Source organism: Sulfurimonas sp., assembly GCF_029027405.1.
Taxonomy (GTDB): Bacteria; Campylobacterota; Campylobacteria; order Campylobacterales; family Sulfurimonadaceae; genus Sulfurimonas.
The window spans coordinates 692,057-749,727 of record NZ_CP093396.1; the positions used below are offsets into that span (position 1 = coordinate 692,057).

At 32.0% G+C, this 57,671-nt stretch carries 44 protein-coding genes and 2 tRNA genes (2 of these 46 running past the window's edge); 34 read left to right on the forward strand and 12 right to left on the reverse strand.

Features of this window, described 5'->3' with window-relative positions; all coding sequences use genetic code 11:
• Together MOV42_RS03520 and MOV42_RS03525 are read left to right on the forward strand one after the other, a co-directional pair.
• Nucleotides 1–1,247: the 3' portion of a DEAD/DEAH box helicase gene (locus MOV42_RS03520; RefSeq protein WP_324172423.1), read on the forward strand. Its footprint begins 1,744 nt before the window's first position; the window shows 1,247 of its 2,991 coding nt (coding positions 1,745–2,991); its start codon lies beyond the left edge, outside the window; it ends in the stop codon at nt 1,245–1,247.
• An 89-nt stretch (nt 1,248–1,336) separates the two neighbouring features.
• Nucleotides 1,337–2,146 carry a TIGR00282 family metallophosphoesterase gene (locus tag MOV42_RS03525; RefSeq protein WP_324172424.1) on the forward strand — a complete coding sequence of 270 codons (810 nt, stop codon included), beginning with the start codon at nt 1,337–1,339 and terminating at the stop codon, nt 2,144–2,146.
• A 51-nt stretch (nt 2,147–2,197) separates the two neighbouring features.
• Here MOV42_RS03525 and MOV42_RS03530 read toward each other — a convergent pair whose 3' ends face one another.
• Nucleotides 2,198–2,695, reverse strand: a complete 498-nt coding sequence (locus MOV42_RS03530) for a hypothetical protein (protein ID WP_324172425.1) — start codon at nt 2,693–2,695, stop codon at nt 2,198–2,200.
• Nucleotides 2,696–2,744: 49 nt separating this feature from the next.
• Between MOV42_RS03530 and MOV42_RS03535 the strand changes: the two genes are divergently transcribed.
• The 8 genes from MOV42_RS03535 to MOV42_RS03570 all read left to right on the forward strand — a co-directional run bounded on the left by MOV42_RS03535 (nt 2,745) and on the right by MOV42_RS03570 (nt 15,360).
• Nucleotides 2,745–5,108 (forward strand): transporter substrate-binding domain-containing protein, encoded by a 2,364-nt coding sequence (locus MOV42_RS03535; RefSeq protein WP_324172426.1) that lies wholly within the window; start codon nt 2,745–2,747, stop codon nt 5,106–5,108.
• A gap of 28 nt (nt 5,109–5,136) precedes the next feature.
• Nucleotides 5,137–5,784 (forward strand): response regulator transcription factor, encoded by a 648-nt coding sequence (locus MOV42_RS03540; protein WP_324172999.1) that lies wholly within the window; start codon nt 5,137–5,139, stop codon nt 5,782–5,784.
• A gap of 97 nt (nt 5,785–5,881) precedes the next feature.
• The gene (locus MOV42_RS03545) at nt 5,882–7,900 is read left to right on the forward strand and encodes a TolC family outer membrane protein (RefSeq protein ID WP_324172427.1); all 2,019 of its coding nucleotides are present in this window, start codon (nt 5,882–5,884) and stop codon (nt 7,898–7,900) included.
• Nucleotides 7,900–9,054 (forward strand): OmpA family protein, encoded by a 1,155-nt coding sequence (locus tag MOV42_RS03550; RefSeq protein WP_324172428.1) that lies wholly within the window; start codon nt 7,900–7,902, stop codon nt 9,052–9,054. Before MOV42_RS03545 ends, MOV42_RS03550 begins: the two co-directional genes overlap by 1 nt.
• A 21-nt stretch (nt 9,055–9,075) precedes the next feature.
• A complete protein-coding gene (locus MOV42_RS03555) occupies nt 9,076–11,238 on the forward strand; it encodes a type I secretion system permease/ATPase (protein WP_324172429.1) in 2,163 nt (720 codons plus the stop codon).
• Nucleotides 11,231–12,577 (forward strand): HlyD family type I secretion periplasmic adaptor subunit, encoded by a 1,347-nt coding sequence (locus tag MOV42_RS03560; protein ID WP_324172430.1) that lies wholly within the window; start codon nt 11,231–11,233, stop codon nt 12,575–12,577. Before MOV42_RS03555 ends, MOV42_RS03560 begins: the two co-directional genes overlap by 8 nt.
• A gap of 2 nt (nt 12,578–12,579) precedes the next feature.
• Nucleotides 12,580–13,167 carry a response regulator transcription factor gene (locus MOV42_RS03565; RefSeq protein ID WP_324172431.1) on the forward strand — a complete coding sequence of 196 codons (588 nt, stop codon included), beginning with the start codon at nt 12,580–12,582 and terminating at the stop codon, nt 13,165–13,167.
• Between the two features lie 93 nt (nt 13,168–13,260).
• A complete protein-coding gene (locus MOV42_RS03570) occupies nt 13,261–15,360 on the forward strand; it encodes a hypothetical protein (RefSeq protein ID WP_324172432.1) in 2,100 nt (699 codons plus the stop codon).
• 3 nt (nt 15,361–15,363) lie between these two features.
• Here MOV42_RS03570 and MOV42_RS03575 read toward each other — a convergent pair whose 3' ends face one another.
• Nucleotides 15,364–16,332 (reverse strand): hypothetical protein, encoded by a 969-nt coding sequence (locus tag MOV42_RS03575; RefSeq protein WP_324172433.1) that lies wholly within the window; start codon nt 16,330–16,332, stop codon nt 15,364–15,366.
• A gap of 126 nt (nt 16,333–16,458) precedes the next feature.
• Here MOV42_RS03575 and MOV42_RS03580 point away from each other — a divergent pair, with 126 nt between their 5' ends.
• The 9 genes from MOV42_RS03580 (at nt 16,459) to MOV42_RS03620 (ending at nt 24,927) form a co-directional block, all read left to right on the forward strand.
• Complete coding sequence (locus MOV42_RS03580) at nt 16,459–18,366, forward strand: propionyl-CoA synthetase (protein WP_324172434.1); 1,908 nt, start codon at nt 16,459–16,461, stop codon at nt 18,364–18,366.
• Entirely contained in the window at nt 18,363–19,235 is an 873-nt protein-coding gene (gene prpB, locus MOV42_RS03585) for a methylisocitrate lyase (RefSeq protein ID WP_324172435.1), read from the forward strand. Before MOV42_RS03580 ends, prpB begins: the two co-directional genes overlap by 4 nt.
• A gap of 27 nt (nt 19,236–19,262) precedes the next feature.
• Complete coding sequence (gene prpC / locus MOV42_RS03590) at nt 19,263–20,408, forward strand: bifunctional 2-methylcitrate synthase/citrate synthase (RefSeq protein WP_324172436.1); 1,146 nt, start codon at nt 19,263–19,265, stop codon at nt 20,406–20,408.
• Between the two features lie 2 nt (nt 20,409–20,410).
• Nucleotides 20,411–23,011 (forward strand): Fe/S-dependent 2-methylisocitrate dehydratase AcnD, encoded by a 2,601-nt coding sequence (acnD, locus tag MOV42_RS03595; protein ID WP_324172437.1) that lies wholly within the window; start codon nt 20,411–20,413, stop codon nt 23,009–23,011.
• Nucleotides 23,011–24,189 carry a 2-methylaconitate cis-trans isomerase PrpF gene (gene prpF, locus MOV42_RS03600; protein WP_324172438.1) on the forward strand — a complete coding sequence of 393 codons (1,179 nt, stop codon included), beginning with the start codon at nt 23,011–23,013 and terminating at the stop codon, nt 24,187–24,189. Before acnD ends, prpF begins: the two co-directional genes overlap by 1 nt.
• A gap of 79 nt (nt 24,190–24,268) precedes the next feature.
• Nucleotides 24,269–24,496 (forward strand): hypothetical protein, encoded by a 228-nt coding sequence (locus tag MOV42_RS03605; protein ID WP_324172439.1) that lies wholly within the window; start codon nt 24,269–24,271, stop codon nt 24,494–24,496.
• A gap of 5 nt (nt 24,497–24,501) precedes the next feature.
• On the forward strand, nt 24,502–24,717 hold the full coding sequence (locus MOV42_RS03610; protein WP_324172440.1) for a hypothetical protein: 216 nt from the start codon (nt 24,502–24,504) through the stop codon (nt 24,715–24,717).
• Nucleotides 24,718–24,755: 38 nt separating this feature from the next.
• Nucleotides 24,756–24,832: transfer RNA gene (locus MOV42_RS03615), tRNA-Arg, on the forward strand.
• Between the two features lie 18 nt (nt 24,833–24,850).
• A tRNA-Met gene (locus MOV42_RS03620) sits at nt 24,851–24,927 on the forward strand.
• A 232-nt stretch (nt 24,928–25,159) separates the two neighbouring features.
• On the opposite strand, the gene MOV42_RS03625 is transcribed toward MOV42_RS03620, so the two are convergent.
• Entirely contained in the window at nt 25,160–25,288 is a 129-nt protein-coding gene (locus MOV42_RS03625) for a hypothetical protein (protein ID WP_324172441.1), read from the reverse strand.
• Between the two features lie 90 nt (nt 25,289–25,378).
• Between MOV42_RS03625 and MOV42_RS03630 the strand changes: the two genes are divergently transcribed.
• Nucleotides 25,379–26,563: an IS3 family transposase gene (locus tag MOV42_RS03630; RefSeq protein WP_324170993.1), complete on the forward strand. Its 1,185-nt coding sequence runs from the start codon at nt 25,379–25,381 to the stop codon at nt 26,561–26,563.
• A gap of 69 nt (nt 26,564–26,632) precedes the next feature.
• Here MOV42_RS03630 and MOV42_RS03635 read toward each other — a convergent pair whose 3' ends face one another.
• The 9 genes from MOV42_RS03635 to MOV42_RS03675 form a co-directional block, all read right to left on the reverse strand.
• Complete coding sequence (locus MOV42_RS03635; protein ID WP_324172442.1) at nt 26,633–26,869, reverse strand: hypothetical protein; 237 nt, start codon at nt 26,867–26,869, stop codon at nt 26,633–26,635.
• A 33-nt stretch (nt 26,870–26,902) separates the two neighbouring features.
• Nucleotides 26,903–27,307 (reverse strand): hypothetical protein, encoded by a 405-nt coding sequence (locus MOV42_RS03640; RefSeq protein ID WP_324172443.1) that lies wholly within the window; start codon nt 27,305–27,307, stop codon nt 26,903–26,905.
• Nucleotides 27,304–27,630, reverse strand: a complete 327-nt coding sequence (locus MOV42_RS03645) for a tetratricopeptide repeat protein (protein ID WP_324172444.1) — start codon at nt 27,628–27,630, stop codon at nt 27,304–27,306. Before MOV42_RS03645 ends, MOV42_RS03640 begins: the two co-directional genes overlap by 4 nt.
• Before the next feature lies 1 nt (nt 27,631).
• The gene (locus MOV42_RS03650; RefSeq protein WP_324172445.1) at nt 27,632–30,922 is read right to left on the reverse strand and encodes a hypothetical protein; all 3,291 of its coding nucleotides are present in this window, start codon (nt 30,920–30,922) and stop codon (nt 27,632–27,634) included.
• 33 nt (nt 30,923–30,955) lie between these two features.
• Nucleotides 30,956–31,582: a hypothetical protein gene (locus MOV42_RS03655; protein ID WP_324172446.1), complete on the reverse strand. Its 627-nt coding sequence runs from the start codon at nt 31,580–31,582 to the stop codon at nt 30,956–30,958.
• 1 nt (nt 31,583) lies between these two features.
• Nucleotides 31,584–35,096 (reverse strand): hypothetical protein, encoded by a 3,513-nt coding sequence (locus tag MOV42_RS03660; protein WP_324172447.1) that lies wholly within the window; start codon nt 35,094–35,096, stop codon nt 31,584–31,586.
• Between the two features lie 63 nt (nt 35,097–35,159).
• Complete coding sequence (locus MOV42_RS03665; protein ID WP_324172381.1) at nt 35,160–36,098, reverse strand: DUF805 domain-containing protein; 939 nt, start codon at nt 36,096–36,098, stop codon at nt 35,160–35,162.
• Between the two features lie 48 nt (nt 36,099–36,146).
• Complete coding sequence (locus MOV42_RS03670; RefSeq protein WP_324172448.1) at nt 36,147–36,833, reverse strand: hypothetical protein; 687 nt, start codon at nt 36,831–36,833, stop codon at nt 36,147–36,149.
• Between the two features lie 12 nt (nt 36,834–36,845).
• Nucleotides 36,846–40,526, reverse strand: coding sequence for a hypothetical protein (locus tag MOV42_RS03675; protein ID WP_324172449.1), 3,681 nt, complete (start codon nt 40,524–40,526; stop codon nt 36,846–36,848).
• 251 nt (nt 40,527–40,777) lie between these two features.
• Here MOV42_RS03675 and tssA point away from each other — a divergent pair, with 251 nt between their 5' ends.
• The 14 genes from tssA to tssK form a co-directional block, all read left to right on the forward strand.
• Nucleotides 40,778–42,259 (forward strand): type VI secretion system protein TssA, encoded by a 1,482-nt coding sequence (tssA, locus tag MOV42_RS03680; RefSeq protein ID WP_324172450.1) that lies wholly within the window; start codon nt 40,778–40,780, stop codon nt 42,257–42,259.
• A 13-nt stretch (nt 42,260–42,272) separates the two neighbouring features.
• On the forward strand, nt 42,273–42,761 hold the full coding sequence (gene tssB, locus MOV42_RS03685; protein WP_324172451.1) for a type VI secretion system contractile sheath small subunit: 489 nt from the start codon (nt 42,273–42,275) through the stop codon (nt 42,759–42,761).
• A 9-nt stretch (nt 42,762–42,770) separates the two neighbouring features.
• The gene (tssC, locus tag MOV42_RS03690) at nt 42,771–44,243 is read left to right on the forward strand and encodes a type VI secretion system contractile sheath large subunit (protein ID WP_324172452.1); all 1,473 of its coding nucleotides are present in this window, start codon (nt 42,771–42,773) and stop codon (nt 44,241–44,243) included.
• Nucleotides 44,244–44,247: 4 nt separating this feature from the next.
• Complete coding sequence (gene tssE / locus MOV42_RS03695; protein ID WP_324172453.1) at nt 44,248–44,664, forward strand: type VI secretion system baseplate subunit TssE; 417 nt, start codon at nt 44,248–44,250, stop codon at nt 44,662–44,664.
• Nucleotides 44,654–46,426, forward strand: a complete 1,773-nt coding sequence (tssF, locus tag MOV42_RS03700) for a type VI secretion system baseplate subunit TssF (RefSeq protein WP_324172454.1) — start codon at nt 44,654–44,656, stop codon at nt 46,424–46,426. The genes tssE and tssF overlap by 11 nt, the downstream gene beginning before the upstream one ends.
• Nucleotides 46,427–46,432: 6 nt before the next feature.
• Complete coding sequence (gene tssG / locus MOV42_RS03705) at nt 46,433–47,407, forward strand: type VI secretion system baseplate subunit TssG (protein ID WP_324172455.1); 975 nt, start codon at nt 46,433–46,435, stop codon at nt 47,405–47,407.
• Nucleotides 47,408–47,415: 8 nt separating this feature from the next.
• Nucleotides 47,416–48,591 carry a hypothetical protein gene (locus MOV42_RS03710; RefSeq protein ID WP_324172456.1) on the forward strand — a complete coding sequence of 392 codons (1,176 nt, stop codon included), beginning with the start codon at nt 47,416–47,418 and terminating at the stop codon, nt 48,589–48,591.
• Nucleotides 48,591–49,808, forward strand: coding sequence for a tetratricopeptide repeat protein (locus tag MOV42_RS03715; protein WP_324172457.1), 1,218 nt, complete (start codon nt 48,591–48,593; stop codon nt 49,806–49,808). The genes MOV42_RS03710 and MOV42_RS03715 overlap by 1 nt, the downstream gene beginning before the upstream one ends.
• Nucleotides 49,808–52,246: a DUF2235 domain-containing protein gene (locus tag MOV42_RS03720; RefSeq protein ID WP_324172458.1), complete on the forward strand. Its 2,439-nt coding sequence runs from the start codon at nt 49,808–49,810 to the stop codon at nt 52,244–52,246. Before MOV42_RS03715 ends, MOV42_RS03720 begins: the two co-directional genes overlap by 1 nt.
• Before the next feature lie 21 nt (nt 52,247–52,267).
• Nucleotides 52,268–54,856 (forward strand): type VI secretion system ATPase TssH, encoded by a 2,589-nt coding sequence (gene tssH / locus MOV42_RS03725; RefSeq protein WP_324172459.1) that lies wholly within the window; start codon nt 52,268–52,270, stop codon nt 54,854–54,856.
• A gap of 1 nt (nt 54,857) precedes the next feature.
• The gene (locus MOV42_RS03730; RefSeq protein ID WP_324172460.1) at nt 54,858–54,983 is read left to right on the forward strand and encodes a hypothetical protein; all 126 of its coding nucleotides are present in this window, start codon (nt 54,858–54,860) and stop codon (nt 54,981–54,983) included.
• A 1-nt stretch (nt 54,984) separates the two neighbouring features.
• Nucleotides 54,985–56,301 carry a type VI secretion system-associated FHA domain protein TagH gene (gene tagH / locus MOV42_RS03735; protein WP_324172461.1) on the forward strand — a complete coding sequence of 439 codons (1,317 nt, stop codon included), beginning with the start codon at nt 54,985–54,987 and terminating at the stop codon, nt 56,299–56,301.
• 104 nt (nt 56,302–56,405) lie between these two features.
• On the forward strand, nt 56,406–56,858 hold the full coding sequence (gene tssJ / locus MOV42_RS03740) for a type VI secretion system lipoprotein TssJ (RefSeq protein ID WP_324172462.1): 453 nt from the start codon (nt 56,406–56,408) through the stop codon (nt 56,856–56,858).
• Nucleotides 56,855–57,671: the 5' portion of a type VI secretion system baseplate subunit TssK gene (gene tssK, locus MOV42_RS03745; protein WP_324172463.1), read on the forward strand. The gene runs 515 nt beyond the window's last position; the window shows 817 of its 1,332 coding nt (coding positions 1–817); the start codon lies at nt 56,855–56,857; its stop codon lies off the right edge, out of view. The genes tssJ and tssK overlap by 4 nt, the downstream gene beginning before the upstream one ends.

Consider the following 57,671-nt stretch of genomic DNA (forward strand, 5'->3'; position numbering starts at 1 on the left):
GTGAGATTGATGTTGTAGTTGGAACGCACTCACTTTTTGGTTTATCTTTTAAAAATTTAGGTGTTGTCATAATAGATGAAGAACATAAGTTTGGTGTTAAGCAAAAAGAGAAAATAAAAGAAATTTATCATAATGTTCATTTACTTTCAATGAGCGCAACACCAATTCCTCGTTCGTTAAATCAAGCTTTAAGTTCTATAAAAACGATGAGTCAGTTGTTAACTCCGCCGAGTGAGCGTAAAGGTGTTAGAACTTTTGTAAAAGAGTATAATGAAAAACTTATCAAAGAAGTTATATTAAGAGAGCTTCGCCGTGGTGGACAAGTTTTTTATGTTCATAATTCAATAGATCATATGCCAATAAAATTTGGTGAGTTAAAAGCTATACTTCCAGACTTACGCATGGTCATGCTTCATTCAAAAATATCAGCTATTCAGACTGAAAAAGAGCTTTTAAAATTTGAAGAAGGAGAGTATGACTTGATGATAGCTACTTCTATTATAGAGTCAGGTATCCATATGCCAAATGTTAATACAATGATAGTTGATGGTGCAGATAGGTTTGGGATAGCCGATTTACATCAGTTACGCGGGCGTGTTGGGCGTGGACATAGTGAAGGTTTTGCATACTTTGTAGTACAAAATAAAGATAACTTGACAGATGAGGCTAAAAAAAGACTATTGGCCTTAGAGTCTAACTCATTTTTGGGTAGTGGTTCAGTTTTGGCCTATCATGACTTAGAAATACGAGGTGGTGGAAATCTTGTCGGAGATGCACAGAGTGGACATATAAAGAATATAGGGTATTCACTATATCTCAGAATGCTTGAGGACGCCATAAAGCTTCTAAGTAATACTATGGAGAATCACAAAGCAAAAGTTGATATAAAACTGAGTATATCAGCATTTATATCAGATGAGATTGTTAAAGAGGATAGACTTCGTTTAGATATATATAGAAGACTTTCTCAGTGTGAAGCATCTGTTGAAATTTATGAAATAGAAGAAGAAATTATAGATAGATTTGGAGAGTTGGATAATCCAACAAAACAATTTTTTGAACTAATGGTTATAAAACTTTTAAGTTTAGATAAAAAAATAAAAAGTATTATGAATTATGGACAGAACATAACAATTTCATATATTAATAACTCCAAAGAGAGTATAAAGTCAAATTCTAAAGATGACGACGACATCATAAAAGCGGTGCTTTTTTATCTTAGAAATAATAAACCAAAGGTGTTGTAAATGAAACAAAATGTTTCTCTTGCCAAAGGCAAAGCTTTAGTGATAGGAATTTGTTTGTGGACTTGTTCGCAAACGAAGGAGACAGATAAATGAGAGTTGTTTTTATAGGCGATATAGTAGGTCGTCCTGGTAGAGAGATGCTTCGAGAGCATCTAAAGAAAATAAGAGAAGAATATAAAGTTGATTTTATAATAGCAAATTATGAAAATGCATCTCATGGCTTTGGAGTTACTGGAAAAAATGCAAATGAACTTATATCTTATGGTGTTGACTGCATGACAGGAGGCAATCACTCTTGGGATAAAAAAGATGTTGAAGCACTTTTTAATACACATGAGATACTAAGACCACATAATTATCCTGATGAAGTCGGTGGAACTGGTTGTAAGGTTTATGATGTTGCTGGAGAAAAGCTTGGAGTATTAAACCTCATGGGACACTACTCAATGCCACTTGTTGATAATGCTTTTAGAAAGGCTAAGCAGAGTGTAAAAGAATTAAAAGAGCAGGGTATTGAAAATATATTTGTAGATTTCCATGCAGAAGCGACAAGTGAAAAACGAGCTATGATGATGTTACTGCAGGGTGAAGTTAGTGGAATTATTGGAACGCATACTCATGTAAGTACAGATGACTTTCAAATAGCTAACGGAACAGCTTATTTAAGTGATATTGGTTTAACTGGCTGTAGAGACAATGTTATTGGAATGGATTCAAAAGTTCCACTGAAGCAGTTTTTAACAGGATTGAGAGGACATTATGATGTTCCTAAAAAATGTAAAAAGATACTTCAACTAGCAGTAATGGATTTTAGTAATGGCAAATGTTCTAATGCTTTTAAATTAAAGTATTTTTGTGATGGACGAGTTCTAAAAACAGATGCTTGGCTTGAAGAATAAGATTCTAAAGGCAACAAATTTTTGTAACTGTTCAGGTAATACCACTAATAATTAAGCAGTAATTTGGTGATATTTTTCATTTTTTAGATAAGTATTTACCATTCTATGACGCATATTTTGTTCTTGTAATATTTGTATATCATTTGGAAGATTTATATCTATTTTAGGTGTTTGACTTTGTGCCATTTTTGGTTTTAATAAAAATGAAAATATCTTTGAGTTGTTTGCATAAGCACTTTGTGCATTTTTTATTGCTTTATTTTTACTGTATTTATCTTTTGTTGTATTATCAAGGGCATCTTCTAGTTTTTGTTTATTACTAAAAGCTTTGTAGTTAGAGATGTAATTTATTGGAAAGTTCTTAGTATTTGTTGACTCTAAAATTATGTTTTGAATAAGTTTAGAATCAAAAAAAGTTTTAGATGACTTTTCACTTCCACTTTTTTGGTCTTGAATTTTTTGGGTATTATTTGTATTAACATAAGTGTTATAAGAAGACACAAACATAACACGACTCCACAGTAATGATTTATCCATATTATAAATCAAAATTACTTATATATATCTAAAAGAAAGTATTTAACGATATAATTAACTAATGAATAAATTGAAGTTAATTTCACTTTTTTTTTTAATACTTTTTTTTGCAGAAGCATCAGCTACCATTAAAACTTTAAATCTCACAATAAACGAAAAAAAGTTTATAAAAAACCACCCAAATATAATACTAGGTACTGACAAAAGATGGGCACCTTATGTCGTAGTTGATGAAGAAGGAAAAATAAGTGGTTATGATATGAATGTGCTAACTCTTATTAATGAGATAAGTGGAGCTAACTTCTCTCTTGTTGCTGGAGATTGGAATAAGATGAAAGCAAAGGCGAAAAGACAAGAGATTGATGGCTTAAGTACTGGTAGTGCTCATGAAGAAAGAGAAATATATTTAAATTTTTCAAATATTTATATAGAGATGCAAAAAATGTTAATAGTCTCTTCTGTAAATCCTAATAATATTCATACAGTAGATGACCTTGAAGATAAAATAATAGCAATACACAGTAGTAATTTAGTAGATGAAAAAATAAGCCGTAAATTTACGAATTCTATTATTTTAAGATTTGAAAAATTAGAAGATGTAATTAGTAGTGTAGTAACTGCAAAAGCAGATGTAATGTTTGGTAATGGAACAACATTATATGGGGCAAATAAAATAGGTTTACCATACTTAAAAAGAGAAGGTAGTTTAGATGAAAGTTTAAAACTTAGATTTAGTGTTAGAAAAGATTGGCCAGAAGCAATCAGTATTATAAATAAATCTTTAAAGCTTATTGGTGAACATAAACTTTTAGAGATAAAGAATAGATGGTTTTTTAACAATAATAATGTATTTAACAAAAATTTATCGGAAGTTGAATATGACTATCTTAAAAATAATACAAATCTAAATATTTGTGTCGACCCAAACTGGATGCCAATAGAAGCAATAGTGAATAATAAATATGTAGGTATTGGTGCTGATATTGTAAAATATTTTAATAAAGAATTAAAGATAAATATAAGAGTTGTCAAGACAAAAACATGGAGTGAGTCTATAAAAATGATGCAAAAGAGAAAATGTGATGTTTTAACTTTGTCTTCATCAATCAATAATAAGTTAAAGAACTTGAATTTTACATCATCATATTTTCAAGTGCCTCTGGTTATTGTAACAAGAAAAAATACACAAAGTATCATAGATATAAGTTTTATAAAAAATAAAAAAATAGCAATTATTAAAGATTATGCAATAAATGATATCATTAAATCTAAGTATGATAATTTAGAAATAGTTGAAGTTGATAGCATGGAAGAAGGGCTAAATATGCTAAGGAATAATGAAATTTTTGCTTTTGGAGAAAACGCTTTAACTATGCAATATTATTTTAAAGATAAGGTAGATGAAGAGTTAAAGATAAACACCTATTTTGATGAAAAACTCCAACTAAGTTTTGCTACAAATAAAGAAGATAAAACTTTACATATTATTTTGAATAAATCGATAAAAAAAATTACAGATGAAGAAAAACAAAGTATTATAAATAAATGGTTTTTATTTGAAGATGAAAAAGAGTTTGACAATTCTCTTTTTTATAAGTTAATGGTGGTGTTTTGTATAATTTTTGTAATACTTGTGCTAAGAAGTAACGCTATAAATAAATCAAATATTCAACTCCAAAAAAGAGTAGAAGAAGAACTCCAAAAATCACGAGATAAAGATAAAATACTTTTTCATCAAAATAAACTTGCTTCAATGGGGGAGATGCTAGAAAATATTGCTCATCAGTGGAGGCAACCTCTTTCTCAGATAAATTCTTCTGTACTGTTGATAGACACTGTTTTAAATGAAAAAAATAATATGAATCCAGAAATAGAAGAAAGACTTTTGGAGATTGAATCATTAACTAAATATTTATCAAATACAATAGACGATTTTAAAGATTTTTTTGATGAAGACAAAGATAAAAAGACCTTTTCACTTAAAAGTATGATAGAAAAATCTGTTTATATTGTTAAAGGTGGATTTACAAAACATGAGATAGAAATAGAAGTGGATATTCATAATTCTTTCATGTGTTATAGTTATGAGAATGAACTTCAACAAGTTCTAGTTGTAATTTTAAACAATGCAAAAGATTCCCTTGTAAATAGAAATACTTATCAAGCCTTAATCTCTGTATATGTTAAGATTGAAGGAGATTTTTATATTATTGAAATTTATGATAATGCTGGAGGAATAGCTAAAGATATTAGAGATAAAATTTTTGAACCTTACTTTACAACAAAGCATAAATCACAAGGAAGAGGGCTGGGTCTTTATATGGCTAAAAAGATTATTCATGAGAGTTTAGGTGGAAAATTGAGTTTTAGTAATAGAGAATTTGGTGCATGTTTTGAAATCAAGATAAAGGCTGGAACTGAATAATACAAAAGAGAATTACTCAATTTTATATATTGAAGATGAAAAAGAGATACGAGACAACTATGTTAGATATTTAAAAAACCATTTTATAAATGTTTATGAAGCAAGTGATGGTGAAGAAGCATATAAAATTTATAAAAGTAAAAAACCTCAAATAATGATTATAGATATAAATATACCTAAACTAAATGGAATAGAGTTACTTAAAAAAATACGAGAAGATGATTATACTACAAAAGCAATAATTTTAAGCGCACATACTGAAGTAAACTACCTCCTAGATGCAACAGGTTTAGGTTTAACAAAATATCTTGTCAAACCTGTGACAAGAAAAGAGTTAAAAGAGGCTTTGAGTTTAGTAATAGAAGAGTTAAGTAAATATAATATATCTTCAAAAAGAATCTTAATCTTAAAAAATGGTTATAAATGGGATTATGAAAAAGAAGAACTTAATGCAAAAGAGAATATACCCTTAACAGATAAAGAAAGACGGATTTTATCACTATTTTTTTCAAATACAAATATGACTTATAGTTATGATGAGATTATAGGAAACATTTGGTACAATTATGATGATAGAGTAGGGGCATTAAAAACAATCATAAAAAATCTAAGAAAAAAATTACCAAAAGAAACTATAAAAAATGTATTTGGAGTAGGTTATACTATAAAAGTATGACAAAATTAGTATAAAGAATGTTAAAACTCACTACTTCCTCACTATTCTTAGTTACTATATTATTTATATATAGGAATATAACAAAAAGGTATAAATAATGTTAAAAAAATCTTTTATCGTCTTTAGTGTAGCAAGTTTTATATTTTCATCATCACTTTTTGGCTTAAGTCTTAAAGAAAGTGTGGTTGAAGTGTTAAATACAAATCCAGTTATTCAGGAAAGATTGAAAAACTTTAGAGCTACACAACAAGACTTAAATATCGCAAATGCAGAGTATTATCCACAGCTTGACTTTAGAGTGGTTGTAGGGTTTAATAAAGCAGGAGCATTAAAAAATGGAGATAACTCAGATTATAGCCATAATATAATTGAACAAGACTATGGAAACTATGAAACTTCTCTGACTTTAACTCAAAATCTTTTTGATGGTTTTGGTACTACTCATAGAGTGAATTATGAAGAAACTAGAATTTTAGCATCTGCTTACAATTACATAGAAAAATCTAATGACATTGTTTTTAAAATGGTTGATGCTTATGTAAGCGTAATGCGCTCTCATGAACTTACTCAAACAGCTAGAGAAAATGTGCAGATAAATGAAATTATCTATAAGAAAGTTAAAGATTTATTTGATTCAGGCTTAACAACTGACTCTGAAGTTAAAAAAATTCAGTCTTCACGTTCACTTGCTCGTTCAAACCTAATAGTACAAAAAAATAATGCAAGAGATTCAGAATACTTCTTTAGAAGAGTTTTAGGTCGTATGCCAACAGTTCATGAAATGAAAAGACCAAACTTTAATATAGTGATGCCAGAAAGTGTAGAAAGAGCGGCCCTGTATTCTATCGAGCACAATCCATCACTCCTAGTTAGCAGATATAACATCAAAGGTGCGCAGGAATTATATAAACAACGCAAAAAAGATTACTTACCGAAGGTTGATTTAGAAATAAGCCAGTTTTATAATGATGTTGAAACACGAAATGCATTTGATTCTCCAGATGATAGATTTCGTGCTCGTTTAGTTCTTAACTATAACATTTTTCGTGGTGGAGCAGATAAGGCTAATGTTCAAAAGCATTTAAGTAAAATAAATCAAGAAATAGAGCGTAAAAGAGATTTAAAGCGTCAAGTAATTGAAGGTTTAGACCTTTCTTGGAATGCTTACAAAATGATTGACGAACAACTAAAAGACTTAAGAGAATATAGTGGATTTTCAGAAAGCACATTAAAGTTATATGAAGAAGAATATGATTTAGGTCGTCGTTCTTTACTTGACCTTTTAGCATCTCAAAATGATGTTATAAACGCTAGAAGTCAAATTATAACTGCTGAGTATGATCAACTATTTGCAAAGTATCGTATTTTAGATGCTATGGGACTATTAGTTACTGCAATAGTTGGTGATGCTAATAATTATGCAGCAAAAGTAAATTTATATAGTGAAAATGAGGCTTTAGAAATTTTAGATACTCTTCCTGTCAACCTAGATTCTGATAGTGATGAAATTCCTGATAACTTAGATCTTTGTGACAACTCTTTAAAAGAGAACAATATTATGCCTTATGGCTGTAAAAAAATTATGAGAGATAGCGATAGTGACGGCGTGATAGATGCGAAAGATTCTTGTTTACTTACGCCAATAAATGCAAAAGTTTCTCCAGATGGTTGTGCACTTGATAGTGATTTTGATGGTGTTAAAGATTATGCTGATAAATGTCCTAAAACACCTTTTGGTTATACGGCTGATGAAAAAGGATGCACAATATCTTTGAGTTTGAGAATTAATTTTTTAGCAAGAAGTTCAAAAGTTCCAAGTGACTCAAAACAAGAGATAGATGAGTTAGTTGGATTTTTAAAGGAAAATTCAGACTACAAAGTTCATATTATAGGACATACTAATAATATAGGTGATTCTGAGGAAAATTTTAAACTTTCAGATAAAAGATCAAAGGCAATAAAAAAAGCTTTGCAAGATCAAGGTGTTGAGTCACAAAGACTTAGCAGTGAAGGGCGTGGGGAAGATGATCCCATAGCTAGTAATGAAACAGCCGAAGGCTTAAACTTAAATCGTCGGGTTGAGATTGAATTAAGTAAAAGAAGTGAGGAAATATAATGAAATACTTACTAATATTAATCTTTGCATATTCTTTGTTTGCAGGAACTTATGATGATAACTATAAAATCCAACAAGACAATAAAAAGTCTAAAACAGCAGAGTTAGATGTTTTTATGTATGATAATTTTCAAGAAATTATTCGATTCAAAATGTTAAATTTTGATGAAGATGAATTAGAAGATGAAATGAATGAAGATACAAATACTACGAATCTTCAAGATATAACTAATACTATAAAAAAATATATCCTAAGAGGAGAAAGTGTTAGTATTACAATTATTGGACATACTCCTGAGGCATCGTTAATTCTTCCTAGCTACATACAACAGAAAGTTGATACAGAGGAAACTATTGAACTTAGTAAAAAAAATGCTAAGTTTATTCAAGATGCTTTAGTTAAAGATGAAATAAAAGAAGAGCTTATGACACTATCATATCGCGGTGGTAAAGATATGGCTTTTAGTGATTCATTGACAGAAGGAAAAGAACTTTCAAATCGTGTAATGGTTACCTTATATGTAAAGTTTCCTAAAGATATTGATAGTGATAAAGATGGTGTCTTTGATAGCATAGACAGATGCCCAGCAACGCCAAGAGGAGCAAAAGTAGATAGCTACGGTTGCCCAATTGATAGTGATAAAGATGGGGTTATTGATTATAAAGATGAGTGTCCTAAAACACCTATTGGTATAGAAGTAGACAAAAAAGGATGTCCACTAGATAGTGATGGTGATGGCGTTGTTGATTATAAAGATAGATGTCCAGATACATCAAAAGGTGTAAGTGTTGATCCAATAGGATGTGCTCTAGGTAAAGAGTTAGAAATAATATTTAAACTAAATTCAGACAAGATACTAAAATCTTCATATGAAAAAATTGTTACTTTTGCTGTTTTCTTAAAACAAAATCCTGTATTTAATGCCCAAATCATTGGTCATACAGATAGTATTGGTAAAGCAGAACTAAATATGAGATTATCTCAAAGAAGAGCAGCAACAGCAAAATCTGCACTCATATATGAGGGTATTGCGGCATCTAGAATTACTACTAAAGGTAGAGGTGAATTAGACCCAATTCAAAGCAATAGAACAAAAGAGGGCAGAGCAAAAAATCGTCGTATTGAGGTTAAGTTATCCTATAATGCGCAATAATAAAAAAACAAAGGTAGAGTAATGAATGAAAGAGTTGGCGTATCTGTTAAAGAAGATTCATTACTAGATTCCTTAGTCTTATATACAAAACTCTTTCATAAACCTTTTAGTGCTGAGGCTCTACTCTCAGGACTTCCTATATATGCAAAAGATGGTGATTCAAAACTTTTTTCAGTTGAAACAAAATCAAAGTCGCTTTTTTCTCGTGTTGCAACTAGAGCAGGATTAAAATCAACTTTGATAAAAAGAGAAATTCCAGCAATGTTGCAACTTCATTTACCTATGATACTTCTTTTAAGCAATGACAACTCTTGTATTTTAGAAAAATTTTCACAAGATAGAACACAAGTGAAAATCATATATCCAGATGAAGATGGTTCACAAGAATGGGTAGATGTAAAAGAGTTACAAAGAGAATATTTAGGTTACGGGTTTTTACTTAAAAAAAGGTTTGAGTATGATTCTAAAAAATCTCGTACTTTAAATGTAAAGTCTAAGCATTGGTTTTGGAGTACATTAAACCTTTCTCGTAGTATTTATCGAGATGTATTATGGGCTTCTCTTTTAATAAATTTGTTTGTTCTTGCGACTCCACTTTTTACAATGAATGTATATGATAGAGTTATTCCAAATAATGCTCAAGAAACTTTAATGGTCTTTAGTATTGGGATTGTTTTTGTATATATATTAGACTTTTTCTTAAAAATAACTCGTGGATATATGCTTGAATTGGCTGGAAAAAAGAGTGATATTATCATGTCTAGTATTATTTTTGAAAAAGTTTTAAATTTAAAAATGGCAGTTCATCCAAAGTCCGTTGGCTCTTTTGCAAATAATATGAAAGATTTTGAATCTGTTCGTTCCTTTTTCACAACCGCTACTATGACGGCAGTAATAGATTTACCATTTGCTATTATATTTTTAATGGTCATTTATTATATAGGTGGCTTTTTGGTTTTTGTTCCTATTACGACAATGTTTCTTATTTTAGCTTATGCTCTTATTATTAGAAAACCATTAAGAGAGTCAATAGAAAGCTCACATGAAGCAAGTGCTAAGAAAAATGGTATATTAATTGAAACTCTTCAAAATATTGAAACAGTAAAATCAATGAGCATGACAGGTAAGCAGCAGTGGGAGTGGGAAGAAACAACTGGGGAAATAGCAAAAAAAAATCTAAAATCTCGTATATTATCTTCTTCTATTCCAAATGTTACAAACCTCTTTATTCAGCTAAACACTGTTTTTGTAGTTGTTTTTGGAGTTTACCTTATTCAAGAGTTCGAACTAACTATGGGTGGACTTATTGCAGTAGTGATTTTAACGTCAAGAACAGTAGCTCCAATGGGTCAAGCAGCAGGTTTGATTTCCAATTATTCAGATGCTAGAAGTTCATATGAAACTTTAAATAATATTATCTCTCAAGATATGGAGAGAACAGAAGGTAAAGAATTTGTTGAAAGACCAAGTTTTCATGGTAAAATAGAGTTTAAAAATGTAACATTTAGCTACCCAGAAGCAGATATTCCAGCACTCCAAAATGTTAGTTTTGTGATAAATCCAGGAGAAAAAGTTGCTATCATTGGTCGCATCGGTTCTGGAAAGTCAACGATAGCAAAACTTATATTGAAATTATTTGATCCAGATAGTGGGACTATACTTATTGACGATATAGATATTACTCAGATAGATCCAGCAGATTTGCGTCGTTCTATTGGTTATGTCCCCCAAGATGTTAATCTTTTTAGAGGTACGATTAAAGATAATATCATTTCTTCTGATTTACACCCTGATATAGGAGATATTATCTATGCTGCACAAATTAGTGGAGTTGATGATTTTGTAAGAACTCACCCTAGAGGTTATGAGATGCCAATAGGTGAGAGAGGTGCTGGTCTTTCTGGTGGTCAAAGGCAAAGTGTTGGAGTCGCTCGTGCTTTAATGCAAAACAGTGCTATTTTACTTTTAGATGAACCTACGAATGCTATGGATCAAACAACGGAAAACGGTATTATGAAAAGATTTAGTATTGAATTTAAAAAAGAAACTTTACTTCTTGTTACGCAAAAGTTAGGTCTTTTATCTATGGTTGATAGAGTTATAGTGATGCATCATTCAAAAATTATTTTAGATGGACCTAAAGATGAAGTTACTGCGCAGTTAGGTGGTGGAAAAAGTGTTTAAGAAAAAAGATAATTTAAATAAAAATCTATCTACTCAGGATTACGAGTTTATGCACTCTTTGAGTGCTGCTGTTATTCAAGTTACGCCCGCTACTCTTAGAATTGTTTTATATTTTTGGATTGTGGCAGTTGCTATGTTTTTAGTTTGGGCTAATTTTGCACTTATTGACGAAATTGCTAGAGGTGATGGAGAGATTATACCTAGTGGTGAAAATCAAATGATTCAAAATCTTGAAGGTGGAATAGTTGAAGATATTTTAGTAAAAAAAGGGCAAAGTGTTAAAAAAGGGCAAATTCTTTTAAAGATAAATAATGAAAAATCCCGTTCATCTTTTAGTACAAATGCAATTAAAGCAGATGCTATAGAAGCTAGAATAATTAGGCTAAGCGCAGAATCAAGTGGAGAAAAATTTAAAGTAGATAGGGAGATAAAATCAAGAATACCAATCTTCATGGCAAATGAAGAGAGTCTATATAATATCAATAAAAATCAATTAAATTCGAAATTAAATGCACTGCGAGAGCAGCTAGTTCAAAAAAAACAAGAACTCTCAGAAGCAAGAACCAAAGAAGTTCACTTAAAATCATCATCAGAGTTAATTAAAAAAGAAGTTCGAATGACAAGTCCAATGGTTGCACGAGGTGTTAGCTCAAGAAGAGATTTTTTAAAGTTACAAAGAGAAGCTAATGAAATTGAAGCAAGGTATAGCGCTACAAAAAAATCAATTCCTAGATTAAAGTCAGCCATAAAAGAAGGGAAGAGTTATATAAATGAAACAAAGCTACTTTATCAAAGTGAAGCAAAAATTAAACTAAATGAAGCGGTTGCAGAACTCAGAGGTTTAAGAGCAAACTCTACTGCCTTAAAAGATCAAGTTAGTCGTACTATAGTTCGCTCTCCTATGAAAGGAATTGTTCAAGAGATGTTTGTTCATACTATAGGTGGTGTTATTCAACCAGGAGCAGATATAATTGAAATAGTTCCAAGTGATGCTGCTTTATTGGTTGAGGTTAAAATTAAACCTTCCGATATTGCTTTTATATATTCTGGACAAAAAGCAATAGTTAAATTTTCAGCTTATGATTTTTCTATTTATGGTGGCTTAAAAGGAGAGGTTGTTTTAATCAGTGCGGATACTATAACTGATCAAAAAGATAATGTATTTTATACTGTGAGAATTAAAACTTATAAAAATTTTATAGGCGATATATCTAGAAAATTAAAAATTATACCTGGTATGACAGTTAGTGTTGATATTATAACAGGACAAAAAAGTGTGCTAGACTATATACTAAAACCAATTTTAAAAACTAAACAATACACATTTACGGAGAGATAAGTATGGATATTATACTTTATAGCGATGATATAAATTTGCTTAGCTATTGGGAAAATACCCTTGAAGAAAAATATCTGGTTGTTGATGAACTGCAGGAATTAACAAACTCTTTAGGCAATATTATTATTATTAATTATTGTGCTATTAACAAAAATGAAAGAGAGATGCTTTCTCTTTTTAACAAAAATGAAAACTTAGTTTTAGTATTGCACCGAACTCCAGATATACAAGTTGCAAGAAAAATCTTAGCTTTAGGTGCAAAAGGGTACGGAAATGCACTTATGCAAGAACATTTTATACTTTCTGCCATAAAAACTATGAAAGAAGGTATGATTTGGTTGCATCCAGAGTTTACATCTTTACTTATAAATCAGATACCGATCCAAGAAGAAAGAGATGTGTTGTTTGTGCTAGATAAACTAAGTGAGAGAGAAAAAGAAGTAGCTTTGCTACTTAAAGATGGCGATACTTACAAAAGTGTAGCTCAAAAATTAGACATAACTCCTAGAACAGTAAAAGCACACGCCCAAAGCATCTACACAAAACTTTTTATTAAAGACAGACTTGCTCTAGCTTTACTTCTAAAATAATTTCTTTATATATATTGTACTTTTGGACAATATAAATGAATTCTTAATTATGATAAACTTGATAAATAATCTATTAAGTCAAGGAAAATTATCATGGCAGCAACAATATTAATTATAAACGGTTCGTTAAGTAAATTTTTTACAAAAGATGCAGATGGAAATATCATTGAGCTAAAAGAGGGAGATACAATAGAAGAAAATGCTGTTATTTATGGGGATAAAAGTAACTCTGCAAGTGCAAGTATAGAAATCATTATGAATAATGGTGCAGGAAATATTGTTTTAAGTGGCGCTCAAGAACAAGTTTTTAATAGTTCTGTGACAGGTGAAGCAAGTATAGAAGGTAATATAGCAAAAAAGAGTTTCAGAGAACTTGATGATGAGATATATTCGAACGATAAAGAAGCTGATAAAGAAAAATATTTAGGGATTTTTGATGAAACTGCCGCTGGTGAAAAACAAGCTAGGCAAAATGAAGGCGGAGTAAGTGTTTTTGAGTATAGAGATGCAAATTCTACTCATGCAGTTTCAGGACTTCTGGATACTCCTTTTAATGATGAAGTAAATAAAAATATATATGTTGACCATGGCACAGATGGAGATAATGTTTTAGTTAGCAACAGTGGATATGAGCGGAGAATGAATGACGCAGGTTTAGAAATGCGTACAGAAGATGGCTCAGATACTTATATAGAATTAGATGTTCTTATTAGAGAAACAAGTAGTAATACAGATGGAAATAGTAACACAGGAGAGCATTTAAGCTCTCCAGAGGCTGATGAGGTTACAACAACATCAAATATTAACTCTGATGATTATGCATTAAATACTTTATTAAGTGCATTTTTTAATGATGCTGAGAAGCCAGACATATCGGATATAGCATTTTTCAAAAAATTTGATGTTGGTGGTGGATTAGATGGAAGTAGTGTTGAAAATGACTTCTCAGACCCTGCTGATTTAGGTGGAGTAGATGCTCAAAGCTTGGAGAATTCCTTAAGTTATGAAATAACTAAGTTAGCATCTACAAATTCTTACGGTGATTTATATCTAGAACAAAATGGCTCATTTACAAAAATCACAGATGCAAACATGCAAACTATGAGTTTTGGTAATGGAGATAATGTTTATTGGATCGTAACACATGAACAAGTACCAACAACTGGAGATGCTACATCTCTTGGTGGAGCAGATGACTTTGGAAGTGTGCAAAGTGTAACTGACAGCTGGTCAGGTGTTAGTCTAAAAGCAATCGGATTAAATGGAGATGAGTCAGTAGTTACATATAATGCAAAAAGTGGTATCGGTATTGCCGGTGCAGCAGGTGGAAAAAATAATCAGATAGGTTATGATGCAAAAAGTGAAAATACAGAAAGAATTATTGTGGACTTCGCGTCTACTGTTACAAGTGCAAAAATAGGAATTACACATTTATATAATAACCATATCGAATCAGAAGTTGGTATTGTAGATGCTTACTTAGATGGAAATAAAGTTGGTTCATTTACTTTTTCTAAGAATATAGGAGATAATAATTTTGCTCCTGATTTTGTTTTAAGCACAGAAAATATTGGTTCTGAAAATAGCGGAGCTGTTCAAGCTGGTTATTTTAATATAGAAGGTTTAGCTTTTGACCAGTTACAGTTTAGTGCAAGTTTTAATGTACATCAACATGGGTTTGGAGATTCTAGTGATTACTTCTTAGCTAGTATTGATGTAAAGGAAGTAGTAGATGCACAGTATCAGTATAAAGTAACAGATGAATCAGGTTTAGAATCAGATGCAGTTGATGTTGTAATAAATGTAGATACTAGTACTCCAATGCATCAAAATGAAATTCAAACAGTAAATAATTTTGATACCGTCATCTTAGAAGATGGAATTAAACTTGATTTTTCAGATGATAACTTAGAAAGAATTAAAAATGTTGAAGGGATTCAAATGAATGGCAATGCAGAAATTACCCATATTTCACTTGAAGATATTTTTGACATTACAGAATCTGTAAATAGTTTAATAATCACAGGTAATGATACTAATAATTTTGATGCAAGTGATTTAAATGAAAGTGGTGATTGGATACAAACATCAATGGTTGATAATGGAGATAACACAACATTTAGCTATTCTCACTCAGATGGATACAGAGTAGAGCTTACTATAGATGAAGAAATTATTACAACAGGTATGTAAAAACTAACTTATTCTTTGCCCTTCTCTAGGGGCAGAGAGTTTGTCTTGCACTGATAAACTTATATTATTTCTAAAGAGTCCACCATAAAAAGTTTGTTTATTTATTTCTTCGTAGCTTTGAATTAGTGAAAGGTTTGACTTTATAGCATCTTTTAATATTCTTAGTATATTAGTCACATCATTTGGATTAACATGTGTTGGTGCTTCACTTCCAAAAGTAAAGTGTTTGTGAATTCTCTCTATTAGTTTTTTATTGCTAACTTCTATAAAAACAGAATTAAGAGGAGATTTAAAAAACATTACCTGCTCTTTAATATTTATAGATATATACATAGTATTAAAACCATATATTTTTCTTGAAAAAGAGTCAAAAAGGTATAGATGCTTGTTATAGTTCTCATGAAAACTATCATACATTAATTCTAAAATATGAATTTTCTGCTCTCTTGTATAAAAATTACCTATTGGTGAAAAACAAAAGTTTAAAAGAGATTCTATGGAATACCATTCTGTTGTTTCAAAAGAGTAAGAGAGCATCTTGGTTATTCTTTCTTTTTTAAAATTTTCTACTTCTGAGCTATTTTGTGTTCTATATACTTTAGGAATAGTAGTGTCTCTATACATAGGACCAGGAAATTGTGGATGAATTACAAATCTCTCTTTATCTTCACTTGCTAAAATATATTTAAGCCCACCTAGGTAGCCTTCATCTATAATTTTTAACTCTTCTTTTGGAATTTTAGAAATTATTTCTAAAAAATCATCCTCTTGTGTTTCTTCTTCCCAAATATTATCTGGATATCTAAAAAATGAGGAAATATTTTTTAACACTTCATTATTTGGTTCTTTTTGCGAAATTTTATCTATCCACGAAGTAACTGTTCGTCTATCTTTACCAATAATTGAAGCAAATTTTGAGATGCTAAGCTGGGAACGATTGTATATTTCTATGATTTTTTCTACTGTTTTCATAAGATATTGTACAGTTTTTGTACAAAAAATACAAGTTGTACAGAAATTGTATAAGCTCACTTAATCTTGTACAAGCAAATAGCATCTATAGAATGTATAATCTTCTAAAATAAAAAGGAGATAGTTATGGGAGCAATTTACGACAAAATGTACAAAGAGTCACTGAAAGATCCTGAAAAATTCTGGGCAGAGGCAGCAACAAAAGTTCATTGGTATCATCAGTGGGATAAAGTATTGGATGTAGTAAACGGACATTATAGATGGTTTGTCGGTGGATGTATGAACACTTGTTACAATGCACTTGATTTACATGTTGATCATGGAAGAGGTGACCAAGCGGCACTTATCTATGACTCTCCGGTAACGGACTCTAAACAAACTTATACATATACACAACTTCGTGATAGAGTAGCTAAAACTGCTGGTATCCTTGTAAATAAAGGTGTTGTAAAAGGCGATAGAGTTGTTATTTATATGCCGATGATTCCAGAAGCTGTTATAGCAATGCTTGCATGTGCAAGAATTGGTGCTATTCACTCTGTTGTTTTTGGTGGTTTCGCTGCACATGAACTTGCAACTCGTATAGATGATGCAAAACCTAAGGTTATCATGAGTGCTAGCTGTGGTATAGAGATAAGTCGTGTTATTCACTATAAACCTCTATTAGATGAAGCTATTAAAAGAGCAACTCACAAACCTACATGTTGTATTATTCATCAAAGACCTCAAGAAAGAGCAAATATGCTTCCTTGGAGAGATGTTGATTGGGCTGAGGAAGAAGAAAAAACAGCAGCAGTTGATTGTGTTCCTTTAGATGCTATTGACCCTCTTTATATTCTTTATACATCAGGAACTACTGGTAAACCAAAAGGTGTTATTAGAAGTAATGGTGGACATGCAGTTGCTATGAAATGGTCTATGGATAATGTATATGATGCAAAGCCAGGCGATGTTTTCTGGGCAGCAAGTGATGTTGGCTGGGTTGTTGGACACTCTTATATCGTTTACGCTCCACTTATGAATGGTTGTACAACTATTGTTTATGAAGGTAAACCTGTTAGAACACCAAATCCAGGAGCATTCTGGAGAGTTTGTGAAGAGCATAAAGTAAATATACTTTTCTCAGCACCAACTGCTTTTAGAGCTATTAGAAAAGAAGACCCAAAAGGCGAATGGGTTAAAAAATATGACCTTAGTAGCGTAAAAGGTCTTTTTGTAGCTGGTGAGAGATGTGATTCTCCTACTTTAGAGTGGATGAAAGAAGTAACTGGAAAAGAAGTAACTGATCACTGGTGGCAAACTGAAACTGGTTGGGCAATTGCAGCAAATCCAATGGGATTAGATCCTATGAAAGTAAAATCAGGAAGTCCTACAAAACCAATGCCAGGCTTTAATCTTCAAGCACTAGATGCAGATGGTAAGCAATGCAAACCAGGTGTATTAGGAAATCTTGTACTTAAATTACCACTACCACCAAGTTGTCTTATGGGAGTTTGGGAAGATGATGCAAGATATAAGCGTTCATACTTAGACTTTTACCCAGGATATTATTTAACTGGAGATTCTGGATATATCGATAAAGATGGATATGTTTGGGTTATGGGTCGTATGGATGGTGTAATTAATGTTGCTGGACATAGACTCTCAACTGGTGAGATGGAAGAAATTGTTGCAAAGCATCCTGATGTAGCAGAGTGTGCTGTAATCGGTGTAGATGATGCATTAAAAGGTGAAGTTCCTATGGGCTTTGCAGTTCTAAAAGAAGGTATTGAAAGAGATAATCAATCTTTATGTGAAGGAATTGTTCAACTTGTTCGTGATGAAATTGGAGCAGTTGCAAGCTTTAGAATTGTAACTATTGTAGATAGACTACCAAAAACTAGAAGTGGAAAGATTCTTCGTGGAACTATGCGAAGTATGGCAGATGGAAAAGAGTGGAATATGCCTTCAACTATTGAAGATGAAACAGTATTACCAGAAATACAAGCAGCTATTACAGCTCTTGGATACCCAAAAAAGAAGGAAGAAGCATGAGTGCAGGAAAAAAATTTAGAGAAGCGTTAAAAGATCAGAGTCCATTACAAATATTAGGTGTAATCAATGCATATAGTGCTATTCAAGCAGAACGTGCTGGAGCAAAAGCTTTATATCTTTCAGGTGCTGGTGTTGCTAATGCTAGTTATGGTTTACCAGATCTTGGTATGACAATGTTAGAAGATGTATGTATTGATATTAGAAGAATCACAGGTAGATGTGATGTGCCATTATTAGTAGATGCAGATACAGGTTGGGGTGGAGCATTTAACATAGCTAGAACAGTAAGAGAGATGACAAAAGCGGGTGCTGCTGGATGTCATATTGAAGATCAAGTTGCTCAAAAAAGATGTGGACATAGACCTAATAAAGAACTAGTTAGCATTGAAGAGATGAGTGACCGTATTAGAGCAGCAGTAGATGGAAAAACTGATCCTGATTTCGTAATCATGGCTAGAACAGATGCTCACGCAAGTGAAGGTCAAGAAGAAGCTCTTAAGCGTGCTCAAGCTTATGTAGATGCTGGTGCAGATATGATTTTTGCTGAAGCTATTCATACACTTAAAGAGTATGAAGATTTTACAAATGTTATCAAAGTTCCAGTTTTAGCAAATATTACAGAATTTGGTGCAACTCCTATGTTTACAGTTGAAGAATTAGCAAGTGTTGGTATAAGTATGGTTCTTTACCCACTTTCAGGTTTTAGAGCTATGAATAAAGCAGCACTAACTGTTTTTGAAGCTATCTTAAATAAAGGTACTCAAAGCTCTACTGTAGAAATTATGCAAACAAGAATGGAACTTTATGATATGTTAGGTTACCATGCATATGAAGATAAACTAGACGCACTTTTTTCAAAAAGTAAATAAACAATTATAAATAATAAAGGATAAATTATGAGTACTACTACAGGATTTAAACCTAAAAAGTCTGTTGCCTTATCGGGCACAGCAGCAGGTAACACTGCTATATGTACAGTTGGTATAACAGGAAATGATTTACATTACCGTGGATATGATATCTTAGAGTTTGCTACAAAAGCAGAATTTGAAGAGATTGCATACCTAATCGTTCATGAAAAACTACCAAATAAAGCAGAGCTTAGTGCATATAAAACAAAACTAAAATCAATGCGTAATATACCAGCTGCTGTTAAAGTAGTTTTAGAGCAATTGCCTAAAGATACACATCCTATGGATGTAATGAGAACAGGTTGTTCAGCTCTTGGATGCATCGAACCAGAAGACAAAGCACATCCAAAAGATGAAGCGCAAGATATCGTTGATAGACTTATGGCATCATTTGGATCTATTTTATTATATTGGTATCACTATACTCATAACAATAAGAAAATTGAACTTGAAACTGATGATGATACGATTGCAGCTCACTTTTTACATTTACTACACGGCGAAGCTCCAAAAGAATCTTGGGTAAGAGCTATGCATATATCTTTAATCCTTTATGCTGAGCATGAGTTTAACGCATCTACATTTGCTGCAAGAGTAATTGCTGGAACAAACTCTGATATGTTTTCTGCAATCACAGGTGGAATAGGGGCTTTAAGAGGTCCAAAGCATGGTGGTGCTAACGAAGAAGCATTTAGAATTCAACAAAGATATAGCTCTCCTGACGCGGCAGAAGCAGATATCAAAGAAAGAATGGCTAGAAAAGAAATCGTTATTGGTTTTGGGCATCCTGTATATACTACAAGTGATCCAAGAAATGTTGTTATTAAAAAAGTTGCAGAGGAACTTTCAACTGAAAATAATGACACTCTAATGTACGATGTTGCTTCAAGATTAGAAGAAGTAATGTGGGATGCTAAAAAAATGTTTCCAAATCTTGACTGGTTCTCTGCTGTTTCTTATAATCAAATGGGAGTTCCAACTGATATGTTTACTCCATTATTTATTATTGCTAGAACTTCAGGATGGGGAGCTCATGTAATTGAGCAAAGAGAAGATGGGAAAATCATTAGACCTTCAGCTCAATATGTTGGTGATGAAAATCTTACTTTTGTTCCATTAAGTGAGAGATAATTATGACAAATGATAAGTATCTAAAAAAATTAGAAGGATTTGACACTAGCTTTTACGATGTAAAAGCTGCTGTTGAAGATATACAAGCTGGTTCTTTTGAAAAAATGAACTATACTTCAAGAGTATTAGCTGAAAACCTTTTGCGAAAATGTCCAAGTGAAGATTTAAAAGATTCACTAGTACAACTTATTGAAAAAAGAACTGATAAAGATTTTCCTTGGTATCCATCAAGAGTTGTAACTCATGATATCTTAGGGCTTACAGCATTAGTTGATTTAGCTGGTTTAAGAGAAGCGATTGCAGATCAAGGTGGAGACCCTAAAAAAGTTAATCCTGTAGTTCCTACTCAACTTATTGTTGACCACTCTTTAGCAGTTGAGTGTGGTGGATTTGATCCAGATGCATTTCAAAATAATAGAGATATAGAAGATAGAAGAAATGCAGATAGATTTCACTTTATTAACTGGACTAAAATAGCGTTTGATAATGTAGATGTTATTCCTCCAGGCAATGGTATTATGCATCAAATTAACTTAGAAAAAATGTCACCAGTTATTCATAATGTTGATGGAATTGCAAGTCCTGATACATTAGTTGGAACTGATTCTCATACTCCTCATGTTGACGCACTTGGTGTTTTAGCTATTGGTGTTGGTGGATTGGAAGCTGAAAATGTTATGTTAGGAAACCCTTCTTTTATGAGAGTTCCTGATATTATCGGTGTTAATATTGTTGGGCAAAGAGCTGAAGGAATTACTGCAACTGATATTGCACTTACATTAACTTCATTTTTAAGAGAAAGTAATGTTATATCTGCATATTTAGAGTTTTACGGTACGGGTTTAGAGTTCTTAAACTTAGGAGATCGTGCAACTATTTCTAATATGACTCCTGAATATGGTGCATCTGCTGCTATGTTTGGTATTGATGAGCAAACTTTAGATTATTTAACATTAACAGGTAGAGAATCTTCTCAAGTGAAACTTGTAGAAGCTTATGCAAAAGCAAATGGTTTATGGACAACTTCTTTATCTAAAGCTACATACCAAAGAGAATTAACATTTGATTTGTCAGAAGTTACAAGAAGTTTAGCAGGTCCTTCTAAACCCCATAAATTAGTACCAACTTCAACTCTAAAAGCTGAAGGAATTACTGATAGTAGTGTAGAGATTACAGAAGATCAGATTCCAGATGGTGCAATTTTGATTGCTGCTATTACATCATGTACAAATACTTCAAATCCTAGAAATGTTATTGCAGCTGGTTTATTGGCTAAAAAAGCAAATGAATTAGGATTGAAAAGAAAACCATGGGTTAAAACATCTTTAGCTCCAGGTTCTAAAATAGTTGAAGAGTATTTAAAAGATGCAAATTTACTTACTGAACTTGAACAATTAGGCTTTGGTATTGTAGGTTTTGCTTGTACAACCTGTAACGGTATGTCAGGAGCCTTAGACCCAGTTATTCAAAAAGAAGTTGTTGATAACGATATTTATTCTACTGCTGTACTTTCTGGAAACAGAAACTTTGATGGAAGAATTCACCCATATGTAAAAGAAGCATTTTTAGCATCTCCACCGTTAGTTGTAGCTTATGCATTAGCGGGTTCTATAAGATTTGATATTGAAAAAGATTCTTTAGGTACAGATAAAAATGGTAATCCTATTACACTAAAAGATTTATGGCCAAGCGATGAAGAAATAAATGCAGTTGAAAAAGCATCAGTTAGACCTGAAATGTTTGAAGCTATTTATGAACCGATGTTTGCAAAAAGTATTATGGAAGGTGTTGAAATTTCACCTTTTTATGAGTGGAACAGAAAAAGTACATATATCAACAAACCTCCTTATTGGGAAGATGAATTTATGGGTAAACCTGCTCTTAAAAACATGTTACCACTAGGTGTATTCCCTGATAATATTACAACGGATCACTTATCACCTTCAAATGCAATTTTGCCTACAAGTGCTGCTGGTGAGTATTGTCTTGAAATGGGTCTTCCTATAAATGATTTAAACTCTTATGCAACGCATCGGGGGGATCACTATACTGCTCAAAGAGCAACATTAGCAAATCCAAAACTATTTAATGAAATGGTTAAAGATGCAAATGGTGAAACTAAACAAGGTTCATTAACTACAATCATGCCAGAAGGTAAAGAATCTAGAATGTGGGAAGCTATTGAAATTTATATGGAAAGAAAACAGCCATTAATTATTATTGCAGGGACTAACTATGGTCAAGGGTCTTCAAGAGACTGGGCTGCTAAAGGTGTTAGACTTGCTGGTGTTGAAGTTTTAATTGCTGAATCAATTGAAAGAATTCATAGAACAAATCTTGTTGGTATGGGTGTTCTTCCATTACAATTTAAAGATGGAGATACTAGAAAAACTTACTCTATAGTAGGGACTGAGTCTTATGAAATCTCTGGTGAGATTGAGGCAAGAGGAAGCCTGACAGTTATCATGACAAGAGCAAATGGTGAAGTTGTAAATATTCCTGTTACTTGTAGACTTGATACTTCTGCTGAAGTTGAAGTATATAATGCTGGTGGTATTTTACAGAAATTTGCTAAAGACTTTGTTGCTGCTGGTAAAAAATAATGTATAAACCACAAATAAAAGTTCCTGCCACATATATGCGTGGTGGGACTAGTAAAGGAACTTTTTTCAATCTTGTGGATATCCCTAAAGAGATTTGGGAAGACCAAGAAAAAAAAGATAAATTTCTTCTAAGAGTTGTGGGAAGTCCAGACCCATATAAAAAACAAATTGATGGTATGGGTGGAGCAACTTCTAGTACTAGTAAAACTGTCATAGTTGATAAAAGTAAAAGAGATGATCATGATGTAGATTATTATTTTGGTCAAGTGGCAATAGATAAGCCATTTGTTGACTGGAGTGGAAACTGCGGAAACCTTACTGGTGCAGTTGGATCATTTGCTATAAAAAGTGGTTTAGTAGATGCATCTAAGCTAGTTGAAAATGGAATTGTTGAGGTTCGTATTTGGCAAACACAGATTAAAAAAACTATTATCGCTTATGTACCTATGGCAAATGGTGTTGTAAAAGAGATGGGTGACTTTATTCTTGATGGGGTATCATTTCCCGCAGAAGAGGTAAAAGTTGAGTTTGTAGCTCCTGTAGATGCTGATGAGAAACTATTTCCAACAGGTAATTTAGTTGATGATTTAGAAGTACCAGGAGTTGGAACTTTTAAAGCAACAATGATATCAGCAGGAATTCCTACTATCTTTTTAAATGCTGATGAGATTGGATACAAAGGAACTGAGCTTCAAGGAGACATAAACTCTGATGAGGAAGCCTTAGCAAGGTTTGAGACTATTAGAGCTTATGGTGCTATTAAGATGGGACTAATAACAGATATAAAAGAGGCAGAGACTAGACAACATACTCCTAAAATTGCTTTTGTTTCAAAACCCCAAAGTTATAATTCATCAAGTGGTAAAGAAATTACTACTGATATGATTGAGTTAAATGTCCGTGCTTTATCTATGGGTTTACTTCATCATGCAATGATGGGAACTGCATCTGTGGCTATTGGTGTTGCTGCTTGTGTACCTGGAACTTTAGTGAGTTTAGCTGCTGGTAATGGACAACGAGATAGTGTTACTTTTGGACATCCCTCAGGCACTTTAAAAGTAGGTGCAGTCATAAATAAAATTGATGAAAAATTTGAAATTGAAAAAGTAAGCATGAGTAGAAGTGCAAGAATAATTATGGAAGGTAATGTTCATGTTCCAGCGGATACGATGAACTAAACAACTACTCTTGCTTTTGTTTGATTTTCTTAGAATTTTTGTGCTAAAATTATAATTATAAAAATAGTTAGGAATTTTCATGGATAATCAAACAAATTTAAAAAAACTAAGCCAAAAAGTAACAGATATTTTACGAAACTATAACTCATTAAAAGAAGAAAATCAGCTAATGAGAAATGAGCTTATAACACTCAAAGCAGAAAATGAAGTTAAAAATACTCAGATACAAAATCTAAGAGATGAAACTCTTATGAAAGATTTAGAAATCGAAGAAATAGTTGAACAAATAGAAAGTATGTTAGGCTAAAGCAAATGAGTAAAAAGATAGTCTTACATGTGAATGGTCGTCGTTTTGATGTTGATGTTGAAGATGATTTTGCACCGTTTTTAGAAGAAGAAATGTCAAAAGATTTTAATGTAGATGGAAATAACGATTTAAAAAGAATGCTTCATGCGTATGTTAAAAAAACACATGAACTTTTCATTCAAGAAAAAGAAATACAAAGAATTTATACTAATATAAGTTAAAAGTGATATAATTTCGTTCTCTTAAATAGAGACGGTGTGCGCTCGTAGCTCAGCTGGATAGAGCACTGGTTTGCGGTACCAGAGGTCACAGGTTCGACTCCTGTCGGGCGCACCATTTATTAACTACAAATATCGCGGAATAGAGCAGTTCGGTAGCTCGTCGGGCTCATAACCCGAAGGTCGCAAGTTCAAATCTTGCTTCCGCAACCAAAATTAAACAAATTTAACTACACCTTTAGAACCGCTAAACTCACCAATTTAAGCAGTGAGTGCAATTTACACCTAACCTTTTTTAAGCATTAAATAACTTGAAAAAAGACTTTAATGGAATTAATCTGTTCTTTTATCCTCAAGCCCACCCGCAAACAAAGTGTTACTGCTGTGACTTCTTTGAGTTTTTTCTTTGTCTTTTTTGTTTCTCGTTTGAGTTTACGCTTCAAGTTCATCTATAAAGTTCATCCATAAAGTTTGCTACGCTATAGGCATAAGCATTGCGTTCTTTAATCCTGTCTAGTAAAGGTTTGTTATGTGCATAAGTAGTATGAAAAGAACATTCTAACTCTTCATACAAATTATACTACCCCAAGAAAATCAAACAACTATTTCTAAAGTTTAATTCTTAAAAGAGTAAAATTAAACAATAAAAATAGAAGGTAATCTTATGAGTCGAAAAAGAACAACATATACAGCAGAATTCAAGACAAAGTTAGTTTTAGAAGTTTTAAAAGAAGATAAGACACTAAATGAAATAGCAAGTGTAAATAATATCACACCAAAAAACTTACAAAATTGGAAGAAGATATTCTTGGAAAATGCAGAAGTTGCGATGGAACCTGCAAAAGTAATTAAAGAGTACAAAGAAGAGAATGTAAGATTACAAGCTAAACTTGATGAATATGCAAAGGTTGTAGGTCAACTAACAGTAGAGAAGGACTGGGCGGTGGGAAAGTTAAGCAGCTTGGACTCTAGCTATAAAAAGGAGTTGATTGATAGAGATGAAAATAAGGCATTATCAGTTGTAAAACAATGTAATCTTATTAACTATAACAGAAGTAATTTGTTCTATGCACCAATGGTAAATCTTGCTAAAAATGTAATTAAAAAACATATAGAAAAAGTATTTGAAGAGATACCAAGCTATGGCTATATGAAAGTGTATCATCAACTACTAGAGGATGGTTTTCGTGTCAGTCCCAACACAGTGCTGGCATACCGTAGAGAGTTAGGTTTACAGGCTGTTTTAGCTGTAAGACCACCAAATACAAGCTGGGCGGACAAGCAACATCATAAATACTCTTACAAAATAAGAGGATTAGATATCGTAAGAGCAAACCAAGTATGGTCAACAGATATAACCTATATTAAAATTAAAGGTGGTATGGTCTATATGGCTGCCATAATTGATTGGTATTCTAAAGCAATATTATCTTGGCGAATATCCAACACAATGGATACAGATTTAGTCATAGGTGTACTAGATGAAGCACTCGCACTCTATGGTAAGCCTGAAATATTTAATACTGATCAAGGATCACAATATACAAGCTGTATCCACACTCAAACATTAAAAGATAATGACATAATTATCTCTATGGATGGCAAAGGTAGAGCAACAGATAATATTTGTATTGAGAGGTTCTGGAGAAGTGCTAAAGTTGAAAAAATATACCTCAATGAATATGAGAGAGTATCAGTTCTCAAAAGTGATGTTAAGGATTATATAGAATTTTATAATCACAGAAGATTTCATGAGACATTGAAATATAAAAAACCTATGAATGTTTATTATGATAGTTTAAAAATCAATGATGAGAATTACACTAAATCTAGTGAAAATGTAGCATAGGGTAACAGGTATTTAGGGAATTAGATTTTTGAAAAAGTTGTCTTGACATATTGGGGTAGTATAAATCTTCTATTTCACTGGAGTGGTAACCTTATGGTTAGAATAGTCACCTCTATTTATAACTTTATACTCGGTAGTTTTAATAGCATCTGTAACATATAAATAAGCATCGGTTTTTGTGACAATTTTATCTTGAGTATAGTCACTAGTATTTGTTTGATAATAGTCTTTAAGAACTCTAAAGTCTCTTGCTCCTCTTAGTGCTCTTAAAAAGGTTAAGTTTCTATATGGAGGGAGTGCTGACATAAACTTAATTTATACTTTTGGATACTCTAGCATCTATTCTATTCCACCTGTGTATGGGTTTGGAACTAGAGTTTTTTGGAGTTTGTAGGCTTTTTTTAGTTCTTCGTTTGTCAACTTCCATTTTGTTTTTAAGTAGGAGAGTAACTTTTTCTTTTTTTCAGGCTTTATGCTTAACAATCCAATCATATAAGCTCCCCCTTTTATATTTTTATCTTGTTTATGGTATAAATTTCCCAAGTTTTTAATACTGCTATAATTTTTTAATTCTACGCCTTTTTTATACCATTTAATTGCATTTTGAATATCTTTTTGTTCTTTATACAATATACCTAGATTTACACAAGCATCAGAATCCCCCATATCGTAGGATTTTTCATACCATTTTATAGCATTTGGATAATCTTTATATACTTTTTTGTATAATAAACCTAAGTTCACCCCCCCCCATCTGCATTGCCCATCTCAAAAGATTTTTTATACCATTTGATAGCGTTTTTATAATCTTTTGAGTTTTTGTAAGCTAGTCCAAGATTAAACGCAGCATCCTTCTTAGGATTGTATTCAAAAGATTCTTTGAAGAGTTTAGCAGACTCTTTATATTTTCCTTGTTCGCTTAACCTGTGTGCCTTATTATAAAGACTATCCGCTTTCTCACTAGCCTTAGGGTCAACATACTTAATCGAAAGAGGTTCTATCGCATAAGCACTTTGTCCTATAAACAGAGATGCTAAAAACAGTAATTTTAATAGTTTGTATTTCATCTTAACTCATTTGAATATTTAGTATTTTACAATCATCTTTAGTTAAAGGTAAAGATTTTATATCTATAATCTTTAACGCACCGCCTGTCGCTCTAGCTAGATACTTACCTGCATCATCATAGTAATAGACAACATCATATTTTAGACTAATCGCATCACTATGAAGTAATAACTTGGTATCTTTTTTAGGATACTCTTGTATAACCGAACTGTCACTTATATCAAGATGGCTTAAAAGGTCTATATACTCTTTAGCATTTTTCAGTTCATGTTGTGAGATATCTATCTCTATCTCTTTATCATCTTCAAGAAGTACAATGCGTTTTATATCTTTATAAAAATCTTTAGAGATAGAGACATAACTACATACAGCATAAGTTGCTTTACTTGATTTGTATTGTTTTGAACGCCCAGATTTTTCAATATTCACCCCTTTTAGAGTGGCATAAAAAGAACTTAGCTCATAACTAAACGCAGCGTTTAACTCTTTTTTATGAGTACTGTAGTTTGCATAGATAAAGTCTCTCATATCTTTAGGTTTTTGCATAAAAGGAATTTCTTTAATACTTTTAGAATTATCTTTATAAAGATACTCTTTAGTATCACTACTTAAACTCTCTAAGATATAAGGTTTACGCCCATTTTGGTAAAAGAGAGATTTCTCTATCATAACTTCGACATTAGTATCAATAATATAGCTTGATATCGACATCCAAATAAGCTCAATAGCTATACCTATAATCAAGATTTCTCCTATACCTGAGGCAAAGAGCATTAAAGCTATGGTAAGCCCAGTTTTAACACTAAGAGCAACAACTGCATCATAATCTTTATCATTCAAAGAAGCTATCTCATGGTAAGCCCCAAAGATAACAATAGGGATAGCAAGTTTAGTAAGCACTTTTTGAAAAACAAGCTTTTCCTCTTTCATAGCTTTAAACATATTATATGCTATTGCCTTGGAGGACAATAACTTAGTTGCTTGTGCGGCTTCTCCTGTAATCTTAGATAAGACATTGATGGAGACTGAAAGTTCTAGGAGTGAGCTTAAGGTCATTTTTTGGTAATCTTTGAGTATCTTACCTGTTTGATAGAGAGCTACAAAGAAACTTAGTCCTTTTAGGGCTGGGATGGTTATTTTATAGGGTTTGGAGTTTCTAAGTTGTTTTATAACTGTTGTGGCTTGTGCTTTGCTAGAGTTTTTACCACCAATATCATCAGTTGATTGTGTCTTTGTATTAGCTTTCTCTCCCTCTCTCTGCTTATCCTCAGCCGCATGAATCTGACTCGTAATCCCATCTAGTGCTTTTAACTGTGCAAATAGTTTTTCATGAGTTTTTTTGACTTCTAGGTTTTTGTCTATACTTCCATCATCTAGTTTTGTTAAATCTAGTTGGTACTCTTTTGCTGTCTCTGGAGCTATGACATCAAGAAATTTTTTCGTTACATTATCTTGACGGCTTAAAAACTCTTTTTCGTTATAGCTTCCTTTAACAAGTGAGTGAAGGATTAAACTGTGTAAGCTTTTATGATAAAGTTGAAATATATCCTCTTTATAAAGCTTTTCATGTTCATCTGCTTTGAGTACTTGAAGTTTTTTTGAGATGGAGATTAAAAAGTCCATAACTGCACTCTTTGTATTAAAAGGAGAAGTTTGATTTACTTCTTCATCAAACATAGTTCTACTTGCAGTAAGTGAGTAAGCTATATTTAAAAGTAGGCCTATTCTCTCTAAACTTGTATCTTTTAGACTACTGTACTTTTCTAGTAGTTCTTTGAGCTGTGAACTTTTAAGTTCTTTGGAGAGTGTTTCACTTAGATTTTGAGGGGATTCTCTATGTTTTGGGATTTCGTAAAAAAACTCAAAGGTCTCTTTTGCGGGGATTAAAGTAGCAAACTTTAAAAGCTGTGTCTTATCATTTCCTTCCCACTCAAAAGCGCAGTCTTTAGCTATAGTCTCTAAGTTTTCATAATCATCAATGAAGTTATCAGTACGGTCACCATTTTTATCTTTAAAGAGTTTAGTGTAAGGACTGTCTTTAAGCTTATCATTAATCTCTTCTTGAATATCTTCATCAAACTCTGGATGAGCAGATAGCTTCTTTAAATTATAATGAAACTCTTCTATAGCATCTTTATATTTAGTACCGATAGCATCATTATGTTTACCACTAAAGTAGAGACTAAAAAGTGTTAATGCTGTTATCTCTGTATAACTCTCTCTAGTACTCATCTCATACTTGTGTGATGTTTTACTACCATTGATATGTGCTCTTACGCCTAAACACAAATAGTCATGACTTTTACTTTCAATGATACATTTTTCATTAAGATGCTCTATTTTTCTCCCATCAAAGGTATTATAGTTATGTTGTGTGGCGAGTAAAAACGAAGCATTTAGTTTTACTTCATTTAAGTAACTCATAGCTACATCATGTTCAACAAAAATATTAAGTCTTATAAAAGAAGCATTACTATCTTTGATGCTCCATGAAAAACCTCTATCTTTACAAGTATCTATAATATAAGGTATAAAATCTTCTTTCATACCTTCAACTAAAGTATAGTAAGCCTTTTGGAGTTTTTTCTTTGTGTTTTTTCTTTCTTGTTTCTCGTTTGAGTTTACTTCAAGTTCATCCATAAAGTTTGCTACGCTATAGGCATAAGCATTGCGTTCTTTAATCCTGTCTATTAAAGGTTTGTTATGTGCATAAGCAGTATGAAAAGAACATTCTAGCTCTTCATACAAATCTTCTATTTCACCGATAGGGTCATCTATTTCAACTACTATGTTTAAGTGTGACTTGTTTAGTTTTTTAGCTTCTTTATTTGAGATTAAAATATCTTTCATCTCTTTATTTATATGTTTTATGGACTTTGAATAATCTTTATGGTTTATACAATGAAGATTTTTTTTACCACTTAGTGTTACAGAAACTGGAATGAACTTACTCTGTTGCTCTTTAGTGAGTTTTACATTTGAGTAGATGATTTCAAGTTTTCCATCTTCTTCATAGCAGGGTATATATTTACGAATGACTTGTGTATCTGTATCTTTAAACTGTACCTTCTCAACCTTAGGGTTAGAATAGTCACCTCTATTTATAACCTTATACTCTGTAGTTTTAATAGCATCTGTAACATATAAATAAGCATCGGTTTTTGTGACAATTTTATCTTGAGTATAGTCACTAGTATTTGTTTGATAATAGTCTTTAAGAACTCTAAAGTCTCTTGCTCCTCTTAGTGCTCTTAAAAAGGTTAAGTTTATATATGGAGGGAGTGCTGACATAAACTTAATTTATACTTTTAGATACTCTAGCATCTATTCTATTCCACCTGTGTATGGGTTTGGAACTAGAGTTTTTTGGAGTTCGTAGGCTTTTTTTAGGGTTGGTTCGTCTATTTTCCAGTCATCTCGTAACAAGCCTAAAACTCTTTCTTTGGTGTAAGGATGTCCTATCATTCCTATCATGTAGGTTGCACTATTTAGCTTGTCTTTTTGTTGATGGTAAAGTAATCCTAGATTTTTTCTTGCATCTATATCACCTTTTTTTATGGCTTTTTTGTACCATTTTATAGCATTTGGATAATCTTTATATACTTTTTTGTATAATAAACCTAAGTTTACCCCCCCATCAATTCTTCCCATCTCAAAAGATTTTTTATACCACTTGATAGCATTGTTATAGTCCTTTAACTCTTTATAAGCGAAACCAATACCAAAAGCAGTCCCATCTGCTGGTTCATACTCATAAGATGTTTTTAGATATTCTAAAGCTTTTGTATAATTTCCTTGTTTTACATAAACAGTTGCTCTCTCAAATGCAACTTGTGCTTTCTCACTAGCCTTAGGGTCAACATACTTGATCGAAAGAGGTTCTATCGCATAAGCACTTTGTCCTATAAACAGAAATGCTAAAAACAGTAATTTTAATAGTTTGTATTTCATCTTAACTCATTTGAATATTTAGTATTTTACAATCATCTTTAGTTAAAGGTAAAGATTTTATATCTATAATCTTTAACGCACCGCCTGTAAGCCTCTTTAGATACTTACTTGCATCATCATAGTAATATATGACATCATATTTCAGACTAATTGCATCACTATGAAGTAATAACTTGGTATCTTTTTTAGAGTACTCTTGTATAACCGAACTGTCACTAATATCTAAATGGCTTAAAAGGTCTATATACTCCTTACCATTTTTCAGTTCATGTTGTGAGATATCTATCTCTATCTCTTTGTCATCTTCAAGCAGTACAATGCGTTTTATATCTTTATAAAAATCTTTAGAGATAGAGACATAACTACATACAGCATAAGTTGCTTTACTTGATTTGTCTTGCTTTGAACGCCCAGACTTTTCAATATTTACCCCTTTTAAAGTAGCATAAAAAGAACTTAGCTCATAACTAAACGCAGCATTAAACTCTTTTTTATGAGAACTATAGTTTGCATAGATAAAGTCTCTCATATCTTTAGGTTTTTGCATAAAAGGAATTTCTTTAATACTTTTAAAATTATCTTTATAAAGATACTCTTTAGTATCACTACTTAAACTCTCTAAGATATAGGGTTTACGCCCATTTTGGTAAAAGAGAGATTTTTCTATCATTACTTCGACATTAGTATCAATAATATAGCTAGAGATCGACATCCAAATAAGCTCAATAGCTATACCTATAATTAAGATTTCTCCTATACCTGTGGCAAAGAGCATTAAAGCTATGGTAAGCCCCGTTTTAACACTAAGAGCAACAACTGCATCATAATCTTTATCATTCAAAGAGGCTATCTCATGGTAAGCCCCAAAGATAACAATAGGAATAGCAAGTTTAGTAAGTACTTTTTGAAAAACAAGCTTTTCCTCTTTCATAGCTTTAAACATATTATATGCTATTGCCTTGGAGGACAATAACTTAGTTGCTTGTGCGGCTTCTCCTGTAATTTTAGATAAGACATTGATGGAGACTGAAAGTTCTAGGAGTGAGCTTAAGGTCATTTTTTGGTAATCTTTGAGTATCTTCCCTGTTTGGTAGAGAGCTACAAAGAAACTTAGTCCTTTTAGGGCTGGGATGGTTATTTTATAGGGTTTGGAGTTTCTAAGAGTTGGAAATTTCTTTTCTGTTTCAATAGTAAGTCCATCATTAGCTTTGTTACTTTTACTTGCTTTCTCTCCCTCTCTCTGCTTATCCTCAGCCGCATGAATCTGACTCGTAATCCCATCTAGTGCTTTTAACTGTGCAAATAGTTTTTCATGAGTTTTTTTGACTTGTAGGTTTTTGTCTATACTTCCATCATCTAGTTTTGTTAAATCTAGTTGGTACTCTTTTGCTGTCTCTGGAGCTATGACATCAAGAAACTTTTTTGTTACATTATCTTGACGGCTTGAAAACTCTTTTTCGTTATAGCTTCCTTTAACAAGTGAGTGAAGGATTAAACTGTGTAAGCTCTTATGATAAAGTTGAAATATATCCTCTTTATAAAGCTTTTCATGTTCATCTGCTTTGAGTACTTGAAGTTTTTTTGAGATGGAGATTAAAAAGTCCATAACTGCACTATCTGTATTAAAAGGAGAAGTTTGATTTACTTCTTCATCAAACATAGTTCTACTTGCAGTTAGTGAGTAAGCTATGTTTAAAAGTAAGCCTATTCTCTCTAAACTTGTATCTTTTAGACTACTGTACTTTTCTAGTAGTTCTTTTAGCTGTGAACTTTTAAGTTCTTTGGAGAGTGTTTCACTTATCTTTTGAGGGGATTCTCTATGTTTTGGGATTTCGTAAAAAAACTCAAAGGTCTCTTTTTTAGGGATTAAAGTAGCAAACTTTAAAAGCTGTGTCTTATCATTTCCTTCCCACTCAAAAGCGCAGTCTTTAGCTATAGTCTCTAAGTTTTCATAATCATCAATAAAGTTATCAGTACGGTCACCATTCTTATCTTTAAAGAGTTTAGTGTAAGGACTGTCTTTAAGCTTATCATTAATCTCTTCTTGAATATCTTCCTCAAACTCTGGATGAGCAGATAGCTTCTTTAAATTATAATGAAAGTCTTCAATAGCATCTTTATATTTAGTACCGATAACATCATTATGTTTACCACTAAAGTAGAGGCTAAAAAGTGTTAATGCTGTTATCTCTGTATAACTCTCTCTAGTACTTGTTGCATACTTGTGTGATGTTTTACTACCATCGATATGTGCTCTTACACCCAAACACAAATAGTCATGACTTTTACTTTCAATGATACATTTTTCATTAAGATGCTCTATTTTTCTCCCATCAAAGACATTATAGTACTGAGAGTTTATAGTTCCTCTACGAACATTTTTATGTTGTGTGTTGAGTAAAAACGAAGCATTTAGTTTTACTTCATTTAAGTAACTCATAGCTACATCATGTTCAACAAAAATATTAAGTCTTATAAAAGAAGCATTACTATCTTTGATGCTCCATGAAAAACCTCTATCTTTACAAACATCTATAATATAAGGTATAAAATCTTCTTTCATCCCTTCAACTAAAGTATAGTAAGCATCTTTGAGTTTTTTCTTTGTGTTTTTTCTTTCTTGTTTCTCTTTTGAGTTTACTTCAAGTTCATCCATAAAGTTTGCTACGCTATAGGCATAAGCATTGCGTTCTTTAATCCTGTCTATTAAAGGTTTGTTATGTGCATAAGCAGTATGAAAAGAACATTCTAGCTCTTCATACAAATCTTCTATTTCACCGATAGGGTCATCTATTTCAACTACTATGTTTAAGTGTGACTTGTTTAGTTTTTTAGCTTCTTTGTTTGAGATTAAAATATCTTTCATCTCTTTATTTGTATGTTTTATGGACTTTGAATAATCTTTATGGTTTATACAATGAAGATTCTTTTTATCAGTTAGTGTTACAGAAACTGGAGTGAACTTACTCTGTTGTTCTTTAGTGAGTTTTACATTTGAGTAGATGATTTCAAGTTTTCCATCTTCTTCATAGCAGGGTATATATTTACGAATGACTTGTGTATCTGTATCTTTAAACTGTACCTTCTCAACCTTAGGGTTAGAATAGTCACCTCTATTTATAACCTTATACTCTGTAGTTTTAATAGCATCTGTAACATATAAATAAGCATCGGTTTTTGTGACAACTTTATCTTGAGTATAGTCACTAGTATTTGTTTGATAATAGTCTTTAAGAACTCTAAAGTCTCTTGCTCCTCTTAGTGCTCTTATGTATTTTCCACTTGCTCTTAGTGGATAAATTCTATATTTCTCTTTTTTTATATTTTCTTTAGTATCTACTTTTGCAGTTTCAAGTTCTTTAGTAATGATATTTGCAGCACTTCCTCCAGACTTTACACCTATTTTACTCTGTGTTTGTCCTGGACTAGCTAAGACAAGAGCGGCTCCTTTGTCAGTTTTACATCCATCTACTCGTAGTAGGTAGTTTTTTATGTTTAAGGGAAGAACTGACATTTTTTAGTTAAGCCTCGTATGTAGAGGTGTTAAACTATATCTTTTGAAGTTCATAGGCTTTTTTTAAGATACTTTTTGATTCTGTACTTTCTTTAGTTCTTTATTTGTATTCAAAATAAGTATACATAATGCTGAAAACTGAATACCATATTCTAAAAATAATGAAAAATAATAAATAAAATAACTCATTATACTATTACTTTCAAAATTAAAAAATAAGTGACTGATATTATAAAACAACCAAGCAACATAAGCAAATGAAATATATTGAATCACTTTCATCTTTTTCGAATAAGATATATTAATAAATTTATCAAAGTTCAAACTCAATGCCATAAGTAGTAATAATAGTATAAAAAATATATAATCTTTCATATAGTATTGAGTCCATAAACTTGCTTGAACATACCATGTCCCATAGCGATCCGTTATATCAATAATATTTATTAAGATGGGGATAAGTAATAATATCCCCGCTAGAGTAAAAAGCCATTGTGTTTTGTCTTCTTTAATTTTATATTGACAATATCGTGTATTCTTAGATGGAATAAAAACATTCATAACAAATACTATTATCGAACCAACTATAGGAATAAAATTTACATACCACCAAAAACCAGATTTATCAATGTCATGCAAACGCTTAACTGATGAAGTAATACTTATCCAAGACATTAACATAAGAGTTATAAAGAGTAACACTCCTTGAATATGCTGGATAGGATTTCCTTGTTTTATAAGAGATGTTAAATCTAATTCAGATGGCATATTTTCTTGCAAGTACATAAAATTTGATGTTTGTTGTGTTGAAATTTTTTCAACTATCACTTTTTTTGGATGGTTAACTTCATAATGTAATATATTATATGAGTTAAAAAGCATAGCGATAATAAACCAAATCATTATCGTGGTTTGCCACCATTGAATTCGATTGTAACAACCTTTTAATGATAGAACACTTGATTCACATTTAGAAATTATGTTATTTGATTCTTTTTCCAATTTTCCCCCTTATTTTATAAATAATGTTTTGTGAATGGCTAACATTTATTAGTCAATGTCACCTATGTAGTGTTTTGGGATGTCTAGGATTTGTTGTAGTTTGTAGGCTTTTATCATGGTTGGCTCATCTATTTTCCAAGTTTTATTTAAATACTTAAAAGTTTCTTGTTTATCATATCCATATACAATTCCAGCTAAAACATATGCAGATGCAGTGATGTTGTCTTTTAAATCATGGTAAACTTCACCAAGATTATTTATAGCTTTTTTATGTCCTTTCTTGGCTGCTTTTTTGTACCAAATAATGGCATTTTTAAAATCTTTTTTATTTACATCATATAAACAACCTAAGTTATATGCACCATCCAGATTCCCCATCTCAAAAGCTTTTTTATACCATTTTATAGCATTTGGGTAATCCTTCAATTTTTCGTCGTATAATAATCCTAGTTTAACCCCCCCATCAACACTCCCCATTTTAAAAGATTTTTTATACCAATTAATGGCATTATCGTAATCCTTTAAGTTTTCATAAACCAAACCAAGATTAAAAGCAACCTCTTTGGTCTCATCTTCATCAAATGTAATTTTTAACCATTTCAACTCATTCATATAGTCTTGTTTATCATGGTAAACAATTGATTTATCAAATGCCTCATCAGCTACACTATTTGCAAAAACAACCTGCGAAGCAAATATAAACAGTAGTACAAATATTTTAAATAATTTTTTCATAAGTGTAATCCTTTACTTCAACAGTTCTAAATCTCGTGGACTTAAAGGCATAGGTATAAGTTCATTTAGATAATAATTGATTTCTTTAACTAGTTTAGTTCCTAACCAGTCACTTTTACTGTTATATTTTATATCAAGTTTGTATTTTACAGAAGTAATACCACTAGCTATTAAAATAGTATAATTCTTTTTTCTATCCTCATCTAGTTTAGCTTCTGAAAGTTCTTCTTTAAAACTTGTAAATATATCTATAAGTTTATCATTCTCTTTGTCTATAGCTTCAGTTGCATCTATGAGTATATAGTCTGTATAGTTATCATCTTTTATAAGATAGATTAGACCTTCCATTTCTTCATAGTAATCTTTATTAACACGAAGGTAACCATTAAGGTTAAGATTCATTGTTTTTGTAAAGTTAAGGAAGTAAGTAGGAACTTTTTCTACTTCTATACTAATGTTTTTCAAGGCTCTATATATCTCACTAAACTCATATCTTGCTGCTGCTTGCAATGCTTGTTTATTATCTGAGTAGTTTTTATAAATAAACTCTCTTACCTCTTTAGTTCCGCCAATTTTTGTTATATCTTTTGCCTGCATTAGAGCATCTCTTGAACCACGACGAATATAGTAGTTTCCAGTAGTTGTACTTAGACTCTCTAAGATATATGGTTTGCGTCCATCTTGATAAAAGAGAGACTTCTCAATCATAACTTCAACTCTTGAGTCTATAAAGTAACCAGAGAATATATACCAAAGTATTTCAAGAGCTATATATCCTATTGCGGCTATCCACATACCTGATACAAATGCCAAGGCTACTATTATAGCTGCTTTAGTACCAATCATAAGCATAGCATCATAATCTTCATCCTCTAAGGATACCATCTCATAGTAAGCACCTACTACAACAGCAGGTATTGCAAGTTTAGCAATAATCTTTTGAGGGATAGAGTGCTCTGCTAGTAAAAAATCTACCATTAACATAGCTTGTTTAGTTCTAGGTAAAACTTTTGTTCCTGTTTCTACTACTGTTTTTGTGATTGAGTTTATGCCTGTTGTTATTTCTAGTAGAGCTTTTAGGTCGTTTTTCTTGTAGGTTTTAAGAGCATCTCCTGTTGTAAATAAGGTTATGAAAAAGCTTAGACCTTTCATTGTTGAGATTGAGGCTTTGTAGGGTTTGGAAGAGCGAATCCTTTTATGTGTTGGATTGGTTTTTGTTCCTCTTCCTCTTGCATCTTTATCTGCTTCTTTCTGCTTATCCTCAGCCTCATGAATCTTACTAGTTATCCCATCTAGTGCTTTGAGTTGTTCAAAGAGTTTTTCATGAGCTTTTTTTACTTTTAGGTCTTTACTGATATTGCCATCGTTTAAGTTGGAGAGGACAAGCTTGTACTCTTTTTCTATCTCAGGTGCGAGTTCATCTAAGAATTTTTTAGTATTGCTTTCTCTTGAACTAAACTCATTTTCATTATATTCTCCCTTAACTAAAGCATGCAATATTATGCCATGAAGATTTTGATGATAAAGAGTAAAGATATCTTCTTTGTAAAGTTTTTCATGTTCACTCTCATCTATACTTTGAAGTTTAATAGAAATCTCTTTCATAAACTCTAAGACAGCACTCTTAGTGTTAAACGCTGAAGTCTGTGTAACTTCATCATCAAACATAGTTCTACTAGCAGTTAGTGAGTAAGCTATATTTAAAAGTAAATCCATTCTCTCAAACTCTGTATCTTTTAAATCACTATAATTTTTTAATAATGTTTTTAGCTCTGGATTTATTAGTTGTTTAGAGAGTTCTTCACTCAATATTTTAGGAGTCTTTCTGTATTTGTCATAAAAGAACTTAAATGTTTCCTCTTTAGGAATAAGAGACTTAAACTCTTTAATATGTCCTTTTTCTTTCCAATCATAAGCACAATATTTAGCAGTAGTATCTAAATCTGAATACTCATCTATAAAAGTATCACTGCGTTTGCCATTTTTATCTTGAAAGAGTCTAGCATAAGCACTACCTTCGAACTTATCATTAATCTCTTCTTGAATATCTTCTTCAAACTCTGGATGAGCAGATAGTTTCTTTAAATTATAATGAAAGTCTTCAATAGCATCTTTATATTTAGTACCGATAACATCATTATGTTTACCACTAAAGTAGAGGCTAAAAAGTGTTAATGCTGTTATCTCTGTATAACTCTCTCTAGTACTTGTCGCATACTTGTGTGATGTTTTACTACCATTGATATGTGCTCTTACACCTAAACACAAATAGTCATGACTTTTACTTTCAATGATACATTTTTCATTAAGATGCTCTATCTTTCTTCCATCAAAGGTATTATAGTTATGTTGTGTGTTGAGTAAAAACGAAGCATTTAGTTTTACTTCATTTAAGTAACTCATAGCTACATCATGTTCAACAAAAATATTAAGTCTTATAAAAGAAGAATTACTATCTTTGATGCTCCATGAAAAACCTCTATCTTTACAAGTATCTATAATATAAGGTATAAAATCTTCTTTCATCCCTTCAACTAAAGTATAGTAAGCATCTTTGAGTTTTTTCTTTGTGTTTTTTCTTTCTTGTTTCTCTTTTGAGTTTACTTCAAGTTCATCCATAAAGTTTGCAACGCTATAGGCATAAGCATTGCGTTCTTTAATCCTGTCTATTAAAGGTTTGTTATGTGCATAAGCAGTATGAAAAGAACATTCTAGCTCTTCATACAAATCTTCTATTTCACCGATAGGGTCATCTATTTCAACTACTATGTTTAAGTGTGACTTGTTTAGTTTTTTAGCTTCTTTGTTTGAGATTAAAATATCTTTCATCTCTTTATTTATATGTTTTATGGACTTTGAATAATCTTTATGGTTTATACAATGAAGATTCTTTTTATCACTTAGTGTTACAGAAACTGGAGTGAACTTACTCTGTTGCTCTTTAGTGAGTTTTACATTTGAGTAGATGATTTCAAGTTTTCCATCTTCTTCATAGCAGGGTATATATTTACGAATTACTTGTGTATCTGTATCTTTAAACTGTACCTTCTCAACCTTAGGGTTAGAATAGTCACCTCTATTTACAACCTTATATTCTGTAGTTTTAATAGCATCTGTAACATATAAATAAGCATCGGTTTTTGTGACAATTTTATCTTGAGTATAGTCACTAGTATTTGTTTGATAATAGTCTTTAAGAACTCTAAAGTCTCTTGCTCCTCTTAGTGCTCTTATGTACTCCCCACTTAGTCTTAGTGGATAAATTTGATATTTCTCTTTTTTTATATTTTCTTTAGTATCTACTTTTGCAATTTCAAGTTCTTTAGTAATGATATTTGCAGCACTTCCTCCAGACTTTACACCTATTTTACTCTGTGTTTGTCCTGGACTAGCTAAGACAAGAGCGGCTCCTTTGTCAGTTTTACATCCATCTACTCGTAGTAGGTAGTTTTTTCCTTGTGAGGTTACATTTGACTCTGTAGTAGCAGAACTGATAGAAGCAACTTTAGTACACTGTCCACCTTTTGAGACTCTATGAGGACATCCTGAGATTGCTGCACCGATAATGTCTATATTATGAAGAGGTTTTTTTCCAGCTATAACATGGTTAGCTACACTAGATTTTAAAACAACCTTTCCACCATGTGCACACAATATCACACCACTCTCAATTACAATACTAGCACCTGCCATTTTAGTCCCTCTAGTTTTTAAAATAAATAGTTTTAACGATTGTAACTGTTTACTCTTAATACAATCTGTTTATTAATGATAACTATTTTTAGACAATAAAAATTTGTTTTTTTTTGTATAATTTTGAAACAAAATCACATATTTATTGTTATAATAATGTATAAAATAATATTTTATAGTGTATATAAAGAAAATCTGAAGTTTTTTGTTGCTAATATTCTCTATAAAAACTTTAAGTAATAAGGTAAACTGTGTCTGAAGAAATTTTAACTCCAATTAATGAAGCATCTGTATGTGGTAGCGATTATAAATATGATGATGCTTATCTCTCTATTGAATCAGAAATAGATAAATCAAATTCCATGTTAGAAGGTGTAAGTACCGATTGGGCGAAAGTTCTTTATGATTCAGAGAATTTACTTAAAACATTTACTAAAGATACAAAAATTTTTTGTTGGTGGATATATGCAACTTGGAAGCAAGATGGTTCTTTTGGACTTGAAAAATCTTTAAAACTTTTTAATAAACTCCTTTTAACATATGAAGATAAGTTGTTTCCAAAATCTAAAAAAGTAAAAATATCTTCTTTAAGTTGGCTAGAGGAGTTACTTAACAAAGAAATTTTAGATGAGAAAGGCTCCTTATCTATTTCTGTAAATTTGGAGATTTTTCTTTCAATATTTAAAGAGTTAGAAACAAACTTTGCACTTACGGTTAAAGAAGAAATTCCTATATTTGGAAAACTTCGTTCAGCCTTTGAAAGAAGCTTAGCTGCTAAAGAGTCAAAAGAAAAAATTAGTTCTGTGTCACCTACTAGTTCTCAAAACAGTTCAGAAATAAGTGAAATAAACTCAGATGCTGATGCCGCAAAAGTCCTGCGTACACTTAAGAAAAATGCGGTTCTTTTGCATACTTACTACAGAAGTCAAGACTCTTCTGATATTCGTTCAATTCGCTTAGTGCGTTTGTTGTCTTGGTTGGAAATAGACTCTTTGCCTATAGATGAAGATGGAAAAACTCCACTTAATCCACCTTCGCAAATGAGTACAGATGCTATTGATGAGCTAATAGCAGAAGAGAAATATGACGAAGCACTAGATACTCTTGAATCACTTATTTCACTTTCACCCTTTTGGCTAGATGGACATTTTATGGCTTTTAATCTTTTAAGTAAGATGGGACATACAGTCTGTGCCTTAGAAGTGAAAAATGCATTAGTTGCGTTTGTAAAAGCTGATGATACTATCTTAAGATTATCTTTTAAAGATACTACTCCGTTTGCTTCGACTAAGTTGAAAAATTGGTTAGTTGAGAGTATGGGTGAGGTAGTTGGAAATTCTACAGAAGAAAATAAAGAAGATGAAAAAGAGCAAATTATAGAAAAAGCTTATGCACTTGGAAAAAAGAAGAAAATAAAGGAGGCGATGGTATTACTACAGAGTTATTATAGCAGTGCAGTAAATAGAGAAGATAAGTTTCACTGGCGTTTAGCTAAGGCTACATTGGCAGTAGAGTTTGGAAAAAATAATGTGGCATTAGCCTTAGTAGAAGAACTCAAAAGAGATATTGATAAATACAGTTTAGATGAGTGGAATCCAGAATTAGCAGCAAAAGTGTTTGGTCTGTATTTAAACAGCTTTAATCGCACAGAAGTTGATATTGAAGATATCCACACTGTATATGCCCGTCTTTGTAAAATTGACATAAAACAAGCATTAGAAATAAAAATTTAAAAAAGGAAAGTAAATGAGTAAACAGTCAGAATCACCAAAAGAGAGAATTAATGTTACATATAAACCAGCAACAGGAGATCAATCAGCAGAGGTTGAAATTCCATATAAGCTTACTATCTTAGGTGAGTTTAATCCGGATGAAGAGGCTAAGCCAGTAGAAGATAAAAAAGTAATTAGTGTTAATAAAAATAACTTTAATGATGTTTTAAAACATCAAAATCTTTCACTTAATTTTAGTGTTGATAATAAGCTTACTGATGAAGAAGGTTCTTCGTTAAGTGTAAGTCTTAATCTACAAAGTATGAAAGATTTTTCTCCAGAAAGTATTGTTGAAAATGTTGATGAGATGAAAAAACTAATGGAACTTCGTCAGTCGCTTATCGCTCTTAAAGGACCTCTTGGTAATGTTCCAGCTTTTAGAAAAGCAATTGAAAGTGCTGTTGGTGATGAAGCTGAACGTGAAAAACTACTAGGCGAATTAAGCCTTGAAGAACAAAAGTAAAGGAAAATAATGTCGACACAAACTTTAGAAGAAAATAAAAGTGCATCTACGAGTGGTCTTTTAGATAGTATTATCTCACAAACAAGTCTTTCACAAGAAGATGAGACTTATAGTGTAGTAAAATCGGGTGTAGGTGCTTTAATTAGTGAATTATTAAAAAGTGAAAATGAAGCAGAGAAAGTAAATAAGGCTATTGTGGATAGAATGATTGCTGAGATTGATGCAAAAATTTCTGCTCAAATGGATGAAATCTTACATAATGAAAAATTTCAAGCACTTGAAGCACGATGGCGTGGATTGTATATGCTAGTAGAGCGTACAGATTTTAGACAAAATATTCAGATGGAAATTATCAATGTTTCCAAAGAAGAGTTATTAGAAGATTTTGAAGAGTGTTTAGATATCACACAATCAGGTCTATACAAACATGTATATACCTCAGGTTACGGACAGTTTGGTGGAGGGCCGGTAGGAACAATTATAGCAGATTATCAACTTTCACCATCAAATATGGATATGAAGTTTTTATCTAAAGTAGCATCTATTGCTGCAATGTCACATGCACCATTTATCTCCTCAGCAGGTCCAAAATTCTTCGGTCTTGATAGTTTTGAAGGTCTTCCTGATCTCAAAGATATGCAAGATGTTATGAGTTCACCACAGTTTGCGGCATGGAGAGGATTTAGAGAAAATGAAGACTCTCGTTATGTAGGTCTTACTCTTCCGCGTTTCTTACTTCGTTCTCCATACGATCCTGAAGATAACCCTATCTCTAAGTTTGTGTATAAAGAAGATGTTTCTTCAAACCATGAAGATTATCTATGGGGAAATACTGTTTATGCATTCGCTTCTCGCTTAACAGATTCATTTGCAAACTATAGATGGTGTACAAATATTATTGGACCAAATAGTGGTGGTGCAGTGACAGACCTTCCAGTACATACTTTTGATAGTATGGGCGATATAGAGATGAAAATTCCTACAGAAGTTCTTGTTTCTGATAGACGAGAATATGAACTATCTGAACAAGGTTTCATCCCTCTGACTATGAGAAAAGGTAGTAATAATGCCGCATTTTTTGCTGCAAATTCTGCTCAAATGACAAAAACATTTGCTAATACTCCAGAGGGAAAAGATGCGGAACTAAACTATAAACTAGGAACGCAACTGCCTTATCTTTTTGCAATTACGCGTATGTCACACTATATCAAAATTCTTCAACGCGAGCATATTGGTTCGTGGAGAGAACGCTCTGACTTAGAGCGTGAGTTAAATAAGTGGATTAAACAATATATTGCTGATCAAGAAAATCCATCTGCTGAGATTAGAAGTCAAAGACCGTTTAAAGCAGCACAAATTCTAGTAGAAGATGTTGCAGGTGAACCAGGTTGGTACCGTGTAAAAATGTCACTTCGTCCTCACTTTAAGTATATGGGCGCAAGTTTTGAACTTTCACTTGTTGGTAAGTTAGATAAAGACTAAATAAATGTATAAAGGAAGTTTATTTGAAAGACTTAATGGTAGCTTAGAAGATAGTAAAGGTACGACAACTGAGGAAGCACTTTATAAGTCTGTAGCAAATAATCTTTCTCGTATATTTTCGACAAATGCGGGGAGTGCTCAAACCGCAGAAGACTATGGACGACCTGATTTGAATAACTCCGATATGAGTTTGAAAGATTCGATTGAGCATATTGAAGTTAGTTCAGAAATATGTATTAGAAAATATGAACCAAGACTTCATAAAACTCGTGTAGGGGTATCAAGAGATAAGTTAAATGTCAATCAAATGAATGTTAATATTGAAGGTTATTTACACATTAATGGCAGAAGCCAAAAAATAAATTATAAAGCTGATTTGCTTAGTAATGGAAAAGTTAAGGTTTATACAGATGAAGACTAAAGATTATTATATTAAAGAATTAAACTCTTTACGTGTTGACGGTGCTAAGTTTGCTAAAGCAAACCCAGGTCTTTCATCATACTTAGCTAAAGAGGGACAAGATCCTGATGTAGAAAGAATGTTAGAAGGGTTTGCTTTTTTAACAGGAAAACTTCATCAGAAGTTTGATGAAGAGCTTCCAGAAGTTGCTCATAATCTTGTTCAGCTTTTATGGCCAAACTATATTCGTCCAATTCCTTCGTATGCAATTATTCAATTTGATGCACTTAAAGATGACCTTAAAAATCAAGAAGTACCAAAAGGTTTACAGATACTTTCAAAAGCTGCATCTAATGGCGTTGTCTGTAAATTTCAAACTTGTTTTAAGACGAAAGTTATGCCTTTAAAGCTTGATAATGTTGAGTATTTAACTTATGGACAAAAAGCTACTATTGAACTAGATTTAAAAATGAGTGCATCAGGTAACTTAAGTGAGATAAGTTTTGAGACATTAAGATTATTTCTTGGTGGCTCAAAATTTATGGCAAAAGAATTATATTTATATCTTAGTAGATACATTGAAAGTATAGAAGTGATTATAAAGGATAAGAAGAAAAAAGAGATAAATAAAATTTTTCTTCCAAAGAAGTCTGTATCTGCAGTCGGTTTTAATGCTTCTGAAACGATAGTGCCTCATCCTAAAAATACTTTTGATGGTTATGTTATGATGCAAGAGTATTTTTGCTTTGGAGATAAGCATCTTTTTTTAGATATAGAAAATCTAAAACAGATTGAGAGAATTTCAGGTGATTCTTTGAGCAAATCAAATCATTTTAGTTTGAAATTTCATTTTTCAAAACGTCTTTCAACTGCTCAACTTCCTACTAGCGAAGATTTTTATCTTTTTTGTACTCCAGTAATTAATCTGTTTGAGAGTGATGCTGTACCTATTCGTAAAACAGAGGTAGAGGATGAGTATATTTTAACAGCGGCAGAGCTAAAAAAAGATCAAAGTGAAGTTTTTTCTGTTGAAAATGTAAGAGGCTGGATACCAAGTAAAAACATTTATCAGGACTACTACCCATTTGAGTCTTTTGGACATATTAGTGATGAAGGAGAATACTATTCTGAACGCATAAAGCTAAGTGAGATGAAGGATAGAACAGATACTTTTCTCCGTTTCGCATCATCAGGCGGTATTTTCGATGATTTAGAACATAATACTGCAACTATCTCAGTAAGAATGATGTGTACAAATAAAGATATACCTTCTACTCTACATTTAGATAGTCTATGTGTGAATGATCCTATATCTTCTTCGGATTTAAGTTTTCACAATATTACTATTCCTTCTATATCTTATCCACCTCCTATTGGAGGAGATTTCTTATGGAAGTTAATCTCGAATATGTCTTTAAACTACCTTTCATTAGAAAATATCTCAACACTTAAAATGATACTGCAAACTTATGATTTTTTTGGAGCAAATGATATGAAACAAAAAGAGAAAACAGACATTATTTTAAGTGGTCTGGTTTCTATTTCAAATAAAAGAACACAGATGATTTATGAAGGACTTCCAATCCGTGGAATTGAAACGGAACTTTATCTTGACCCAACAAAGTTTACTGGAATTGGTGAAGCATATCATCTATGTTGTATTTTAAATGAGTTTTTTAGTCTGTATTGCAGTGTTAACTCATTTCATAGACTTATAGTTCATATTGAAAATCATGAAACATTTTCTTGGCCAGCTAAAATGGGTAATCAGGATTTGGTGTAAAATAAAATGACTATAATTGAGCTAAATAAAAAAATTAAATCATCTATAGGAAAATATCCTTTAGCTCAAGGCATACGCGTAGCTATGACATATTTAAGGACTATGTATCCAAAAGAAGAGCCTCAAGCACTTTATGAAAGATTACGCTTTAAATCAAATCCTAGTCTTGCTTTTGCAAAATCTGAAATCTCAAAAATGGAGTTCGTTGAGACTCCTAAGGGAAAAAATGTTGAGATAACACTTAACTTTTTAGGGCTTTTTGGTGCGGCTTCACCTCTTCCTTCTCATTATTGTGAAATGGTTTTAGATAGTTCAGATACAGATAAGGTCTTACAAGATTTTTTAGATCTTTTTAATCATCATATTCAAAAAATGTTTTACCCAATTTGGCAAAGACAGAGGTACTATATTCAGTATCAATCAGATTTAACAGATAAATTTTCAAAATATATGTTGAGTCTTTTAGGTTTGTATTCTGAAACTCAAGTAAAAAGTTCTACACTTAATTTTCAAAAGATACTACCTTATATTGGGCTTTTGAGTATGAAGCAAAAGTCTGCAGGAACTTTAGTTTCTATCTTGCGTCACTATCTTGAGCATGATGAACTTGAAATTGTACAGTGTATAGAAATGAATGAAAAAATTCCTTCTTGGCAGTTAGCAGGATTAGGAGAAGAGAATTGTACTTTAGGTTTGGATCTTTTACTTGGGGAAAGTGTGAAAACTAAAGGTTCTAAATTTCAAATTCTACTTAGGGATATATCTTTTAATAGTTTGTATAAATATAGTCTTCATGGGGAAAAAATAGGTGAACTTAAAGAACTGATTGATTTTGCTTTAAATGAGCCATTAGAGTATGAACTTTGCTTAGAAATTCAAAAAGATAAGACTGAGCCATTTGAACTTTCAAAACATTATCTTGGTGTTAATTGCTTTTGTGGAGCAGTTGAAAAAGATGAAAAAATAATATTAAGTAGCTAAGGAAAAGAATGAAACTAATTTTAAAATACCTATTAATTCTTATAGCATTTACAAGTATAGCCCAAGCAAAAGTAGGGGTTTGTGAAGTTCTTCCTGATGTTCAAAAAGATAAGTATCTCGCATGTTTGGTAAAAGAGGCTGAACGAACGGATGATGTTGCTGATATTAATTTACTTGCAGATAGGTTTTCTTATTATAAAAGAAGTGAAGAAGCCATTATTTGGCGTAAAAAAGCTATTGTTAAAGGCGATGCTGAAGCTATGTATAAACTAGCAAAGCTTTATTCTTTTTTACAAATAAGTAGAAAAAAACTTAATGCTAATGAATATAGCATAATGATGACAAAGATAATTAAAAGAATATGCGATAATTATCCTGAAGAGTTAAATAAACCAAACAAAGCAATCCTCCTCTACAAACAAGCTGCTTTAAAAAATTATAAAGATGCTATAGCTAAACTAAGTGAACTCATGCAAATTGTTTACGGAAAAGAAGGGGCTGTAAAAGAGTATAAAAAAGAGATGGCAGAGGGAGATAAAAATACCTATCGATTTTTAGCTAACTTATATGTTAGATACGAAGATTACGATAAAGCTTTAGAACTCTATGAAAGTGCTTTGAAAAGAGAGGACATCAACAAAGGCGATGTTTATGCCTTAATAGGAAGTCTTTATGAGGCACATTATAGAGATAAAAAAGAGGCAAAGATTTATTACGAAAAAGCTGCTAAAGAGGGTAATGCTGTTGCTATGTATAACCTTGGAATTATGGCAGGAGATAAGAAAGATTATAATAAAGCAGAAGAATGGTTTAGGGCTTCTGAAAAGGCTGGGCAAAAAAATGCTTCTAGAATGGTTTGCTATATGTATAAATCTAAAATGGATGATTATTATAGAGCTGAAGAATGTTATTTGCAAAAGGCAAAAGATGAAAATCCTCATAACTTGTATGCTCTAGGGATTTTTTATATGAACAATGTGGGAAATTATAATAAGGGTGTGTTCTGGTATGAAAAAGCTTATAAAGCAGGAAGCTCTAGCGCTGCAATAAATTTAGGTTCCCATTATAGAAATGATTATCATGATGATTATAACAAAGAAAAAGCAATCTACTGGTATAAAAAAGCAGCTGCCATGGGTGAACCTGGTGGATGGTCATATCTTTACGGTGAAGGAGCATTATAATGGCACAAGAGAGTAAAAGAGCCCTAGGAGCTGTTGCTTATGAAAGCGATAAGATGATGTTTATAGGTTTAAAATATCTGTTGATTTTCATAATATTTACAAGTATAGCCCAAGCAAAAGTAGGGGTTTGTGAAGTTCTTCCTGATGTTGAAAAAGATAAATATCTCGCATGTTTGGTAAAAGAGGCTGAACGAACGGATGATGTTGCTGATATTAATATGGTGGCTGAGGGTTATGGTGTTTATGCCATGGGAGAAGAGATAATGCTTTGGCGTGAAAAAGCCATTGAGAAGGGTAGTTCAGTAGCTATGTATAATCAAGCAAAGTCATATGCACATTTTGTAAAAAGCAAATATGACTTGAAATATGGATTAACGAGTATTCCTTCAATTATTGAAAAAACTCTCCTTGATTACCCACAAAAAAACAATCAACCAAAAAAAGCCATTTCACTTTACAAACAAGCCGCACTAAAAGAGTATAAAGATTCGATTGCCAAATTAAGTGAACTCATGCAAATTGTTTACGGAAAAGAAGGGGCTGTAAAAGAGTATAAAAAAGAGATGGCAGAGGGAGATAAAAATACCTATCGATTTTTAGCTAACTTATATGTTAGATACGAAGATTACGATAAAGCTTTAGAACTCTATGAAAGTGCTTTAAAAAGAGAGGACATCAACAAAGGCGATGTTTATGCCTTAATAGGAAGTCTTTATGAGGCACATTATAGAGATAAAAAAGAGGCAAAGATTTATTACGAAAAAGCTGCTAAAGAGGGGAATGCTGTTGCTATGTATAACCTTGGAATTATGGCAGGAAATAAGAAAGATTATAATAAAGCAGAAGAATGGTTTAGGGCTTCTGAAAAGGCTGGAAACGAATATGCACTTGGGATGATTTGTTATATGAATTATAGTCAAGAAAATGATTATGAGAAAGCAGAAGAATGTAATATTGAACTTGCTAGAGAAGGTAATGCAGAAGAGATGTTTGAAACTGGGATATTTCTTTTAAGAAGAGTAGCTAAAGAAAAAGAAGGGTTTTATTGGCTTAAAAAAGCATATGAAGCAGGAAGTTCTTCTGCTGCTATTGTGTTAGGTGCTGAATATAGGAACAAGTATAAGAACAAAGAAAAAGCAATCTACTGGTATAAAAAAGCAGCTGCCATGGGTGAACCTGGTGGATGGTCATATCTTTACGGTGAAGGAGCATTATAATGGCACAAGAGAGTAAAAGAGCCCTTGGCGCTGTTGCTTATGAAGGCGATAAGATGATGTTTATATCTAGTGTTGTAACCAATAACGAGTCTGATATGGATACAAACAAACAGTGTGCAAATTTTGGAAATAAAAATCGTTGGGCTTACTTAGCTGTGGGGTATAAAGAGAGTGAAGTTTTACGAAAACAACATAGTGACAGTGAGGCACTCTTAAAAGCTCTTAGAGATAAGTACGAGCCTTATTTAAAAGAGAGTATTTTAAGTCAAGAGGGGATTAGCTCCACTGAGATAAAAGACTGCATTATGAAAAATACAGGGAGTGTTGTTTACCTTGAACACTCTCAGGCTTGTTCTACTAACTCTATTAAAGATGTTCTGCGCCTTCATAAGATGACTTCACGCATAAAAAAACTAAAAGAGATACATACTAAAAAAACTCCAATAACAACACGCATAACCCTAAGTTTTACAAGGCAAGAGGCACAGAGACTTTTAAAAGATGACCATGTTTTTGCTATTGTTGCGTTTGCGTATGGCTATAAGGGAGAGGACAGAGCCTTAAAGATTATAAAAGCGAAAGAAGCTCAGGTTGCATTTGTTCCAAGAACCCGTTTAGAGTGTGGGGTCTTTTTTGATGGTACGAATAATAATATGTACAATACTGAAATGCGTTTGGCTTATGAGGACTACTTTAAATTAAAGTCACAAATGATGACGGGAGAGAATAAAACAACTCGTCATACATGGGAATCAAAAATCTTAGACCCAGAAATACCCGAATCAGAAATACTTCCTTTAATCTTTACCGACTTAAAAAAGAGTATGAAGGCAGTTTATGGGGAAAAACGCCACAGTGAAGAGAAGTATGATGATGGTGTAGTTTTTGGAATTGGACAAAATGATGTGTCTGCTGATTGTGATGCTGTTTATGAGTATTTCAAAGAGTCTAAGATGCAAGAGACTTTGAAAAAAATACAAGATATTCAAGCACTTGCAAATGATGTTTACAACAAGGATATGAAAGATAAGGAAACAAAGAGAATAAAAGAAGAGTTTAAATTAACCCAACGAACAGTAGCCTACATAGAAGAAGAGATTTTAATCAGCGGAAAAGATTCAAGTTACACGGGTGCTCTTAGTAATGTGGCACACTTGTATGAATATTATGACATAGAAGTTACTAAATCAACACATAGAGATGCAGATTTATTTGAGTGTTTTAGAGATAAAATTTATATTACAGGGGCAGGTACACATAGTGATAACAAAGAGGGAAATCATGAAGAAGATGACCTCTTTTTAGGGCAAGCCTTCGCCATAGGCGACGCAGGTGTTCGAGCTAAGGTTAATGGTGCTTGTAAAGCTTTACATGAGAAGGTGTTTGCTTTAGATGCAAACTATGTAGACACCTTGGTTTTAGATGTTTTTGGTTTTTCTCGTGGAGCTGCAGAAGCTCGACATTTTGTGAGTAAACTTTGCGAAGGATTAGAGTGTAGTTTTGAAAGAACTGTACAAGATAAAAATAGAAATGATTATATTGAGTATGAGTTAAGTAAAAAAGGTGAAAATCTTTATCCTCATATTATTAAAGAAAAAGCATCTGAAAAAGAGAAGGTAATTATTGACAAAATCGTTTTTCGTTTTGTAGGGGTCTTTGATACAGTTTCACATGAAGGGCTGTTTCAAGGCGATGATGCAAAAGACTTAGGGCTTAAGCTTGAGAGTAAAAAAGTAAGCAAACTTGTACATCTTACAGCTAAAGATGAGTTTAGATATAATTTTGATTTAGTTTCAATTTTTGGTGAACATACTAAGAATGAGCAGGGTGAAAAAGAGCAAGAAGACTTTTTAGAAAAAGAGTTTTTTGGTGCCCATTCAGATGTAGGTGGTGGGTACAGAGATAATATATCCGAAGAGGTTCAGCTTCCTACACAAATTCGTAGATTACACACAAGCTTTGAGAATAAAGATATATATGATGAAAGAATTGTTGAAAAAATAAAAAAGTGGAACAGAAGGCATCATTGGGTTAAAAACCTTAATGATTCGATGATTAAAAATATTAAATACCATAATGACATGGGAACAACAGATGGTTTTTACATTAAAAAAAGAGTCTCTGTTGAAGAAGAAGAGATGACTGTCAGATATAAAATATATATGTACAGAGCCAAAGTAGATTCTGAGTATGCACAAGTTCCTTTGGAATATATGTATAAAAAAGTTAAAGAAGTTGTACCTATGAAAGAATTATCTAAGCTAACATATAAAAATATGGGCATAGATAAAGAGCTAGTGATTAAGGCAGATGACAACCACTATAAAACAATAAAGTCACAATTTTTCCATCACTCCTCATCTGCTGGTATTGCACATAAAGCAAGTCGTGGAAATAAAAATATTCTCTACGGAGAAAGGACTATTCATTATGTTTAAATTGAAAAGTGAAGGAAAAGAATGAAACTAGAATTACCAAAGTTGATCCAAAAAATGGATATGTTGACAAAAACAGATTTAGAAAATGCAGGGTATAGATGTGTCTCGCGTGGTGGTAATGAGGTTCTTATTGAAGATTTCTTGTATGTTATGCTTGAAAATCCTAAAAGTGTTTTAAATGCTGTACTTACTCAATACGATATTTCACAACAAAAGATGCAAGAAGCTCTTCAGCATGGTGTAAAAATTAGTTCAAGTGAGAGTGCTAGTCCCGTTTTATCACCTCTTTTAATTACATGGCTTGAAGATGCTTATATCATCTCTCATGTAACCTTAGAGGTATTAGAGATTAGTGAAACAGCACTTATTTTGTCTATTTTTGATAACGCATCTCGTTATGCTAATACTTCATATTTTAAATTATTTGCAGATGTTTCTATAAAGGAAGTTAAATCACTTTTAGAAGGACTCAATAGTGCGGCAATTGAAAAGATAACAGCGACACAAAAAGGAAATTTATCCATAGCGAATGAATTGGAAAAATATACGACCAACTTAACTCAGCAAGCGATGGACGGAAAAATAGACCCTGTCTTATGTAGAGATGAGGAAATTAAACAAGCAATCGATATTGTTCTCCGTCGTAGAAAAAACAATCCTATTTTAGTTGGTGAAGCTGGTGTAGGTAAAACAGCAATTGTAGAAGGACTTGCACTTAAAATAGTCAACAAAGATGTACCTGACTATCTTTATAATGCACAGATTCTTTCGCTTGATTTAGGGGCACTTCAAGCTGGTGCTAGCGTTAAAGGTGAGTTCGAAAGACGTCTTCAAGCTGTAATTAAAGAGATTCAAAATAGTGCTGAATTTATTATTTTATTTATTGATGAGGCTCATACTTTAATTGGGGCAGGGGGAAATGAAGGTGGATCAGATGCCGCAAATATTTTAAAACCTGCTCTGGCTCGTGGGAATCTTAGAACAATAGCAGCAACTACATGGCTAGAGTATCGAAAGTATTTTGAAAAAGATCCAGCACTGTCTCGTCGTTTTCAGAAAATTGACCTTATGGAACCTAGTGTTAATGAAGCGATTACTATTTTACGAGGTATTGCGGATAAGTATGAGGATGAGCATAATGTCTACATTGAAGATGAAGCACTAGTAGCGGCTGCTCAACTATCAGCACGCTATATTACAGGTCGTCAACTCCCTGACAAGGCAATTGATGTTTTAGATACAGCTTGTGCAAATGTGAAAATATCAAAATCTAATATTCCTTTTGCTCTACAAAAAATTCAGAACGAAATTATAATTATTAACCGTACAATAACTTCATATGACAGAGATGCAAAACATGGAGTAAAAGATTACTCTAAAAAAATCAAGATATTAGAGAAAGAAAAAAAGATACTTGAAAAAGAAGCTAACAAAGTAGAAACTTCTTGGCAAAAGCAAAAAATGCATTTAGAAAAAATCATGCAATTTCGTAAAGAGGGGAAAGAGACTGAACTTAAAAAAGAACATATTAAATTTAAAGCCTTACAAGAGAAGGGAACTTATATTTTTGAAAATGTTAGTTTTGAACAAGTTGCTGAAGTCATTGCTTCATGGACAGGAATTCCATTAGGTTCAATGGTGCAGGAACAAACAAAACTTGTATTAAGTTTAGATGAAAAATTAAGAGAAGAAATTATTGGTCAAGATGAGGCACTATCTCATCTAAGTACTTTTTTACAGATTTCAACTGCAGGTATGAAAAATGAAAAATCACCAGCAGGTGTTTTTTTATTAGTAGGTCCATCTGGAGTTGGTAAAACAGAAACTGCAAGAAATGTGGCTAAATTAATGTTTGGAGGAGAGAAGTTTTTAACTACTATCAACATGACAGAGTTTCAAGAAAAACATACAATTTCAAGACTAATTGGCTCACCTCCAGGGTATGTAGGTTACGGAGAAGGCGGACAACTAACTGACCCTGTTCGTATAAAACCTTATTCAGTAGTTCTTTTAGATGAGATAGAAAAAGCACATCCTGATATATTAAATTTATTTTATCAAATTTTTGATAGAGGTGTTGTAAATGATGGAGAAGGCAGAGAGATAGATTTTAAGAATACAGTTATTTTCATGACTTCTAATCTTGCAACGCAAGAAATTACTAGCTTATGTGCGGAAGATAAGAATATTGAAATGCAAGATCTAATAAATGCTATTACTCCAACTCTATCTTCTTACTTAAAACCTGCACTTTTAGGTCGTATGAATGTGATTCCTTATATAAATTTAAGTGATGTAGCACTAAAAGAAATAGTAAAACTAAAACTTAATTTTATTGAGAAACAGCTCACAGCAAAAGAAGTAAAATTCAAGTATGAGGAAGAGCTTCTTGATAGAATCGTATTCTTATCAAATGCTATGGATACTGGAGCTAGAAATATTGATCTTATAATCAATACCAATATTATGCCAGTTTTATCTAAAACAATCTTAGAGTGTACAATCGAGCAAAGCTCTTTAAAGACTGTGAATCTCTACTTGGACAAAAACAATAAAATCTCTGTAAAGAGTACTCGTGAAATAAACAAATCAACTATAAAAAGGAAATAAAATGAAACTTACACTAACAACATTAACATTTACATTAATTGTATTCGCTGGATGCGCGTCAATACAAGAGAATTATAAGCCACTGTATCAGGCAATGCCTGAAAAACAAGAAATACAAAAGAAATAAAATGAAATTAGTATTAGATATTGTAAAAAATGGTAAAAACATTCCTGCAAAACGTAATTTTCATTTTGAAGAAGAGGGTGGAAGCATTGGTAGAATGGAAGAAAATGATTGGGTCTTAACAGACCAAAACTCTTACATATCCGGAGTGCATGCTCATATAATTTGTAAACACGGAAGTTATTTTATAAAAGATGAGAGTACAAATGGTACTTTTTTGAAAAATCCTTATAAAAAACTTCCAAAAGGACATCCTGTAAAGATTAATGCTTCTGATGTTTTTATTATTGGTGACCACGAACTACAAGCTCGTTATACAAATAATGATTACTCTGAAAATGATATTATCAGTCCATTTGTAGAAACTAGTGAAAGTAGTAATGTGATTGAAGCTTTTGAAGAAGCCAATATAAGTGATGATATTATCCCTAATGAGGATTTTCTTTTTGCGTCAAGCTCAAATAGTTTTATCCCAGCAGATGAAGAAAATCCTAGTGATACAGATGTAATAAGTATTATTGAAGATATACCTTCGTCTGTAGCATCTGAAGATATTAGTATGTCTGACTTTATAAATGTATCTGTACCTGAACCTGTAGAGGCAGTGATTGAAACGAAAGAGGAAATATTTGAAGAACATATTACTGTTCCTTCTTATACTAAGTCTAAAGTAAAACCTACTCCAACAAAAAAAGTTTCAATAGAAGTAGATGCGGGACTAGCAACCTCTGTTGCCATTTTAGAGGCTAAACTTGGAATCAATATTAATAACCTAGAGCAAGAAGAAAGAGATTTATTGATGGCAGATATAGGTGATGTTATTAATAATACACTTGATTCACTACAAAATTCTCTTCAGCTCAAAGATAAAACGAAACAAGATTTACAACTATCAACCTCTCATCTGGATGTTGATAACAATCCAGTAAAACTTGGTTCTGCAGCGGCAAAGCTTTTACAAAATAATGAACAAGGTTCTAGACTTGGGATGATGAAAGTGTCAGATGCTATTACAAAATCATTTAATGAAATAGACTCTCATTGTATTGCTCTACATAGTTCAAGTAAAAATGTTATTAATATTGCAATGGCAAAATTTTCACCAAAAAATCTTGAACATAGATTTGAATTAACAGGAGCACTTCGTGGTGTTTTGCCAAAGCAGCAACTTTGTTGGAAGGCTTACAATGAAATGTTTAATACGCTTAAGGAACATCCTGAAGATGGTGTTGAGATGATTCGTGAAGATTTTAAAAAAGAGTATGAAAATATTTCATATAGTTTAAAGCTTCGTACAGTTAGCACAAGGCAAGGCATCTAAGTGTAGTATGTTTAAAGTGATATTAGGTGAGGCTTATCATATTACTTAAATAATATAAAAGCAAAAGATACATAAATTCTAAAATAATTAAAGGAAAAAAGATAATGAAAAATATAGTAAAGATAGTACTAAGTGCAACGATTTTAGTAGCAATGAGTGGATGTGCGAGTAAACCGACACATTTAGATTTAGTGATAAAAAGTAGCAATAACATTAACCTTGATAGTGATAATGTCTCTTCTCCTTTAATGCTTAATTTTTATGAGCTTGACTCTGCTGAACAATTCTCAAAACTTGATTATTGGACACTTCTAGATAGTGGTAAGGATAGGTTAAATAGTGATTTAATTTCTCAAAACAAACATATTATTTTACCGAGTGAAAAACAGCATTATAAAATTATTTTCAATGATAAGGCAAAGTTTTTAGGGATTATTGGAAACTTTAGAAACTTAGATTCTAATTCTACATGGAGATACGTAATTAACTTAGAAGATAAAACACATAATTCTGTAGAGCTTGAAATTAATAAATACAGAATTAAGGAAGCAGAGTGATACAACATAGAGTAGTATGGAAAGAGGGACTTTTTATTCGTCCTCAACATTTTCAGCAAAGTGATAGGTACTTTACAGATGAATTAATGATTAGAACAAAAGAGCTAAGTTCTAATGCTTGGGGTTTTTTTGATATAGATATAGATACTCATCATCTAACTTCAGGCAAAATTGTTATCAATAGTGCTTCTGGAGTAATGCCTGATGGTACACTCTTTTATATTAGCTCTAAAGTTGATTCCTTGAGATTAGATATAAAAATTGAGGATGCATCTAAAGAATTTTATCTTGCACTGCCTATTACTATGCATAATAGCGATGAAGTTCATTTTAAAGAACAAACAAATAGATTAACTCGTTTAATAGCGGAGAATATTGATAATGTACCCAATAGCAATGCTGGTGAAATGAGTGAAACTAGTCTTTTAAGTGCACGTTATAACTTTAAACTTCTTTTAGAAGAAGAGATTAATGAGGGTTATGTAAATATGAAAATAGGAAATATTGGAGATGTAAGTGTTAGCGGAATTGTAAGTTTAGATGAAACTTATATAGCGACTTATCTTCATCTTCATGCTTCCGATACACTTCTGAGTAAAATAAATGAGTTGGTTAGTACACTGTCCTATCGAGCTGAAAAACTTTCTGAAAAATTAAGTGATTCAAATGTTCAAGCAACAGAACTAGGTGATTACCTTATGCTTCAACTGCTAAATAAAACTAAAAGCCGTCTACATTATTACCTTACTCAAGATAGAATTCACCCTTCAGAACTTTTTCTCGAACTGACTTCTTTAGTTGGTGAGTTAGCTG

What these genes read in the sequence shown, in the direction of transcription:
- MOV42_RS03525 (WP_324172424.1), top strand. Translation starts at nt 1,337, where the DNA reads ATGAGAGTTGTTTTTATAGGCGATATAGTAGGTCGTCCTGGTAGAGAG.
- MOV42_RS03535 (WP_324172426.1), top strand. Translation starts at nt 2,745, where the DNA reads ATGAATAAATTGAAGTTAATTTCACTTTTTTTTTTAATACTTTTTTTT.
- MOV42_RS03545 (WP_324172427.1), top strand. Translation starts at nt 5,882, where the DNA reads ATGTTAAAAAAATCTTTTATCGTCTTTAGTGTAGCAAGTTTTATATTT.
- MOV42_RS03550 (WP_324172428.1), top strand. Translation starts at nt 7,900, where the DNA reads ATGAAATACTTACTAATATTAATCTTTGCATATTCTTTGTTTGCAGGA.
- MOV42_RS03555 (WP_324172429.1), top strand. Translation starts at nt 9,076, where the DNA reads ATGAATGAAAGAGTTGGCGTATCTGTTAAAGAAGATTCATTACTAGAT.
- MOV42_RS03565 (WP_324172431.1), top strand. Translation starts at nt 12,580, where the DNA reads ATGGATATTATACTTTATAGCGATGATATAAATTTGCTTAGCTATTGG.
- MOV42_RS03570 (WP_324172432.1), top strand. Translation starts at nt 13,261, where the DNA reads ATGGCAGCAACAATATTAATTATAAACGGTTCGTTAAGTAAATTTTTT.
- MOV42_RS03575 (WP_324172433.1), bottom strand. Translation starts at nt 16,332, where the DNA reads ATGAAAACAGTAGAAAAAATCATAGAAATATACAATCGTTCCCAGCTT.
- MOV42_RS03580 (WP_324172434.1), top strand. Translation starts at nt 16,459, where the DNA reads ATGGGAGCAATTTACGACAAAATGTACAAAGAGTCACTGAAAGATCCT.
- prpB (WP_324172435.1), top strand. Translation starts at nt 18,363, where the DNA reads ATGAGTGCAGGAAAAAAATTTAGAGAAGCGTTAAAAGATCAGAGTCCA.
- prpC (WP_324172436.1), top strand. Translation starts at nt 19,263, where the DNA reads ATGAGTACTACTACAGGATTTAAACCTAAAAAGTCTGTTGCCTTATCG.
- acnD (WP_324172437.1), top strand. Translation starts at nt 20,411, where the DNA reads ATGACAAATGATAAGTATCTAAAAAAATTAGAAGGATTTGACACTAGC.
- prpF (WP_324172438.1), top strand. Translation starts at nt 23,011, where the DNA reads ATGTATAAACCACAAATAAAAGTTCCTGCCACATATATGCGTGGTGGG.
- MOV42_RS03605 (WP_324172439.1), top strand. Translation starts at nt 24,269, where the DNA reads ATGGATAATCAAACAAATTTAAAAAAACTAAGCCAAAAAGTAACAGAT.
- MOV42_RS03610 (WP_324172440.1), top strand. Translation starts at nt 24,502, where the DNA reads ATGAGTAAAAAGATAGTCTTACATGTGAATGGTCGTCGTTTTGATGTT.
- MOV42_RS03630 (WP_324170993.1), top strand. Translation starts at nt 25,379, where the DNA reads ATGAGTCGAAAAAGAACAACATATACAGCAGAATTCAAGACAAAGTTA.
- MOV42_RS03635 (WP_324172442.1), bottom strand. Translation starts at nt 26,869, where the DNA reads ATGTCAGCACTCCCTCCATATAGAAACTTAACCTTTTTAAGAGCACTA.
- MOV42_RS03645 (WP_324172444.1), bottom strand. Translation starts at nt 27,630, where the DNA reads ATGAAATACAAACTATTAAAATTACTGTTTTTAGCATCTCTGTTTATA.
- MOV42_RS03650 (WP_324172445.1), bottom strand. Translation starts at nt 30,922, where the DNA reads ATGTCAGCACTCCCTCCATATATAAACTTAACCTTTTTAAGAGCACTA.
- MOV42_RS03655 (WP_324172446.1), bottom strand. Translation starts at nt 31,582, where the DNA reads ATGAAATACAAACTATTAAAATTACTGTTTTTAGCATTTCTGTTTATA.
- MOV42_RS03660 (WP_324172447.1), bottom strand. Translation starts at nt 35,096, where the DNA reads ATGTCAGTTCTTCCCTTAAACATAAAAAACTACCTACTACGAGTAGAT.
- MOV42_RS03670 (WP_324172448.1), bottom strand. Translation starts at nt 36,833, where the DNA reads ATGAAAAAATTATTTAAAATATTTGTACTACTGTTTATATTTGCTTCG.
- MOV42_RS03675 (WP_324172449.1), bottom strand. Translation starts at nt 40,526, where the DNA reads ATGGCAGGTGCTAGTATTGTAATTGAGAGTGGTGTGATATTGTGTGCA.
- tssB (WP_324172451.1), top strand. Translation starts at nt 42,273, where the DNA reads ATGAGTAAACAGTCAGAATCACCAAAAGAGAGAATTAATGTTACATAT.
- tssC (WP_324172452.1), top strand. Translation starts at nt 42,771, where the DNA reads ATGTCGACACAAACTTTAGAAGAAAATAAAAGTGCATCTACGAGTGGT.
- tssE (WP_324172453.1), top strand. Translation starts at nt 44,248, where the DNA reads ATGTATAAAGGAAGTTTATTTGAAAGACTTAATGGTAGCTTAGAAGAT.
- tssF (WP_324172454.1), top strand. Translation starts at nt 44,654, where the DNA reads ATGAAGACTAAAGATTATTATATTAAAGAATTAAACTCTTTACGTGTT.
- tssG (WP_324172455.1), top strand. Translation starts at nt 46,433, where the DNA reads ATGACTATAATTGAGCTAAATAAAAAAATTAAATCATCTATAGGAAAA.
- MOV42_RS03710 (WP_324172456.1), top strand. Translation starts at nt 47,416, where the DNA reads ATGAAACTAATTTTAAAATACCTATTAATTCTTATAGCATTTACAAGT.
- MOV42_RS03715 (WP_324172457.1), top strand. Translation starts at nt 48,591, where the DNA reads ATGGCACAAGAGAGTAAAAGAGCCCTAGGAGCTGTTGCTTATGAAAGC.
- MOV42_RS03720 (WP_324172458.1), top strand. Translation starts at nt 49,808, where the DNA reads ATGGCACAAGAGAGTAAAAGAGCCCTTGGCGCTGTTGCTTATGAAGGC.
- tssH (WP_324172459.1), top strand. Translation starts at nt 52,268, where the DNA reads ATGAAACTAGAATTACCAAAGTTGATCCAAAAAATGGATATGTTGACA.
- MOV42_RS03730 (WP_324172460.1), top strand. Translation starts at nt 54,858, where the DNA reads ATGAAACTTACACTAACAACATTAACATTTACATTAATTGTATTCGCT.
- tagH (WP_324172461.1), top strand. Translation starts at nt 54,985, where the DNA reads ATGAAATTAGTATTAGATATTGTAAAAAATGGTAAAAACATTCCTGCA.
- tssJ (WP_324172462.1), top strand. Translation starts at nt 56,406, where the DNA reads ATGAAAAATATAGTAAAGATAGTACTAAGTGCAACGATTTTAGTAGCA.